We start from the raw sequence: 57,671 nt of genomic DNA, 5'->3' as shown, positions 1-57,671 counted from the left end.
AACCAGCCCCAGCACGAGCGCCAGCAGGGCGGCACCGAACAGCAGCGTGAGAAGGGCCTTGTCGGCCGACGGCAGGGCGGCAATCCGAGCCGTGAGGCGCGAGGCCGTGCCGGCCGGGGCGACGGAGGTCGAGAGGGTATTCATGCTGTGAGTCCTCCCCGGGTCAGCCGACGATGATGCGGCCGTGCATGGCGTCATGCGCCTGGCCGCAATAGACGGTGCAGTACAGGAGGTACTCGCCCGGCTTGGTGAAGGTGATCGTCTGCTCGGTCACGACGTTCGGCCGCAGGCGGATGATGCGGGCGGCGGACCCCAGCTGGATCGATGCGCCATGCGTGGTGTCGTCCGCCATCATGCGGAACCGGTAGGCTTGACCGGCCTTGAGCCGGAGGACGTCCGGGCTGTAGGCGAATTTCTGCGCCATCAGGTAGACGTCGACCGGCTCGGCGGGCGCCATCGCCGCAGCATGGTCGTGACCGGCATCGGCGTGACCATGGCCGCCATGCGCATTGCCCTCATGGGCGGGGGCGTCTTCGGCCGCGTGCGGGTTCACGCTGCCATCCCTTTGCGCGTATTTCCGGACGAAGACGTCGTGCCCGAAGCGGAACTCCTCGGGCGCCATGCCCTCGGTCGCGCCGTGGCCGCCATGGCCGTGGGCGCCGGCTTCCGGAGCGGCGTCCTTGTGTCCGGTGTGTCCGCCGAAGGGAAGCGGGGCGGCGCCATAGGCTGCCCAGGCGCCGTACAGGGAGACGGCGCCGAAACCCAGCGCGGCGATGAAGCCGCGGCGGGTCGTGAAATGCCTCTCGGGCATGATGTGAGTCCTCTGATCGCGTGGTCGGAATCGCTCGCGCACGCCGCCGGTCAGGCGGCGCATGGCCGAGCGTCCGACGCAGGCGTCAGAGCGCGCGGCCGATCAGAGGCTGGTCTTCGGAGGGGGTGTGTCCGGTGTGATGTTCCGGGCGTTCGGGACGAAGCCGGCCCGCGGGTGCCAGGACGCTTCGACCATGGTCACCGGGATGGCGACGCTGTGCCGGGCCGGAGCCTCGGCCGCCGGGCAGCAGGTCGCCGCGACGGCGAGGGCGGCCTTGTGGTGGCTCTGTGATGGCGCGGAAGGGGACGGGGTGTGATGAGAGCCGTGATGACCCATCGAGCCGGCCGGCATGTCCACATGCGCCCCCACATTCGCCACGGCTCCGCCCACCGCGCCCATCAGGAGCGCGAAGGCGAACGCCAGAATGGCGAAGATGTGGCCCAACCGCTTCATGCCAACCATTGCTTTGAACGACCCGAATCCAGTCCGGGCCGGCACAACCATAGTCGCCCCTGTGGGAACGGCCATTGATGTCCGTCAACCGACGCCGCCGATCGACCGGTGTTGCCATCGAGCGCTTTTGATATTGACCCTCCCACCGCTGGAGGGTCGATGTTCGCCTGACGCGGCCGCTCGTCGAGACGAACGTGCCGTTGCAGGGACCAGGGAATGGTCTTACGGTTGCGGGAGGGGCTGGTGGGCGCGCAGATGCCGTCCGGCCTCGGGCAAGGAAGGCAATCGCCATGTGGCGGGGGGATTGGTCGACGGTGAGGAGGGCGGTGGTGAGCCTGCTGATGCTGGCCACGCTGCTCGTCTATGCCGCGCCGGGCCACGCCAGTCTGCCGCCTCACCAGCACTCCCCGGCTCATCATGAGGATGCGCTGGTCGACACGCACGGCGATGGTGTCGCCGCGGTGGCAGATCATGAGCACAAGCGGGATCTCTGCAAGCACCTTGGTGTGCGCGGTGACGATGCCTGCTGTAGCGTCACCCAGTGCGCGACCATGCACTGCGCCCTCCCTGTCGATGCCGTCGCAGCCTTCATTCCAGTCATCGACCGGGCGGACCATCTGCCTGCCCTGGCCACGCCCGAAGGCATCGGCAGCGACCCCGCACTGCGTCCCCCCTCTCTGATCCTCTGACGCCACGAGTCTGTCCGCGTCCGACCTGAGCTTCGGCTCGGCGAAGGACGCCGAAGGATCTCGTGCGCTCGGCCTTTTTGTCCCCGGCGCTCCCGCGTGGAGTCCGGCCGGGATGGCTCGAACCAGATGATCAGGAGGATGCCATGTCGTCATTCACCCGCAAGATGCTTCCGGCCTTTGCGCTCGTCGCCATGATGTCGGCTGCCCAGGCCCAGACCGCCGCCACTCCCGACCAGGGCCAGGATCACCAGGCCCACCACCCTGCCGGCGCCACGACCACCCAGGCCCAGCCCGCTCCGGCCCCGACGCCTGCCCAGCCGTCCCAGGGCGTCCAACCCGCGATGCCCGGCATGATGATGAACATGGACCAGATGCGCCCGATGATGGGCGGCATGATGGGTCAGCAGAGCGGCCAATCCAACATGATGGGGCCGGGCATGATGGGTGCAGGCATGATGGGGCCGGGCATGATGGAGCAGATGATGCCCATGATGCGCCAGATGATGATGGGACAGCAGGGTGGCATGAGCGCTATGGGCGCCATGGGCCTGCCGTTCGAGCATGTCGAGGGCCGCATCGCCTTCCTGAAGGCGGAGCTTGGGATCACCGACGCCCAGGCGCCGCAGTGGAACGCCTTCGCCGACACCCTGCGGTCGAACGCCAAGGCCCATCAGGCCATGCACGAGCAGATGACCAAGGGCGGCATGCCGTCGGCGTGGCCGGACCGGCTGGCCGTCCGGCAGAAGGTCCTGGAGACCCGGCTCGACGCCATGAAGGCCATTGAGGCCGCCGCCAAGCCGCTCTATGCCGTGCTGACCGACGACCAGAAGAAGGCCGCCGACCAGCTGTTCGCCAGCCCGATGGGAATGATGTGAGGAGTCACCCGGCACGGGCCTGCCGCTGCGGTTGGGGCGAAGACCCGGAAGCCGTTACGGTCGTCATGGTCAACGCAGGGATCGAGCAGCATGCCGATGGTCCGTCTCAATGAACGGCAGCGCCGCCGCCACAAGCTCCGGAACCTGGGGCAATCCATCCTGCTGGTGGGCAGCCTGGGCCTGCTGGTGGCGGCGATCGGCTGGCTGCTCTCCGGATGGTTCGGCGTCGTCTGGTCAGCCATCCTCATCGGTGCGACGGTGGCGTTCAGCCCGACCGTTTCGCCGCGGACGATCCTGCGGCTCTACGGAGCCCGGCGCCTCGGCCCTTACGACCTTCCCGAGGTCCAGCAGGCCACCCGGCTGCTGGCGCGGCGCGCCGGGCTGTCCAGCGTTCCCGAGTTGCATTATCTGGCGACTCCGGTGCCGAACGCCTTCACGGTCGGCTCCTCGCGCGGCAGCGCCATCGTCCTGACCGACGGGTTGCTGCGAACGATGAGCCTGCGCGAACTGACGGGGATCCTGGCCCACGAGATCAGCCATGTCCGCAACCACGATCTCTGGACCATGGGTTTGGCCGACATCATCAGCCGGGTTACCAGCGCCATGGCGACGACCGGGGCCGTCCTTCTGCTCCTGAGCCTGCCGCAGACGATGGAGCGGCACGGCACGGTCAACTGGCCGCTGATCGTGCTTCTTTGGGCGGCACCCCCCATCAACACGCTCATTCAGCTGCGGCTCTCGCGCACTCGGGAGTTCGACGCCGATCTGGATGCCGCCGCCTTGACCGGCGACCCGGAGGGGCTGGCATTTGCCTTGGCGAAGCTCCAGCGATACGATCCCGGCTTCTGGGAGCGTATTCTCTGGCCAGGACGGCGCAATCCGCATCCGTCCGTGCTGCGCACCCATCCCGAAATCGAGGAACGCATCGGGCGCCTGCTCTCGCTTCAGCAGGCCGACGAGGCGTTCCCCACCTCCGAAGCCCGCATGGTCGGGCTCCCCACCCATTGGGCGCGGCCGGGCCATCGACCCCGCTGGCGCGCATCCGGTCTCTGGCATTGAGGTTCAACATGCGTTTTTCCAGAACGGCGGCGATCGGCATCGGCTTTGCCGTGGCCGCCGTGGTCGCGGTGGCCGGCGCGATCATGCTCGTCGGTCCGAAGGCGAGCGCCGACCCGGCGGATGCCGTGCAGGTCGCCCGCGGGAAGGTGGTGTATGCCGACCAGTGCGCGACGTGCCACGGGTCCCGGCTCGAAGGCCAGACGAACTGGCAGAGCCGCAAGGCCGACGGCCGTCTGCCCGCGCCGCCTCACGATGCGTCCGGCCATACGTGGCACCACCCGGACGCGGATCTCTTCAAGATCACCAAGCAGGGCATCGCGGCCTTCGCCCCGCCCGGCTACAGCAGCGATATGCCTGCGTTCGGCGCCAAGCTGAGCGACGCCGACATCTGGGCGGTTCTCGCCTTCATCAAAAGCTCCTGGCCGGAAGACATCCGCCGCCGCCACGCCGCCATGAGCGAGCGGTCGAAGAACTGAGACGAGGCAGCGCAAACAGAAAGGGCGGAGCTTTTGCGGCCCCGCCCCCATCTTGCTCCCCGGTTACGGAGAGCGAACCGACCACACCACCCGCATCACACGTCCAGGTTCGACACCTTCAGCGCGTTGTCCTGGATGAACTCGCGGCGCGGTTCGACGACGTCGCCCATCAGGGTGGAGAAGACCTCCTCCGCCTGATCGGCGTGGCTGACGCGGACCTGCAGCAGCGAGCGCTTGGTCGGGTCCAGCGTGGTTTCCCACAGCTGGTCCGGGTTCATCTCGCCCAGGCCCTTGTAGCGCTGGATGGTCATGCCGCGGCGGCCCAGCTCCATCACCGTGTCGAACAGGGCGACGGGGCCGGTCAGGGCGCGGGTTTCCTTCTGCTTCTCGAAGGCTTGGCCGGCGGTGCCGAACACCCGCTTCAGGTCGGCTGCCAGCCCGTCGAGACGGCGGGCCTCGCCGCTCTTCAGCAGGTCGGTGTCGAACAGGTGGCGGTGGGTGACGCCGCGCCGGGCGCGGATCACCGCATAGCCGCCCTGGGGCAGCGCCTCGCCGCGCCAGCCGCCGTCGGCGTCCAGGGCGTTCATCCGCTCCGCCACCGCCTTGGCCGCCGCCTCCGCCGCCGCCTTGTCGTCGGCCAGCGCGGCGGACAGGGTGCCGGCAACCGCCGCCTGCTCCACCACCATGGCGTTGCCGACCTTGCGCGACAGCGTGTCGATCGCCGGCCGCGCGGTGCGGGCCTGATCGACCAGACCGGACAGCTGTTCGCCGATCAGCAGGGAGCCGTCCGACAGCCGGACCGACAGGTCGCCCAGCGCCGCCTCGACCAGATACTCTTCGAGCGCCCGGTCGTCCTTCAGGTAGCGTTCCTTGGCGTTGCCGCGCTTGATGCGGTAGAGCGGCGGCTGGGCGATGTAGAGATAGCCACGCTCGATCAGGTCGGGCATCTGCCGGAAGAAGAAGGTCAGCAGCAGGGTGCGGATGTGGCTGCCGTCCACGTCCGCGTCGGTCATGATGATGATCTTATGGTAGCGCGCCTTGTCGGCGTTGAACTCGTCGCTGATGCCGGTGCCCAGCGCCGCGATCAGCGTGCCGATCTCCGCCGACGACAGCATCTTGTCCAGCCGCGCCCGCTCCACGTTCAGGATCTTGCCGCGCAAGGGCAGGATGGCCTGGGACTGGCGCGAGCGGCCCTGCTTGGCCGAACCGCCGGCCGAATCGCCCTCGACGATGAACAGTTCAGACAGCGCCGGATCGCGCTCCTGGCAGTCGGCCAGCTTGCCCGGCAGCGACGACATGCTGAGCGAGCTTTTGCGCGTCATCTCGCGCGCCTTGCGGGCGGCTTCGCGGGCGGCGGCGGCCTCCACCACCTTCTGGACGACGCGGCGGGCGTCGGCCGGATGCTCCTCGAAATACTGGGCCAGCGCCTCGCCCACCACCGCCTCGACGACGGGGCGGACTTCCGACGAGACCAGCTTGTCCTTGGTCTGGCTGGAGAATTTCGGATCCGGAACCTTCACCGACAGGACGCAGGTCAGGCCTTCACGGGCGTCGTCGCCCGACAGGGCGACCTTCTCCTTCTTGGCGATGCCGGATTCGGCCGCGTAATTGTTGATGGCGCGGGTCAGCGCCGCGCGGAAGCCGGCGAGATGGGTGCCGCCATCCTTCTGCGGGATGTTGTTGGTGAAGCAGAGCGTCGTCTCGTGGTAGCTGTCGTTCCACTGCAGCGCGCATTCCACCGTCACCACGCCGCCATGCTCGGTCGGGCGCTCGTTCTTCAGCGTGATCGCCGGCTTGTGCAGCGCCGTCTTGGAGCGGTCGAGCCAGCTCACGAAGGCTTCCAGGCCGCCTTCGTAATGCAGGTTCTGCACCTTCGGCTCCACCCCGCGGGCGTCGGTCAGCACCAGGCGGACGCCGGAGTTGAGGAAGGCCAGTTCGCGCAGCCGGTGTTCCAGCGTGGCGAAATCGAACTCGATGTTGGTGAAGGTCTCGGCCGAGGGCATGAAGGTGACTTCGGTGCCCGACAGCGGCTTGCCCTTCTCCGGCACCATCGGCGCCTCGCCGACGTCGGCCAGCGGCGCCTCGGCGTTGCCGTGGCGGAAGCGCATGCTCCAGGTCCGGCCGCCGCGCCAGATGCGCAGATCCAGCGTCTCGGACAGGGCGTTCACCACCGAGACGCCGACGCCGTGCAGGCCGCCGGAGACCTTGTAGCTGTTCTGGTTGAACTTGCCGCCGGCATGGAGCTGGGTCATCACGACCTCGGCCGCCGAGACGCCTTCTTCCGAATGGATGTCGGTCGGGATGCCGCGGCCGTTGTCGCGCACCGTGACCGATCCGTCGGCGTTCAGCACGACCTCGACCTTGTCGCAATAGCCGGCCAACGCCTCGTCGATGGCGTTGTCGACCACCTCGTACACCATGTGGTGCAGGCCGGACCCGTCGTCGGTGTCGCCGATGTACATGCCGGGGCGTTTGCGCACGGCATCGAGCCCGCGCAGAACGGTGATCGATTCCGCCCCATAGTCCGCCTGCTGGGGCTCCGACTGCGGGAGGTCGTTCTTCAGTGCTTCCTGTGCCATGCGTCGACTATAACAGATTCGGTTGCGGATACGGCGGTTTAGCGTGCGTGAACACGGCTTTTTTTTGGGTCTTGGCCCGAATTTCCACCCCTATCCGGGGCGGATGTGGGCGTCTTCGATGCGGAACCGGCGGGCATCCTGCCCGAGCGGGTCGAAAACCCCCTCGTCGGTGCCGGTCATCCAGGCCTGGGCGCCCAATGCCAGGATTTCGCCGAACAGCGCGGCGCGCCGTTCGGGGTCGAGATGGGCGGCCACCTCGTCCAGCAGAAGGATGGGCGCCGCGCCGCGTTCGGCGGCCAGCAGCCGGGCGTTGGCCAGCACGATGGCGATCAGCAGGGCCTTCTGCTCGCCGGTGGAACAGAGCGCCGCCGGCATGTCCTTGGGCGCATGGCGGACGGCGAGGTCGCTCTTGTGCGGCCCCACCGTGGCGCCGCCGCCGTCGGCATCGGCGCGGCGGCCGATGCGCAGACTGTCGCGTAGCGCATCCTCCGCCGCCAGCGCCGGGCCTTCGTCCAGCCAGCGCTCCACCGTGCCGGCGACGGCGAGGTCGGCGCCGGGGAAGGGACCGACGGAGCGGGCGCAGGCGGCGCGCAGCCGCTGCACCACCTCGCGCCGCGCCGCGGCGACGGCGATGCCGGTGGTCGCCATCTGATCTTCCAACGCGCCGAGCCAGCCCTCGTCGAAGCGGCCGTCGCGCAGCAGCCGGGCGCGCTCGCGCAGCGCATGCTCATAGCGGGACAGCCGCCCGGCATGGGCCGGATCGAAGCCGAAGACCAGCCGGTCGAGGAAGCGGCGCCGTCCGCTCGATCCTTCGAGGAACAGGCGATCCATCTGCGGCGTCAGCCAGACCATGGCGACATGGTCGGCCAGCGCGGTCTGGCCCTTGGCCGGATGGCCGTCGATGCGGACCAGCCGGCGGTCGCGGTCGGAGGTTCGATTGCCGTCATGGGGCTCGCGGCCGGTGCCGATCTCCACCGGACCCATCGGGGTGTCGAGCATGGCCGCCACCGCCCAGCCGGCGCCGGGGGGCGATCCCAGCCGTTCCACCTCGGCCAGCCGGGCGCCGCGGATGCCGCGGCCGGGGGCGAGGAAGCTGACGGCCTCCAGCAAATTGGTCTTGCCGGCCCCGTTCGGGCCGATCAGGGCGACGGGCCGGCGGTCGGGCTCCAGCCGCGCGGAGTCATAGCCGCGGAAGCGCGTCAGCGTCATCCGCCGTACCGCCAAAGCGGGGGCCAAAGCCTGGGTTTGGGCGGACACCGGGGTGCCGCCGCTCATCGAAACTGCCGTGTGCTGCAACTGGTCCGTTCCGCCTGGGGCGGGGACGATCCCCGCAGCCCCATCACACACGCATCGGCATCAGGACATAGAGCGCGGTGGAGTCGGCGACGTCGCGGATGATGGTCGGCGACGCGGCGTCGGCCAGCGTGAACTGGGCGCCCTCGCCCTCGATCTGCTGCGTGATGTCCAGCAGATAGCGAGAGTTGAAGCCGATTTCCAGCGGGGACTCGGCGTAATTGACCTCCAGCTCCTCGGTGGCGCTGCCCGATTCCGGGCTGGTGGCCGACAGGGTCAGCGCGCCGCGGACGAGCGACAGCTTCACCGCCCGGCTCTTCTCGGTGGAGATGGTGGCGACGCGGTCGACGGCGGCGGCGAACAGCTTGGCGTCCACCTCCATCACCTTGTCGTTGCCGACCGGGATCACCCGCTCATAGTCGGGGAAGGTGCCGTCGATCAGCTTGGAGGTGACGACGACGCTGTCGAAGCCGAAGCGGATCTTGTTGTCGGACAGCGACAGCTCGATGCGGTCGGCGGCCTCGTCGACCAGCTTGCGGATCTCGGTGACGGTCTTGCGCGGGATGATGACGCCGGGGATGCCCTCGGCCCCGTCCGGCAGCGGCATTTCGACCCGCGCCAGCCGGTGGCCGTCGGTGGCGACGGCGCGCAGCACCGGCGTCTCCAGGCTGCCCATCTTGCTCTTGGCGGCGTGCAGGTAGATGCCGTTCAGGTAATAGCGCGTCTCCTCGGTGGAGATCGCGAAGCGGGTGCGGTCGATCAGCCCGCGCAGGTCGGCGGCGGCGACCGAGAAATTGTGCTTCAGCTCGCCGCTGGACAGCTGCGGGAAATCCTCCACCGGCAGGCAGGACAGCTTGAACTGCGAGCGGCCGGCGCGCAGCGTCAGGATCGTGCCGTCGCCGCCGATGTCCAGCTCCACCTGGCTGCCGTCGGGCAGCTTGCGGACGATGTCGAACAGGGTGTGGGCCGGGGCGGTGGTGCCGCCGGGACGGCCGACCGTCGCCGGGACGGTCTCGACGATCTCCAGATCCATGTCGGTGGCGGCCAGCGACAGTTCGCCGTCGCCCGCGCGCAGCAGGACGTTGGACAGGATCGGAATGGTGTTCCGCCGCTCGACCACACTCTGCACGTGACCCAGGGAACGGAGAAGGGCGGCGCGTTCGATGGTGATGTTCATGCTGGCGTCGTCTCGGCGGGAGGAGTGACTGAAAAGCGGAACCACCGGGGTTGCGGGCCGTTGTCCGGCCGTCCCGCCCCGAGCGGGCGCGCATCATACCACATCGATGGTTGCGTCGAACCAAATTGTTGCGGCCAAGGCCATCGGTCGAGGGGGCTCACCCCTCCCCCCGCCGCCTTCCCTCATGCAGTCGCAGAATGTCGACGAAATCCGCGCTCTGCCAGTTGCGCGACCGGCTCAGTTCGCTGCGGACGCTGGCGACGAAGGCGTCGATGACCGCCCATTCGTCGTCGGCGATCTTCTCGACATCCTCCAGATAGCGGAAGACGACCCGGTGCAAGCCCTGGCTGACCGGACTGATCCAGCCGTCCACCGTCTCGCCCATCGCCGCCATCAGCCGGCGGATGCGCAGCATGTGCGCCATGCGGTGGGCCGGCTTCTCCTGCGGTTCGGCCTTCATCGCCTGGATGAAGGCGAGGCGGCCGGTCTCCACCGCATAGAGGCGCAGCGACTTCAGCTCCGGGTTGGCGTAGCCGGCATTGCCGAGATAGCGGCCCCAGCGCCAGACCAGCTCCAGCAGCCAGACGATGTCCTCATGGTCGGGCACCGGGGCGTGGCGGGCGTTCATCGCCGCCTGCAGCCGCGCGGCCAGCGCCGGCATCACCGTGCCGGTCAACTCGCGGCTGACCGCCGCCAGCTCCGCCCGCAGCGCCGGGCCGGTGGAGCGGCTGGCGAGGAAGCCGGTGCCGGACAGCGCCGTCAGCGCCCGGTCGAAGCGCTCCACCGCCTCGTGCAGCAGGGCGCGGGTCGGGGCGGGGGCCGACAGGACCCCGCCGTCCTGGATGTCCATATCGCCGAACATGCCGTCCACCACCTCGCGGATGGTGGTGCAGGCGGCGTTGAAGTGGCAGAGCAGGGCGCGCAAAAGCGGGTGCGACTCGCGCACTGCCGGGCCACCATGCTCGCGGACATGGCGCAGGAACACGTCGTAGCGCCGCTTGACGTTCAGCCCGTAGAGCGGGGCGAACCAGGCCAGCACCTGCGACTGGTCGCGGAAGGGCAGGCCGAGATCGCGCACCCGGCGGACGAAGCCGACCATCAGCGCCGACTGGCAGTCCACCTCGGCGGACCGGGGATCGCCGGCGCCCTGCATGTCTTCAATGTCGCGGCGCATCCGCTCGGTCAGCGGCACCAGCACCTCGTTGTGCTCCAGCAGGGCGCGGACGAAGCCCAGCAGGTCGCTGTCGATCGGCGCCTTGCGGCCGAGATACTGGGTGCGCAGCCGGGCGTCGTGGTGCGCTTCCTCGTTCGCCAGCGCCAGGAAACGGTCGGTCAGCTTGCGGTCGCCGACCATGGTGTAGAGGAAGTCCAGCGCCTCTTTCCGCATCAGCTCGCGCATCACCATCGCGTCGGGGCTGGCCAGCACGGCGTCCAGCATCGCCTCGCGCGCCATCGCGTCCAGCCGGCTCTGCACCTCCGCCGCAAGGCCCGGAAAGGCATAACGGGTCAGCGCCGTCCAGATGCCGCCCATGTCCACCCGCTGGATCAGCGCCGGCACCGACTCCGGCGAGCGGTAGAGGATCGGGTCGTCGACCAGGAAGGGTTCGAACAGGCTGGTGAACAGCCGCCGCGCCTTCATCGGCCGCAGCCGGTTGAAATGGTCGACCAGCGCGTCGCGCAGATGCCGCGCCCGCTCGCCGTTCGGGCTGGGCGCCCCTTCCACCGCGTCCAGCACGGATCGGATGGCGTGCATGGGGATGCGGGCGACGACCTCGTCCATCTGGCGGCGGAAGGCGGTGGCATCCATCATGTCCCTGGCCGCCATGTCCCTGGCCGCCGGAAGACCGGCGGAGGGGAGGGAGGTCGTGACCGTCGGCGTGCTGCTCATGCGCCCAACACCTCGCAGGATCGTCGTCGCCTGGACGCTCATGATCCCGGGAGATTATTAAATAACCTTTGCTATTTCCATGCGTGTCTTCGGCCGGATTTTATGATTATCGGAATATGACAGGCAATTGCTTTGTAATCTCAGGTTTACCTTTTGCCCGAGTCTTCGACTAAAGCCCGGCCGCCAACTGCGCCTCCAACCCGGCGCGGTAGTCGGGATAGGTCAGGGTGACGCCAAGCTGGCGCTTGATGCGGTCATTCTTCACCCGGCGGCAATCGGCGTAGAAGCTGGCGGCCATCGGCGACATTTCCGCCTGATCGAAGGGCACCAGCGGCGGCGGCTCCACCCCCAGCAGGCGGCAGGCATATTCCACCACCTCGTGCGACGGGCTGGGCAAATCGTCGGCGACGTTGTAGATGGCGCCCAGCGTCGGCCGCGCCATCGACGCGCGCAGCGTGTTGGCGATGTCGTCGACATGAATACGGCAGAAGACCTGACCCGGCTTGTCCACCCGCTTGGCGATGCCGTCGCGCACGGAATCGATGGCGCTGCGGCCGGGACCGTAGATTCCGGCCAGCCGGAACAGATGCATCGGCACCCCATACTGGCGGTAGAGGTTCAGCCAGCCTCGCTCGGCCTCCACCCGCCGCTTCTGCCGCTCGCCGGTCGGCTTCAGCCAGGACGCCTCGCTGACCCACTCGCCGCCGGTGTCGCCATAGACGCCGGTGGTGGACAGATAGCCGGCCCAGTCCAGGGTGCGCAGGTCGGCCAGATCGCGGGCATGCTGGTCCAGCACCGGGTCGCCCTTGCCGTCGGGCGGAATGCTGACCAGCAGATGGGTGGTGCCGGCCAGCGCCGCCTTGGCATCGGCCAGCGGCCGGCCGCGGTCGAACAGGAAAGGCTCGATGCCGTGGGCCTCCAACTCCGCTTTCTTTTCCTCGCTGCGGCAGGTGGCGGCGATGCGCCATCCCTCGGCGCGCAGCCGGTCGGCGAAGACGCGGGCGGTATAGCCGGGGCCGAAGACGAACAGGCGGGGATCGGTCATCGCGGGCGTTCCGGTTGGGGCGGTAAACGGTGTAACGCCGGGCTTGGCCACCGAATTGGTGTGGGGGGCTTGCACCCTGCCCGGCGATGGCGGAGTGTAAAGGCACCATGACCCGACGCAATCTTTACCTTTCCGCCGCCCTCGCGCTGGGGCTTCTCGCCGTCCTGCCGGCGCCCTCGCCGGCCGCGCAGGCGGCCTCCTCCGGGCCGTCCTCCGGCCTCGACCGCAACCGCGAACTCCAGGCCTGCGCCGCCAAGGCGGAGGCCAATCCCGACGGCGCCAAGGCCGACGCCAAGCGCTGGCAGGAGCAGGGCGGCGGCGACTTCGCCAAGCTCTGCTACGCGCTGGCGCAATTCCATGCCGGCGAGTTCAAGGCGGCCGGAACCCAGATGGAGGCGCTGGTGCCGACGCTGGGCAAGGACGACCCCAGGGCCGCCGCCTCGCTGCTCGGCCGGGCCGGCTGGGCATGGCTGCGCGCCGGCGACCAGGGGAAGGCGGAGCGGCTCTACAGCGCGGCGCTCGACAAGACGCCCGGCGACATCGACCTGCTGATCGACCGCGCCTTCGCCCGCGCCGAGGGTGAACGCTTCTGGGACGCCATCACCGACCTCGACGCCGCGCTGGCCCGCGATCCCCGTCGGGCGGATGCCTATCTCTACCGCGCGACCGCCAATAAGGCGCTGTCCAACTACCGGCAGGCGCTGGCCGACATCGACCATGCGCTGGAGCTGAAACCCGGCGATCCGGAGGCGATCCTGCTGCGCGGCAACGTCAAGGCGCTGGGCGGCAACCTGCCGGCGGCACGCGATGACTGGTCGCTGACCCGCCGCGTCTCCCCCGACAGCGAATGGGGCCGCGCCGCCGCCGACAACCTCGCCCGGACGGCGGAGCTTGCCGGTGGTAAAGGCAAGGACGCGGGGAAGGATACGGCGAAGCCAAAGTCTCCCTGATAGGAGGTCTCCCTGGTAAGGGGCGTCCGCTGAACGACGGGTGGCCTCAAGGCTTATCCGATGCAGACACGGGCCGCCGGAGTCCTTCCGGCGGCCCGTTTTGCCGTCCGGCTTCCGCCGTCCAACTATGCCCGCGGGAGGAACCCCGCCGCCCGTGTCGCGGTTCTCCCAGGCACAGCCGGGGAGGGCATGATGTTCGAAGGATTCACGCTGGAGACCATCGAGCTGCCGGACGCGACCCTGCGGGTCCGGCATGGCGGGCAGGGCAGTCCGGTCCTGCTGCTCCACGGCCATCCGCGCACCCATGCGACCTGGCACCGGGTGGCGCCGCTGCTGGCGGCATCCCACAGCGTGGTCTGCCCCGATCTGCGGGGATTCGGCCAGTCGTCGAAGCCGGCGGACCGGCCCGACCATGCCAACTCCGCCAAACGGGCCAAGGCGCTGGATTGCCTCGCCCTGATGCGGCACCTCGGTTTCGAGCGCTTCGCCGTGGTCGGCCACGACCGCGGCTCCTACACCGCCTTCCGTCTGGCAATGGACCATCCCGCCGCCGTCACCCGTCTCGCCCTGCTCGATGGCGTGCCGATCCTGGAAGCCCTGGAGCGGTGCGATGCCCGCTTCGCCCGGGCATGGTGGCACTGGTTCTTCTTCGCCCAGCCGGACAAGCCGGAGCGCGCCATCCTGGCCGATCCCGACGCCTGGTACGGCGGCTCGGCGGAGGCGATGGGGGAGGAGGCCTACCGTGATTTCCGCGCGGCCATCCATGATCCGGCCACCGTGCATGGCATGCTGGAGGATTATCGCGCCGGGCTGGGCATCGACCGCGACCATGATGCGGCCGATCGCGCGGCCGGCCGGCGGCTGAGCTGTCCGGTGCTGGCCTTATGGTCGCTGCGGGACGATCTGGAGGAGCTTTACGGCGACGTTCTGGCGGTCTGGCGGCCCTGGGCGCCGGACCTGCGCGGGCGCGGCCTGGAGTGCGGCCACCACATGGCGGAGGAGGCGCCCGAAGAGCTGGCGCGGGAGCTTCTGGAATTCCTCGGCACCTGACCGGACAAACGAAAAAGCCCCGCCGCGGCGACCGCGGGCGGGGCTTTCCCTTAAGCTGGACCTGTATCCGGACCGGTTGGGCCGCTTACAGCGCCGAGTCGACCCACTGGAACAGCGCACCCTTGGGCAGGGCGCCGATCTTGGTGGCGGCGACGCTGCCGCCCTTGAACAGCATCAGCGTCGGGATGCCGCGCACGCCGTACTTGGTCGGGGTGTCCGGGTTCTCGTCGATGTTCAGCTTGGCGACGGTGACCTTGCCGTCATACTCGCCGGCCAGCTCGTCGAGCGCCGGGGCGATCATCTTGCAGGGGCCGCACCATTCCGCCCAGAAATCGACCAGGACCGGGCCGGTGGCCTTCAGGACGTCCTGCTCGAAGCTGTCGTCGGTAACCTTGATGGTGGTGCTCATGTGACCTCTTGCCTGGATTCGGAAGCGCCGCGGACCGGTTGTGGAAGGCCGGCGGCCATCGCCCCGTCAGTGGAATTGAGCAAAATGTAGGGCGGAGGCGCCCGGCCGGTCAAGTCACCCCATCTTTCGGGTGAGCCGCCGGCCGCTCCTCATCCCACCCTTGGTGCCAGTCCGGCCGCCGCGGCGTCCAGCACCGAGGGCGGCAACTCCATGGTGTAGGGGCCGTCGGTCCACAACAGCACGCAACGCACCCGGCGTCCTGGGTAAACGGCGCGCAACGCCTCGCGGTAGGCCGCCATCTGGCGCCGGTAAACCATTGGCACGTCTTCCAGATCCCGTGGCGGCGGCCGATTGGTCTTATAGTCGACGATCCACACCGTATCGCCGGTCAGCGCCAGCCGGTCGATGCGGCCGGCCAGCGCCCGGCTGCCGTCGCCCAGCGCCACCACGCCGACCAGCGGCACCTCCGCCCGCGAGTCCGGGCCGAACAGATGCGCGAACTCCGCATGGCTCAGCACCGCCAGCGTCTCGCGCGCGATGGCGTCCTGCTGCTCCGGCGTCAGCTTGTGCGCCGGGCGGGCGAGGAAGCGGCGGCAGGCGGCCTCCCGCGCCTCCTCGGCCAGATTGGGCAGCGTCTGCAACAGCCGGTGCACCAGCAGGCCGCGGCGGAAGCGCTGGCCATCGTCGTTGCCAAGCGGAGAGCGCACCGCCGGCTCCTCGCCGTCCGGCCGGGAGGGAGTCAGGGGGCGTGACGGCTCCGGCTCGCCCGGCGCCGGTTCGCCGATCCAGGGCGGCGGCGGCTCGGCGGACGCGCTTTCTTCCGTCTCGACATGGCGCGGCACCACGGCGGTCTGGGGGCCGATCAGCCGCCAGCCGTCGCCGGTCCAGCCGTCGGGACAGAGGCCGGTGAAGTCGAAGGGATGCGGCACGCCGTTGTCGCGCATCGCCTCCTCGACCAGCCGGTACCAGCAATCGTCGGACGGCTCGCGCTTGCCCTGGTGGCCGCAGATGTAGAGCCGGTCCTCCGCCCGCGTCAGCGCGACATAGAGCAGCCGGCGGTATTCCTGGTCGCGCCGCCGGTTGGCCCGCGCCCGCGCCTCGGCGCACAGCGCATCCTCCTGGGACCGGCGGGCGGCGAACAGCGGCACCGGGCAGTCGTCGTCCGGCCACAGGATCGGTGGGCTCTGCGTCGGGCTGCCCAGCGTGTCGGGCAGGAAGACGATCGGCGCCTGCAAGCCCTTGGAGCCGTGGACGGTCATGATCCGCACGGTGCCGCCGCCCTGTTCCAGCTCGCGCTTGATCTCCGCGTCGCTGGCCGCCAACCAGGCGAGGAAATTCTGCAGGGACGGCGGTTCGGTCTTCTCGAAGGCGAGGCAGACGGCCAGGAACTCCTCCAGCGGGTCCTGGGCGTCGGGGCCGAGCCGCTTCAGGATCGCACGCCGTCCCGAGCGATCGTCGGCCGGGCAGGGCCGGTTCAGCAGCCCGGCGAACAGCTCGTAGGGGGCCGAGAAGTCGGTGCGCGCCAGCAGATCGCCCAGATAGCGCCGGGCCGGGCGGAACTCCGGTTCCGTCTCCGCCAGCGCCACCAGCGAGCGCCACAGCGTGCCGCGCCGGCCATGGGCGACGCGGAACAGCTCCTCTTCCGTCAACCCGATCAGCGGACCCTTCAGCACGGTGGCGAGCGTCAGGTCGTCGTCGGGCAGCAGCAGGAAGTCGGCCAGCGCCACCAGATCCATCACCGCCAGCTGTTCGGTCAGTACCATGCGGTCGACACCGGCCACCGGCACGCCGCGGTCCTTCAGCGCGCGGACCAGTTCGGTGACGAAGGCGGTGCGGCGGCGCACCAGCACCATGACGTCGCCGGGCTGAACCGGCCGGCCCTTGGCCTCCAGCGTCTCGCCGCTGTCGATCCAGCGATGCACCGTCGCCGCGATGACCGAGGCGAGGCGGGCCGACGGCGAGTCGGCGGACTCGCGCGCCACCGGCGGCGCCCAGGCCGGCGTCTCGATGGCCTCGGCCGGCTTCACCGGCGGCCACAGCTCGACCAGACCGGCCTGTCCGCGGCGGAAGGCGCGGTGACGGATGACCGGGCTGGCGTCGGACGCCACGCCGTCGCGGGCACGGTCGATGGCGAAGACGGCATCCACCGTCTCCAGCACCGCGGAGGTCGAGCGGAAGGAGATGTCGAGGTCCACCCCCGCCCACAGCCGCTCGGCCGACTCCGCCTTGTCCTGGAAATGGCGGCGCATGCGGGCGAATTCGGCGGGATCGGCGCGCTGGAAGCTGAAGATCGACTGCTTCTCGTCGCCAACCGCGAAGACGGTGCGGATCTTGCCGTCGGGCGCCGCGGCCTCCAGTTCGGCGAAGAACTCGCCGGCCAGCGACGCGACGATGGACCACTGGTCGGGGTTGGTGTCCTGCGCCTCGTCGATCAGAATATGGTCCAGGCCGCCGTCCAGCTTGTACAGCACCCAGGGCACGCGCGCCGCCTTGCCGTCGCCGCCGCTCAGCAGCCGGTTGGCCGCCAGGATCAGATCGTCGTAATCCAGCAGCGCGCGCGCCGCCTTGCGCTCGCGATAGGCGTCCAGCATCGCCTGCGCCAGCGTCAGCAGCGCGGTGGTGGAGGCGGCGACGCCGGCTGCCTTCACCCGCTCCGATATCTCCACCAGCCGCTCCGCCTCCTTTTGCAGGGACAAGAGCGCCTGCGGATAGGCGGTGGCCGGCTTCTTGGTGATGAGGGTCTTGCGCGGGCTGCCCTCGGCCGTCAGGAACAGGCGCTTGTAGGCCTCGAACGCCCGCACCCGGCGGTCGGCGGCGTCCAGCCAGTGCTGGATGGCGATGCCGCGCTCCTGATCGCCGGCGCTGCCGCCCGACAGCGCCCGGCAGGCTTCGCGCAGGGCCGGCGGGTCGCACTGGTCGTCGTGGCAGGCGTGGCTCAGGATCGACTCCTCGGTCACGCCGGGCGGCACCCCAAGCCGGTCGTGGATGGCGTCGATCAGTCCATCCAGACCGTGGAAGCGCTCGAATAGCTTCTCCACCTGACCGCGCTGGCTGGCCAGCTCCGCCAGCAGCCCGGCGAAGTCCTCCGCGTTCAGGTCGCCGGTCAGCCGGCCCATGGCGCGGCCGAGCGGGCTGTCCGGTTCGGTGCGGCCGGCATGCAGCACGGCGTCGCGCGCCTCGGTCAGCAGCCCGTCGGCGGTGCGGTCGTCCATCACGTCGAAATGCGGCGCCAACTCGGCTTCCAGCGGGAAGCGGCGCAGCAGCGACTGGCAGAAGGCGTGGATGGTCTGGATCTTCATGCCGCCGGGGCAGTCCACCACCTGGGCAAACAGGCGGCGCGCGTTCAGCCGCGCCTCCATCGACGGCCGCTCGCCGCAGAGGTCGGCCAGCCGGTCCTCCAGCGACTCGTCGGGCAGGGTCGCCCATAGGCCGAGCGTCCGGTTGATGCGGATCGCCATTTCCGCCGCCGCGGCCTTGGTGAAGGTCAGGCAGAGGATGCGCGCCGGCGGCGTGCCGGACAGCATCAGCCGCAGCACCCGGTCGGTCAGCACCTTGGTCTTGCCCGACCCGGCCGACGCCCCGACCCACACCGACGCCGTCGGATCGGACGCCCGCCGCTGCGCCACGTTGGGATCGAGCGGCAGGGTGCGGGGGGACAGGTCGGTCATGGTCATTGGCGATGCTTCCGGTGCCGGGGCGATATGCTCCCTCTCCCGTTCCGGGAGAGGGAAGGGGCCCAAGCGAAGCTTGGGAAGGGTGAGGGGGAGTACAAGGAACCATGCGGTTCGGGATGCTTGGGCCACCCCTCACCCTCCCCACGCCTGCGGCGCGGGTCCCCTCCCTCTCCCGGGGCGGGAGAGGGCGATTCCTTGCTCACTCCCCCTTCCATCACTCGCCCTCCCCGCCGCCCGACGACCATTCCTGGACGCGGGCCAGATGGGCGTAGTCGGTGTAGCGCGGCGCCATAGCCGGCCGTGGACGCGAGCGGTAGGGGGTGTTCGGGTCGTCGAACTGCGCGATCAGCGCCTCCAGGCCGGCGCGCGCTTCTTCACCCAATACGGCGGGGTCGCCCTTCACCGGCTTTTCCTCGCCGGCCGGGTCGCCGCCGGACAGGCGCCAGAAGGTCAGCTCGGCCACCGCGCCCTTGTCCACCCCGCTGAACCCGCCCGCCGCGGCGATGGCGGCCTCAAGCGGCAACTGTGGGGCGAAGCCAAGCTCGATTTCCCGCGTGCTCGGCGGGGTGCCGGTCTTGTAGTCGATCACCACCAGCCCGTCGGGGCCACGGTCGATGCGGTCGGCCTTGGCGGTCAGGGTGAAGGGGCCGCCGGGGCCGGACAGCTCCAACCGGCCGGGCACCTCAGTCGCCAGCGGGCGGAGGCGGGGACGGCGTTCGCGCTCCAGATCGACGAACCAGCCGGCCACCCGCTCGAAGCGTGGCCACCAGAAGGCCCAGACGTCGGGATGGCTGCGCAGCAGCGGCCCGAACCGGTCCCGCCCCAGCGCGATCAGCCGATCGAGCGCATCGTGTGGCAGCGGTCCGGGATACTCGCGGACGAAGGCGTCGAGCGTGTCGTGGATGATCTGGCCACGGTCGGACGCCCCCGGATCGGCGGCGATGGGGTCGAGCGCGCGCAGCCGCAGGGCGTGCCGGGCATAGATGGCGTAGGGATCGCGCATCCAGGTCTCGATCTCCGTCACCGACAGCTTGCGCGGCCGGGCGGTCAGCGGTGGGCGCGGTTCCGGCGCCGCCACCGGTTGCACGCGGTCCGGCTCGTCCAGCCCGCGCGCCCAGCCAAGCCAGCAGGCGCCGCGCTCCTCGATCGCGCCGTCCAGCCCCAGCGCCTTCAGCACGGTTTCCAGCCGCAGGAGCCAGCGCGACGGCACGGTCGGCGTGCCCTCCACCCGTGCCGCGCGGGTCAGCACCACCTCCGGCGCGCCGCAGGCGTGGGCGAAGTCGTGGGCCGACATGCCGACCAGCCGTTCCGGGCTGGGCAGACCGAAATCACGCCGCATCGGCCGCGACATCCAGGGATCGGCGGAGGCGGCCGGCGGCCAGGTTCCCTCGTTCAGCCCGCCCAGGATGGTCAGGTCGAGATGCTGGAGGCGCGCCTCCATCGGACCCAGGATGAACAGGCGCGGGTGCAGGCCATAGCGGGGACGCACCGCCCGCGCGCTCATCAGCGCGTCGAGCAGGGCCGGGTAATCCTTGGCCGGGATCGTCGGGAAGCCCTCCGCCGCATCCAGCAGGTCGTGGACGAAGCGCGCCGCCTCCTCGCCGTCGTCCTGCCGCCACAGCCGCTCCGCCCCGGTCAGTTCGTCGTCGGCGGCCAGCGATTCGCAGAAGGCGACATGGGCGCGCACGAGGTCGGCCAGCGGCGTATCGCTGGTCAGCGCCTCAAGGAAGGGAGCGGCGCGCTGGCCGATGTCGACAAGCCAGCCGCGCAGGAACTCCTGCTGTTCCTCATGGTCGAAGCGGTCGGCCTGCTCCAGCGCGGCCAGCACGCCGTCGAACCCCTCGGCCGGGCGCGGGCCGCGCAGCACGATGCGTTCCAGCGCGCGGGCGGCGGCGCGGAAATCCGCCGAGTCGCGGCCGCCCGCCGCCATCGGGTGCTTGGCCAGCGCCAGCAGGGCCAGTGGATGGACGCGGCTCGCCACCAGCTCCGCAGTCAGCCGCAGATAGGTGCCGACCGCGGTGTGGGCGAGCGGCTGGCCGCCCGAGTCGTTGACCAGGATGCCCCAGCGCGCCAGCGCCATGGCGACCCGGCGGCCCAGGTTGCGGTCGGGGGTGATGAGGGCGGCGGTCTTGGTCGGCGTTTCCAGCGCATGGCGCATCAGCAACGCGATGACCTGCGCCTCTTCCTCGGACGTGGCGGCGTCGATGCGGGTCAGCCCGTCCAGCGCCGAGGCATCCACGCCGGACAGCTCGCGCCAGCCCTCGGTGGTCGCCGCCGGGCGCATCGCCTCGGCGATCAGGCGGGCGCGGGCGCCGCGCGGCTCGGTCGCGTCGGTCCAGGGCTGTACCTCTTGTCGTTCTACGCTGAGATGACGGATCAGTTGCGATAGCCCGTGCTGTGGATGAGATTCATCCTGCTCAATCGCCTGCCAGATCTCTTCCTCGGTCCCCGTGTCGAGGCCGGGCAGCACCACCGCCCCGTGCGGCAGCCGGGCGATGACAGATAGCAGGTCGGACGCGGCGACGATGGAGCCGGTGGAGCCGGCGGCGATCACCATGCCTGGCGGCGGGGCTGCCTGCCAGAGAGCGGCCTGCGTCTCCAGCGTCAGGTTCCGGCGCTTGGCCGGGTCGGCTTCTCCGGTCGACTCGAGGATGGCAGGCCAGTTAGTAACGATGATGTTGAGAAATTCTAATGTCTTCTGCCAGTGCTCTGCGTAATCATCGGGAACGAGGTTATGGAGCCGCTCGAAATCGATACGTTCTGTCCATACCGCATCAATTAGCCGTCCCAAATCTGCTCCGAGACGCACCGCCTGCGCCGTGGTTGCCGGCAGCGGGCTTGCCAGGATCAGCCGCGCCAGCGTCATCTGCCGGTTCAGCGGTGAGATCGCTTCCGGCAGGTCGAGCGGGACGTCGGGCAGTTCCTCCTCGGTCAGGCTGAGGTCGCCGGCGTCGAGTTCGCCCAGCGGCGCCATGCGCGGCAGCAGCGTCGGCTGCCCGCCCGACCGCCGCAGGAAGGCCGCCTGCAGCGCCCGGCAGGCGCGCCGCGTCGGCAGCAGCACGGTGACCCCGGCCAGCGCCATCGGGTCGCCGCCCACCCGCTCTATGATCCCCGCCGCCAGCATGTCGACGAAGGGCGCGCCCGCGGGGATGCTGTAGACTTTTGGGTGGATCATGGACTTTCCAGATTAGTGCTGGATGGTGCAGGCGCCGAGTGCCCCCTCCCCAACCCTCCCCCGCTTCGCGGGAGAGGGAGTAAGTGCAAGGGCGGCGGAGTTCCCTCTCCCTCGAAGAGGGGGAGGGCTAGGGAGGGGGCAAAACGTCCCGTTGAGTATAGCTCGACCGCCGCCCTCAATGCGCCACCGCCCGCACGCCGCCGATGGCCAGCAGATCCTCGGCTTCCCGAAGCCCGGCGGGTGTGCCGATGTGGAACCACAGCCCGTCATGGGCAAGGCCGAACAGCCGGCCCGCCGCCTGCGCGCGGTCCCAGATCAGGTTGGTGGAGAAGGCGCCGTCGGGCGTGTCGGCCGCGAACAGCTCCGGCTTGACGATCTGCACCCCGGCATAGACGAAGGGTGCCAGTTCGCGCTCGCCGCGGCGGGTCAGGCCGCCCAGCGGGTCCATGTGATAGTCGCCGAGCCCGTCATAGCCGACCGACTTGGTCGTCGCCATCAGCAGGAGCAGCGCGTCCATCTCCGCCGGGTTCCAGTGCGATGCTAGGCGGCGCAGAGCCGGCACCGGCCCGTCCAGCCAGAAGATGTCGGCATTCACGGTGTAGACCGGCGCCGTGCCGAGATGGGGCAGGGCGTTCTTCACGCCGCCGCCGGTCTCCAGCAGCGTGTCCTCCGGCGACAGGGTGATGGCGGGGGTGGTGCGGCCCTTCAGATGCTCCCCGATCATCGCGCCGAGATAGTGGCTGTTGACCACCGCCCGGCCGACGCCGGCCTCGGCCAGCCGGTCCAGCGCATGGTCCAGCATCGGCTTGCCCAAAACCGGGATCAGCGGCTTCGGACGGTCGTTGGTCAGCGGGCGCATGCGCAGGCCCTGGCCTGCGGCCAGCACCATCGCGGTCTGGGGAATGGTCACGGTCATCTCAGATCGTCTCCGGAACGACGAAGGCGGCACGGGTCTCGGGCGGCAGATGGCGGTCGAACCAGGCGGCGACCGGCGCCAGCTCCGGCTTCGCCAACTGGGCCTCCAGCAGGCGCCAGACCCGCGGCAGATGGACAAGGTAGGACCGCCGCCCCTGGCTCAGCGCCAGACGGACGAAGATGGCGACGATCCGCGTGTGGCGCGCCGCCCCCAGCACCGCCATGGCGCGGCGGAAGGCGGCGGCATCGGTCTCGGGGAAGGCGGCGAGATAGCGCGCGACCATCGCCTCCGCCAACTCGGGCGCCACGTCGCGCCGCGCATCCTCCAGCAGGGAGACGAGGTCGTAGGCGCGCGGTCCCCAGCCGGCACTCTGGAAGTCGATCAGCCCGGCGGCCTTCACCCCCAGCCGATCCAGCCGCATCAGGTTGTCGACGTGATAGTCGCGCAGCAGAAGCGACGGCGCACCGGCGCAGACCGGCTCCAGCACCATCCGCCATGCCGTATCGAAATTGGAACGATCCGCGTCGCTCAAGGCCCGTCCCGTCGCCACCGGCACATAGGCGTCGATGAACAGCCGGGTCTGGGCGATGAACAGGTCCGGATCGTAGACGGGCAGGGCCAGCCGCTGCGCCGCTCCCTCCGGCCAGCCGCGGTGGATGACGATCAGCGCGTCGGTCGCTATCTCGTAGAGCGGTTGGGGATCGGCACCGTCGGCAAGCAGGCGGGAGAATGTTTCGCTTCCGAAATCATCCTGTATCGCCAAACCCCGTTCCACATCGGACGCAAGCACGGCGGGAACCGACAGCCCGATGGCTGCCAGTTCGGCGCCGATGGCGATGAAGGGCACGAGGTCGTCGGTGGGGGCGGGCGTGTCGACCAGGATCAGCGTGCCGCCATCGCCCTTGCGGAGGCGTTCGTAGCGGCGGGCGGAGGCATCGCCGGCCAGCGGCTCCCGCGCCGCGCCGGACAGGCCGTTGGCGGCGAGGAAGGCGGCGATCTCCGCTTCCCGCGCGGAAGAAACGACGGACATTACAGGGGGCATCACAGCGTCCAGTCGGCGGCGGCGACCCGTGCCGCCAGCGCGCCATGGCCGGTCAGCGTGGCGCGGCGGGCATCGGGGCCGTCATGCTCCATGGTCACCTCGACCCGGTCGGGTGGCAGCAGCGGACCCAGCCGGTCCGGCCATTCCACCAGCGCCACCGCCTCGGCCCGCGCGTCGTCCCAGCCCAGCTCATACACCTCGTCCGGCCCCGACAGGCGGTAGAGGTCGAAATGCCAGACCGGGCCGATGGCGGTGTCGTAGGTCTGCACCAGGGTGAAGGTGGGGGACGGCACCTCGGCGTCCTCATGGGTGACGCTGCGGATCAGGGCCCGCGACAGCGCCGACTTGCCGGCGCCGAGGTCGCCGCGCAGGGCCACGAGGTCGCCCGGCCGCAGCAGGCCACCCAGCCGGCGGCCCAGCGCCGCGGTGGCGGTCTCGTCCGGCAGCGGGAGGGTGACGGTATGGTGGGGAGTGTCCGACATGGCGCGGATACTGTGCGAAGCCGCTGCCCGCCCGCAAGCCGGAAAGAGGGGTGGGTCGGCGGCAGACTTACCGGCCGATCCGCCGCTTGGGCGACAGCCGGTCCGCCGCTCCCGATCCTGCGCCTTCTGCCGCGCCGGCCACCACCAGCCGCGGCGCCTTGTTGAAGTTCATGGTGATCATCAGCGTCAGCGCGCCGTTGATCAGGTGCAGCATCTTGTCGGATGCCACCGGCAGGGGGATGCGTCGGCCCATGCAATAGCCGACCAGCGCCGCCGTCACCTCGGTTTCGGCCAGCACCAGCTCGGTCACCGCACCGTCGTCGTCGGTGATGCTCAGGCGGGTTTCGATGCCCTCCTGCTCCGGCCCCTCGTTGCGGTGATAGACGATCTTGGACACGGTGCCGACCGGCAATGTGTCCTTCACCCGCCGTCGGCGGTCCAGCACGGCCCGCACCACCTCCTGGTCGGTGAAGACCAGACACCGAAGTTCCTTCATTCCGGGCCTCCACCCGACCGGCCTCCAGGCAAAGAAAGCCTGGTCATCCGCCGCCGACCTTCACTTTCCGCTTCGCCACCGCCGCGTGCAATCGACAAATTTAAGCGAATTTATGCGAAATTGTTGCTCGGCTCGGCCCGACCCAAAGGCTCCGTCGTCCTGCCTCGCACGCGACACAGCAGCGCTTTCCCCTTGCGGGGGGTTGACCCGGCCGGGAAATGCGGACAATGGAAGGACCGTTCGCCGACCCTTCCGCATCATCCTCCACCCGGCACCCCGTCTCAAGGAATTGGCTTTCATGTCGCAGACCGCCTCCAGCCACGATGTCCTCACCACCGATGTCGTCATCGTCGGCGCCGGCCCCGTCGGGCTGTTCGCCGTGTTCGAATGCGGCATGCTGAAGATGCGCTGCCATGTGGTGGACGCGCTGGACATGGTCGGCGGCCAGTGCACGGCGCTTTACCCGGAAAAGCCGATCTACGACATCCCGGCCCATCCCTCCATCGAGGCGGCCGACCTGATCGACCGGCTGGCGGAGCAGGCCGCCCCCTTCTCGCCCACCTATCACCTGGGCCAGCAGGTGGAGAAGCTGACCCGCCAGGACAGCGGGCGCTGGCTGGTGGAGACCAGCATCGGCACGAAGATCGACACCCAGGCGGTGATCATCGCCGCCGGCAGCGGCGCCTTCGGCCCCAACCGCCCGCCGCTCGACGGATTGGAGGCGTATGAGGGCAAGTCGGTCTTCTACATGGTGCGCCGCCGCCAGGACTTCGCCGGCAAGAAGGTGGTGATCGCCGGCGGCGGTGACAGCGCGGTCGATTGGGTCATCTCGCTGGCCGACGTGGCGGAGCGCGTCTATGTCGTCCACCGCCGTCCGAAGTTCCGCGCCGCGCCCGAAAGCGTCGCCCGCATGGAAGCGTTGGTGCGCGAGGGGCGGGTCGAGATGGTGGTGCCCTATCAGCTGTCCGGCCTGGATGGGGAGAACGGCCAGCTGACCGCCGTTCGCGTCGCCACGCTGGACGGCGAGGAAAAGGCGCTGCCGGCCGACGCCATGCTCGCCTTCTTCGGCCTGTCGATGAATCTCGGGCCGATCGCCGACTGGGGCCTGGATCTGGAGCGCAGCCACATCGCGGTGGCCCAGCCCGGCTGTGCCACCAACGTGCCGGGCGTCTTCGCCATCGGCGACATCGCGACGTATCCCGGCAAGCTGAAGCTGATCCTCTGCGGCTTCGCCGAAGCGGCGCAAGCCGCCCACGCCATCCGCCCGCTGGTCTATCCCGGCGAGGCGCTGCACTTCGAGTACTCGACCTCGAAGGGCGTCCCCGGCGCGGCGTGAGTGGCGTTCCAATCCTTGCGGCTGCCGAGGGAGGCTCGAACCTCGAACCTTTCTCGGCCGTCATTCCCGCGAAGGCGGGAATCCAGCCGGTTCAAGTGCTTATGTGCTGAGTTTCCTGGTTCCCCGCCTTCGCGGGGATGACGGCCGAAGATACTTCGGCAGAGATGTCCACACTCCTACTCTGCCCTCACCCCGTTCACCGGGGCCCGCACCGGCATGATGCAGCGGACATGGGCGCTGCGGTAGACCCCGGCGGCGCCGGTCTCGTCCAGCTCCAGCCGGCCACCATGCAGCTCCACCACGTTGCGGGCCAGCGACACGCCCAGCGCCGCGGCCCCCTGCGGGTCGGCGTCGGGCGCGGCGGCGCCGCTGACCGATAGGGTGATGCTGCCGTTCAACCGCTCTCCGGCCAGGCGGATGCGGCGGTCGGACGGCGGGTTGCGGATGGCGCCCACCACCAGGGTGAACAGCGCCTGCTTCAGCCGCTTGCCGTCGCCCTCCATCTCGCCCAGCGCCTCCGGCGCCACCACCTCCAGCCGCAGCCCCTCGCGCCGCGCCCAGTCGCGGGTCAGGCCGGCCACCGACTCGAGCAGGTCGGGCAGGTTGACCGCGCCGCGGTCCAGCGTGGTGACGCCGGCCCCCAGGCTGGTCAGGTCGACCACGTCGTCGATCAGCTCCAGCAGGCGCTGGCCGGCCGTCAGCATGCTGCGCACATACTCCATCTGGCGGTCGTTCAGCTCGCCGAAATACTGGTTCGCCAGCATCTCGGCGAAGCCGATGATGCCGTTCAGCGGCGTGCGCAGATGGTGGGAGACGTTGGCGATGAACTCGCTCTTCAACTGGTCGGCGGCCTCCAGCGCCGCGTTGGAGGCGCGCAGCGCCGTCTCCAGCCGGGCGCCGTCGGTGACGTCCAGATAGCTGTTCAGCACCGCCCCGTCGGGCAGCGGCAGGGTGGAGAACTCAACCACCGACCCGTCGCTGCGCTCCACCCGGCCGGAGCGGACGCTGCGCTCCAGCGTGGCGCCGATCAGCTCTTCCTTCAGCGCGTCCCAGGTGGCGGCCTCGCCCGGCCGGTCCGCACCCTTTTCCGCGATCTTGTCCACCGGCTGCATCTCCAGCAGCGGACGCATGCGTTCGATGACGTCGGCGATGTGCGGTTCGCCGTGCAGGTCGCCGTCGGCCAGATCCCAGATGCGGGCGAAGGCCGGGTTGGACAGCTTCAGCCGGCCGTCGCCGCCGAACACGGCGATGCCCTCCGCCAGATTGTCCAGCGTCTCCTGCTGCACCGCCATCAGCGTGTTGTAGGAGGATTCCAGCGCCAGCGTGTTGGTCACGTCCTCCAGGATGGTGATCAGCCCGCCCTGCGGGTGCGGCGCGGCCAGATGGCGCAGCGTCGTGCCGTCCGGCAGGTGCAGCATCTCCTCCACCGGCTCGACCAGATGGGTGTAGCGGGTCAGCCGCTCGCGCTTGAAGGTCTGGTAGTCGGCATATTCCGGCAGGCGGCGGCGGGCGCGCAGCTCTTCCAGCAGTTCGGCGTTGGTCGGTTCGGTGCGCAGCCATACCTCGTCCAGCTCCCACAGCCGGGCATAGGCCTGGTTGAAGAAGGTCAGGCGGGTGTCGGGGCCGAAGATGGCGATGGCGGTGCCCAGCCGCTCCAGCACCTCCGCATGGGCGGTCAGGTGACGGTCCAGCTCGCCGCGCAATTCCTCCAGCGGGGTCAGGTCGAGGGCATACCCGACCACCAGCGTGCCGCCGCCGTCGGTCAGCGGCAGCGGCGCCTCCGTCACCTCCAGCAGGCGGCGTTCGGTGCCGATCACCACGGGGGCGCGGTCGGACTGGGCGAAGCCGCCGCTGCGCGCCCGTTCGGCCAGCGCCCGGCCGGTGGCGGTCAACTCTCGCCCCTCCGTCACCACGCTGTCGGGATCGCCGTCGACGGCGCGGGCATAGGCGCGGTTGCACCAGGACAGCCGCAGCGAGCGGTCGCGCATCCACACCGGCACCGGCAGCGCGTCGGCCATCGCCTGCAACTCGGCAAGGCGGGAGCGCGCGGCCCCCGTCGCCTGCTCCTGACGCCGCGTGGCATCGCTGGCGGCGTCGCGGGCGACGGTCACATCCTCGATCCACACCACGTCGCAATGGGTATCGCCCGCCCGTCCGCGCCGGCCGGTCAGCACCAGCCGCCGCCCGTCGGGCGCCACCGCCTCGCAGCGGAAGGGCTCGCCGTCCCGGCGCAGGCGGGAGAGGGCGGGGCCGAGGTCCGGCACCGTCAGGCAACCGCTCAGCTCGTCGGCATTGGCAATGCCCAGAAGGGCCGCGGCTTCGTCCGATAACGCGCTGTCGCCCTGGTCGGTCCAGACGCACCAGGGGTGCGGCGCGGCGGCCAGCATGGCGCGCCATCGGTCACGGTCTGCTGCGGCGTGATCGGCTTGGCGCCGGGATTCCTTGTTCCAAAAGAAGCCAGCGAGACCGACCACGCTTTTCACCCCCGGGACCGCCGGGCTTGTCGCTGGCCCGGTCGAATCTGTCGAAATGAATCAAGAAGCGCAGAGTAGTTCAGCCCTCTCCCACCGACAAGCGAACACCCGTCCGCTTTGCGCCTTTTCGAGGTTTCCTTCCCGCCCAGGTAGTTTTCGCTCCGGCACGTCCGGTTACGCCATGGTCTCTTCCGGGCTGGGCACCGTCTCATTCGTGTGACGCAGGGCGTGAATCGCCTTTTCGACCTTCGGGAAGGCGGCGGCCATCGCGCGGGCGTGCCGCTCCACATCCGACGCGCGCGCTTCGACGATGGCGCGTTCCAGCGCGCTGCAGGCGGCGGCCAGCGCCCGCGCGCCCGCCGTCCGTGCCGCTCCCGCCGCCGAATGGGCCGCCGCCCGCGCCTCTTCCATCTCGCCGGAGTCGAGCGCCTGCCGCACCCGTTCCAGCGTCGGCCGCGTCGTCTCGATGAAGAAATCCATCATGTCGAGCGTGCCGGCATCCAACCCGCTCCCTTCCATGCCGCCAAAGGTTTCGCGCACATGGTCGAGGTCGAGCACCGGCAGCGCCTCCTCCTCCATCGGTTCCGGCTGCGGCTCCGGCGTCCGCAGCTCCGGAGCCGCGCGGGGGGCGAGCCAGTGGGCGAGCACGCGCGCGAGCTGGGCCAGCGTCACCGGCTTGGCGAGATAGTCGTCCATGCCGGCGGCAAGGCAGCGTTCCATCTCGCCGGACAGGGCGTTGGCGGTCATGGCGACGATGGGGGTGTGCCGCTGCCCATCCTCTTCCGCCCGGATGCGGCGGGCCAGTTCATAGCCGTCCATCGCCGGCATGTGGCAGTCGGTGATGACCAGCCGGTGCAGTCCACGCCGCCATGCCGCCAGCGCCTGCTCGCCATCGGCCGTCAGCTCCGCCGCATAGCCCAGCCGGCGCAACTGGCGCAGCACGACCTGCTGGTTGGTCGGGTGGTCTTCCGCCACCAGGATCGGGCCCGGATCGGCAGGAACCGGCGGCGGCAGACATGACGGCAGGCCGGGGGCCTCCAGGGCGGGGCCGGCGGCGTCGGGCGCGCTGCGGCCGGTCAGGATGGCAGCGGCGCGGATCAGGGCGGTGCGGTGGACCGGCTGCACCAGTCCCGACATCTGCCCCGAAACCGTGTGGGGAGAGGCGACCGTACCGCCGCCTGTCCTGCCGTCGCCCAGCAGAAGCCGTGGCAGGCCGGGACAGCGGGCGCCGGCCAGCGGCTCCAGCCGTCCGGCCAGCGCCGTGGTGGTGACCAGCAGCCCATAACCGCCGCGCCCCAGCTTCGATGCGGCATCGGCCATCATGGCGGCGGTCGTCACGGTCGCGCCGCCTTGCTCCAGATAGCGGGCCAGCACCGCGCGCTGCACCTCGTCGTCGTCCACCACCAGAACGGACAGGCCGTCCAGCGGCGCCGGGGCGGGTGATGAGCCGGGCGCCGGCTCCGCCGCGCGCGGCAGGTCCACCGTGAACCAGAAGGTCGACCCGCGGCCGGGCGCCGATTCGACGCCGATCCGCCCGCCCATCCGTTCGACCAGCCGGGTGCAGATCGCCAGACCCAGCCCGGTGCCGCCGAAGCGCCGGGTGGTGGAGCTGTCGGCCTGGCTGAAGGGCTGGAACAGCCGCGCCTGCCCCTCCGGCCCGATGCCGATGCCGCTGTCCTCCACCGCCACATGCAGGCGGACATGGTCCGGCCGCGCCGGTGGGGATTGAGTGGGGTCGGCGGCATGGACGCGCAGCACCACCCGGCCGCGGTCGGTGAACTTGATGGCGTTGCCGGTCAGGTTGAACAGGATCTGGCGCAGCCGGCCGGAGTCGCCGCGCAGCCGCTCCGGCACCGAGCGGTCGATGTCGCAGATCAGCGCCAGCCCCTTCTGGTGGGCCTGCGGCGCCAGCAGGTCGGCGACGCCCTCCACCAGCTCGGCCGGGCGCAGGTCGAGATCCTCCAGCTCCAGCTTCCCCGCCTCGATCTTCGACAGGTCCAGGATGTCGTCGATGATCCGCAGCAGCGCCGCCCCGCTGTCCCGCATGGTGGAGACCAGCGTGCGCTGCTCCTCGTCCAGCGGGGTCAGCGCCATCAGCTCCAGCATGCCCAGGACGCCGTTCATCGGCGTCCGGATTTCGTGGCTCATCGTCGCCAGGAATTCCGCCTTCGACCGGGCGGCGATTTCCGCCTGCTCCTTGGCGGCGCGCAGGGCCTCCTCCGCCTGCTTGCGCGCGGTGATGTCGTAGCTCCAGGCCAGCACCGCCGGTTCGCCCTCGAAGCTGGTGCGCTGGAGCGTCTTCAGCGCCCAGACCCGGCTGCCGTCGGGACGGACCACCGCCGCCTCGGCGTCGCGCACCAGCACGCCGCCACTCTCCGGTTCCCGGCCGCTCTGGCCGCCCTGACCGATTGCCCCGGCGGGCAGGGCCGGCGCATGGCGGCTGCCGACGAATTCCTCCAGCGGCCGGCCGGCCAGTTCGGCGGCGCGGGCGTTGGCGAAGGCGACGGTGCCGTCGGCGCGGCGGATGGAGACGCCGACCGGGCTCTGCTCCAGGATGGTGCGCAGCCGGCGCTCGCCCTCGGCCAGTGCGCTTTCGCGGGCGCGGATGGCGGTGACGAAATAGGCCAGCGCGCGGGCCATCTCGCCGATCTCGTCCCAATTTTCGGCCCGGTCTTCAGCCCGGCTGCCGGCCGGGGTGACGGCGGGCAGGTCCAGATCGGGCAACGAATCCGACGTCCCTGCCGGGTCGGCCGTCTCTACCGCCTGCATGGCGCTGCGCAGCCGGCGCAGCCGCGCCACCACGTTGCGGTGGATGTAGGCGAAGATGGCGGCGGCCCCCAGGATCGACAGCACCGCCATGGCGATCACCGCCCGCTTGCCGTCGCGGATCACCCGCTCGAACTCGTCGGAACGGCGGGCGACGTCCTGCTCCACCGCCAGGAAATAGTCGGACACGATGCCGACCAGCTGGTCCGAAACCGCCTGGTTGCGCGCGGCCGACCGCTTGATCGCCCGTTGCAGCGACAGCTCCGCCTCGCGCAGAGCGAACAGGGGGGACGGGCCGAAGGCCTGCTCCGCCACCTCGCGCTGCAGCGGTTCCAGCCGCGCCGCCCGGTCGGGCGGCAGCAGGGCCAGCGCCTCGGCGGCATTGTCCAGCGCGGCGCGGGTGTCGGCCCGGAAGCGGTCGAGCTGGCCGTCGCGGCCGCTGTCTTGCTCTGCCCGCAGCGCCGCCAGCAGCGTGGTCGCCGCTCCGGTCATCTCGCGGCGCCAGCGCTCCAGAGCCGCGCGGCTGCGGTCCGCGGCCTCGGCGTCCGGCAGGCCGGCCCGCAGTTCCATCGGCCAGGGTGCGTCGGCCTCCCGCGTGCCGGCCGCCGCCAACCGGGCGGTCAGGGCGGCCAGCGCCTGGGCGCGGGCGCCGGTCTCGGCGCTGAGGGACAGCTGCTGGCGGACCTGGGCGTTCAGGGTCAGCAGCGTGCCGACCAGTTCGTTCTTGCGGCGGTCCAGCTCGCCCAGATCGGCCCTGCTGCTCTCGGCGTGGCCGTTCCCGGCCCGGTCGGCACGGCGCAGGGTGCCGCCCCCGGTGCCGCCCCCGGTGCCTCCAAGAGCGATCAGCCGGGCGGTCAGCTCCTCCAGCCGCGCCAGCTGCCCGTCCATCCGCGCCATCACCGCGTCGCGCGCGCTCTGGTCGGGGGCGGCGACCAGGGCCGGGGCGATGGCGGCGACGGCGCCGCTCTGCTGCACCAACTGGGCGGCGGCGACCAGCCCCGGCACCTTGGCGGTGGCGATCTGCTCGTATCCCTGGTGAAAGCGCGAGAACAGCGAGACGGCGACGACGCTGGTCGCCGCGGCCAATCCGCCGATGACCGTCAACCCCGCCAGGATGCGGAACGCCACGCTCCGCCCCAGGAACCGCCGGGGACTCCGCATGCCCACCCCCTCGCCCGCTGCCGTTCCTACCCCGACCGGCTAGGTGATCATGCCCCGATCGGCTTGCCGATCATGCCCCGATCGGCTTGCCGATCATGCCATAGAAAGCGGGGTGGGGGAGGGGGAAGTCAGGCGACGCCGGTGGAGCCGAAGCCTCCCGCGCCGCGTGCGGTCTCGTCCAGCGAGTCGACCTCGACCAGCATCGCCTGCGGCGCCTCGGCGATCACCGCCTGGGCGATGCGGTCGCCGCGGGCGATGGTGAAGGGCTCCTCGCCCAGATTGATCAGGCAGACGCCGACCGGGCCGCGGTAGTCGCAATCGACGGTGCCCGGCGTGTTCAGCACCGTGACGCCGTTCTTCACCGCCAGCCCGGAACGCGGCCGGATCTGCATCTCCCAACCCGCCGGCAGCCCGACGGCGAAACCGGTCGGCACCAGCACCCGCTTGCCGGGATCGAGCACGACGGGAGCGTCGGCCGGCACCGCGGCGCGCAGGTCGAACCCGGCGGCTCCCCCGGTGGCGTAGGAGGGCAGCGGCAGGTCGTCGTTGCCGGGCAGGCGGAGGAAGGCGACGGTGGGGGGCATGGGGGGTCCTGTGGTTGGTGAGGTCCGGGCTTACGAATGCCCCCTCCCTAACCCTCCCCCTCTTCGAGGGAGAGGGAACTCCGCCGCTTTGGCGCCTGACTCCCTCTCCCGCGTAAGCGAGGGAGGGTTGGGGAGGGGGCACCGCAGAGTGGGGGCTCTAAGTAGACGCTACTTCCCCTTGAAATACTCCGCCACCGCCTCGGCCAGCCGGGTGGCGACGGCATCCTTGGGCATGGTCGGCCAGGACTCGACGCCGTCGGCGCGGATCAGGTGGACGGTGTTGTCACTACCGCCGAAGGTGCCGGTGCCGGGGGAGACGTCGTTGGCGACGATCCAGTCACAGCCCTTGCGGGCGCGCTTGGCGGTGGCGTAGGCCAGCACGTCGCCGGTCTCTGCCGCGAAGCCGACCACCAGCGCCGGGCGGCGCTCGCCGGGCCGCGACAGGGTGGCGAGGATGTCGGGGTTCTCGGTCAGGGCCAGGGCCGGCGGGCCGCTGCCGTCCTTCTTCAGCTTGCGGTCACCGGCACCATCGACGCGCCAGTCCGCCACCGCGGCGGCGCAGACCGCGATGTCGGCCGGCAGCGCCGCCTCGCAGGCCGCCAGCATCTCCCGCGCCGTCTCGATATGAGCGACGCGGCAGCCGGCGGGGTCGGGCAGCCGGGTCGGGCCGCTGACCAGCGTCACCTCGGCCCCCAGCGCCGCCAGGGCCGCGGCGATGGCGTGCCCCTGCTTGCCCGACGAGCGGTTGGCGATGTAGCGCACCGGGTCGATCGGCTCGTGCGTCGGACCGCTGGTGACGATGGCGCGGCGGCCGGCCAGCGGACGATGAGCCTCGGCGGCGAAGAAGCCGGCGATGGCGTCGACGATCTCCATCGGCTCGGCCATGCGGCCGGGGCCGTATTCGTTGCAGGCCATCACCCCGTCGTTGGGGCCGATGCGCCGCACGCCGCGGCTTTCCAGCAGCGCCATGTTGGCCTGGGTCGCGGCATGCTGCCACATGCGCACATTCATCGCCGGGGCGACCAGCACCGGCTTGTCGGTGGCCAGCAGCACCGTGGCGGCCAGATCGTCGGCCATGCCGGCGGCCATGCGCGCCAGCAGGTTGGCGGTGGCCGGCGCCACCACCAGCAGGTCGGCCTCGCGCGACAGGCGGATGTGGCCCATCTCCGACTCGTCGGTCAGCGACCACAGGTCGCGGTAGACGGTATCCTCCGTCAGCGCCTGTACCGACAACGGGGTGACGAAGCGGGCGCCGGCCTCGGTCAGCACCGCGCGCACCGTCACGCCGCGTTCGCGCAGGCGGCGGATCAGCTCCAGGCTCTTGTAGGCGGCGATGCCGCCGGCGATGACCAGCAGAACGCGCTTGCCGGCCAGAATGGCGTGATCGGCCATGGCGAACCCCCTCTATCCGCCGTCCGTATTCAGGCGCCGGTTTCCCGACGCCCCATGCCCGCTGCTGATAGTTCATCGCGCCGCCCCCGGCAAGCGGCGGCGCCGCGACACACTCTGTCCGGCGGCGATTTCGATGTGTTCGCGCGGCCGGCCATGCGCGTAAGGGTGGGATTTTCAGAATTATCTGTTAGACAATAGGAGCTGTTCCGTCCCCACCCTTCGCGTGTCACCCACAGCATGCCGCCAGGTTCCATTCCCGTCCTGCTGATCGAAGACACGCCGTCGCTGGCCCGTGTCTATGCGGAATACCTGAAAAAGGAATCTCATACCGTCATCTCGGTGGAGACCGGGGCCGACGCGCTGGCACAGCTGAACGACGGCGCGCCGATGGTCGTGCTGCTGGATCTGCAACTGCCGGACATGAACGGGATGGAGGTGCTGAAACGCATCGACGCCCAGGCGCTGCCCTGCGCCGTCATCGTCATCACCGCCCACGGTTCCGTGAAGGCGGCGGTGGAGGCGATGCGCTACGGCGCCTATGATTTCCTGGTGAAACCCTTCTCCGCCGACCGGCTGGTGGTGACGGTCCGCAACGCGATGGAGCGGCTGCGGCTCGCCCAACTGGTCGACACCTTCGAGAAGGACCTGAACCGCGCCCGCTATCACGGCTTCATCGGCTCGTCGCTGGCGATGCAGGCGGTCTACCGCATCGTCGACAGCGCCGCCTCTTCGCGCGCGACCGTCTTCATCACCGGCGAATCCGGCACCGGCAAGGAGGTCTGCGCCGAGGCGATCCACCGCCAGAGCCAGCGCGCCGCGCGCCCCTTCATCGCGATCAACTGCGGCGCCATCCCGAAGGATCTCATGGAAAGCGAGATCTTCGGCCATGTGAAGGGCAGCTTCACCGGGGCGGTGTCGGACCGCGAGGGCGCGGCGGCGCGCGCCGACGGCGGCACCCTGTTCCTGGACGAGATCTGCGAACTGGCGCCCGACCTGCAGACCAAGCTGCTGCGCTTCATCCAGACCGGCACCTTCACCCCGGTCGGCGGGTCGAAGCTGGAGAAGGTCGATCTGCGCATCGTCTGCGCCACCAACCGCGATCCCCTGCGCGAGGTGGAGGAGGGGCGGTTCCGCGAGGACCTGTACTATCGCCTGCACGTCATCCCCATCCACCTGCCGCCATTGCGCGAGCGCGAGGACGACGTGCTGGAGATCGCCCGCCACTATCTGGCGGAGTTTGCGAAGGAGGAGAAGAAGGCCTTCACCCGCTTCTCGCCCGAGGCGGAACAGGCGCTGCGCCATTACCACTGGCCGGGCAATGTCCGCCAGTTGCAGAACGTCGTGCGCATCGTCGCCGTGCTGCATGACGGCGACACGGTGATGCCGGAGATGCTGCCGCCGCCCCTCGGCACACCGCAGCCGGTCTCGGTCCATGCCGCCGCCGCGCCGGCCGGCGCCCTTCCGGTTCCACGACCGCATGTCCCGCCCTCCCCGGACTCGATCAAGCCGCTGTGGGAGGTGGAGAAGGACGCCATCGAGGACGCCATCGCTGCCTGCGACGGCAACATCCCGCGCGCCGCCGCCCTGCTGCAGATCAGCGCCTCGACGATCTACCGCAAACGCCTGGCCTGGCAGGCCGAAGGGAAGCTGTAGCGTCCCTGGCCGATCGGAGTCACGCCCCGGATTGATTCCGATCTTCCGCGATCCGATCTAAGCCTTTATTTCGGCAAGGGTTTCTTGCTTCACCGCGCAGACATACAAGAAACGGGCTAATACTCTTCGACCAAGCCTTGCCGCCTTGGTCGTAATTCCACTCTGAAGTCGGCCGTCGTTAGACCTATGCCGTGAGATGGAATTGCCCGCAACCACAGCATGCGGCTAGCCTCCCCGCACAATGTCTTGGTTCCGCTTGCCCGGCAGGCCTCACGGCGCGGCCGATGCCGGCGATTCCGGACCCATGGTTTGCCAAAGATCCGCTTCGCAGTGACTAGGGGGAGGCCCATGACAAACGGCACCGTCAAATGGTTCAACACCACCAAGGGGTACGGCTTCATCGCGCCGGAGGCCGGTTCGAAGGACGTGTTCGTTCACATAACCGCGGTCCAGCGCTCCGGCCTGCATGCCCTGTCGGAAGGCCAGCGCGTCCAGTTCGAGGTGGAGCGGGGCAATAACGGCAAAGACTCGGCGGTGAACATCAGCGTCGTCGAGTGAACAGTCCGACCTGAGTCAGACCGGATATCCGGCGGCGCGGTAGGCCGCGATGGCGTCCCCGGCCAGTTGGGGAATCTCGCCGCGCAGCCTCTCCACCGCGTCCGCCGCCCCGTCCGCTTTTTCCCCCTTCGGTTCCGCAACGGATGCCCGGCACGCCATTTCCAGCGCGCGGGCGGCGCTGCACAGGGCGCGGGCGCCGAAGGTCCCGGCGGTGCTTTTCAGCGTGTGCGCTTCGCGCGTCAGAACGGCGCGGTCGGTCTCCCCGGCGATGCGCGCCACCCGTTCCCGCGTCTCCTCCACGAACTGCCGCAGCACGTCGGCCAGCAGCTCCGCATCCAGATCCTGGGCCAGCTGGGCCAGCACCTCGCGGTCCAGCACTTCGCCCTCCGCCGCCGGTGCCGCCTGGGCGCAGGGGCCGAAGCCGGCCGACCGGTCCGGCGGCGCCCGCAGCCACTTCTCCACGGTTTCCAGCAGCAGCACCCGATCCACCGGCTTGGCGACATGATCGTTCATGCCGGCATCCTGGCAGCGGACACGGTCGGCCTCCTCGGTGTCGGCGGTCATGGCGACCACCGGAACCCGGCCGGCCGGTCCCGGCAGGTCGCGCAGCAGCCGGGTGGCGGTCAGCCCGTCCATTTCCGGCATCGACAGATCCATCAGGATCAGGTCATAGCCGCCGGCCTGCGCCGCCATCACCGCCTCCAGCCCGTTGTTGGCGGTGTCGGTCCGGTGGCCTGCCTGGGCCAGGATGGCGGTGACCAGCATCTGGTTCAGCGGACTGTCCTCCACCACCAGAATCCGGCAAGGAACCGGCTGGACATCCGTGGGGAGAAGCGACGGCGGCGTCCGCTGCGTCATCGGAACAAGGCTCCGCAATAAAGGAGGCACCAGTGTAAGGGTGCGGCCTTGCCGCTGCAAAGCCCCGCTCCATGTATGCAGACTGATCCGGGCGGGTCGATTTCGTGGGGGCTCGCGGCCCGGCGCTTCAAATCGGCGCGTCCCGCCGGTATGGTGTCGCGCCTGGCCGGTGTCCGGACCCGATGCCGCCCACTTGACTCCAGCTTCCCTTCGACTTCAGGCAGTGCCGCAGACGATGACCAAACTGAACACCTACCGCTCCGGTCCCGACGAGCGCGGGCATTTCGGAATCTTTGGCGGCCGCTTCGTCGCCGAGACGCTGATGCCGCTGATCCTGGAGGTCGAGAAGGCCTATCGCGAGGCGCGCGCCGATCCCGCCTTCGAAGGCGAGATGCGCCAGCAGTTGAAGCAGTATGTCGGCCGGCCCAACCCGCTCTATTACGCCGAGCGCCTGACCGAGCAGCTGGGCGGCGCCAAGATCTACTTCAAGCGCGAGGAGCTGAACCACACCGGCGCGCACAAGATCAACAACTGCATCGGCCAGATCCTGCTGGCGCGGCGCATGGGCAAGACCCGCATCATCGCCGAGACGGGCGCCGGCCAGCATGGCGTGGCGACCGCGACGGTCTGCGCGCTCTACAACATGCCCTGCGTCATCTACATGGGCGAGACCGACATCGCCCGCCAGCAGCCCAACGTCTTCCGCATGAAGCTGCTGGGGGCAGAGGTCCGCCCGGTGACGTCTGGCAGCGGCACGCTGAAGGACGCGATGAACGAGGCGTTGCGCGACTGGGTCACCAACGTCACCGACACCTTCTACATCATCGGCACCGCCGCCGGTCCGCATCCCTATCCCGCCATGGTCCGAGACTTCCAGTCGGTGATCGGCGACGAGGTGCGCACCCAGATGCAGGAGCAGGAAGGCCGCCTGCCCGACAGCCTGGTCGCCTGCGTCGGCGGCGGATCGAACGCCATCGGCCTGTTCCACCCCTTCCTCGACGACCCGTCGGTGCAGATGATCGGCGTCGAGGCCGCCGGCCGCGGCATCGAGAAGGGGCCGCTCGACCATGCCGCCTCGATCAACGGCGGCCGTCCGGGCGTGCTGCACGGCAACCGCACCTACCTGCTGCAGGACGAGGACGGCCAGATCCTGGAAGGCCACTCGATTTCCGCCGGTCTCGACTATCCCGGCATCGGGCCGGAACACAGCTGGCTGCATGACGTCGGCCGCGTCGAATACGCCTATGCCACCGATCAGGAGGCGCTGGACGCCTTCCAGCTCTGTGCCCGCACCGAGGGCATCATCCCGGCGCTGGAATCCGCCCACGGCCTTGCCGAGGTGATCAAGCGCGCACCGAAACTGCCCAAGGACCACCTGATGGTGCTGTGCCTGTCGGGCCGCGGCGACAAGGACATCTTCTCCGTCGCCAAGCATCTGGGAGTGGAACTGTGAGTGCCGACATCTTGGCCGATGGCCGCATCGCCCGCCGGTTCAAAGCGCTGAAGGCGGAGGGGCGCGCCGGTCTGGTCACCTTCATCACCGCCGGCGATCCCGATCCTGCCGTGTCGCAGGCAGTGCTGAACGGCCTCCCGGCCGCCGGTGCCGACCTGATCGAGCTGGGCATGCCCTTCACCGACCCGATGGCGGACGGCCCGGCGATCCAGGCCTCCTCGCTGCGCGCGCTGAAGGCGGGGATGACGGTGCGCAAGACGCTGGAGATGGTCCGCGGCTTCCGCAAGCAGGATGCCGACACGCCGATCATCCTGATGGGCTATTACAACCCGATCTACGCCTATGGGGTGGAGCCCTTCCTGGCCGCCGCGCGCGAGGCCGGGGTGGACGGGCTGATCGTCGTCGACCTGCCGCCGGAAGAGGACGAGGAGCTGTGCATCCCGGCGCTGAAGGCCGGCGTCAGCTTCGTCCGCCTGACGACGCCGACGACGGATGAGGCGCGTATGCCCATGGTGATGCGCAACACCTCGGGCTTCGTCTATTACGTGTCGATCGCCGGCATCACCGGCACCGCCAGCGCGTCGAACACCGCCATCGACGCGGCGGTCGCCCGGCTGAAGCGCCACACCGACCTGCCGGTCGCCGTCGGATTCGGCATCAAGACGCCGGATCAGGCCGCCGAGGTCGCCCGCGTCGCCGACGCCGCCGTGGTCGGCTCCGCCATCGTCACCCGTCTGGCCGATGGGATCGACGCGTCCGGTGGTGTCAAGCCGGGCACGGTCGAGGACGTGCTGGGCTTTGTCGGCGAGCTGGCCGCCGGGGTGCGCGCGGCGCGGGGCTGAGGGACGGACGGTTTACAACGACGGCAAACAGCTTTACGACACCTGCAACACGATCGCTCATGGCGACGAACGGCTGAAGAGCCCGGTGCGGCACGGACCCCAAGTCCAGCCGCCGCCGGGCTTCGGCGTACCGCCATGTCGTTGAAAGGCGTTCCATGAACTGGCTTACCAACTACGTCCGTCCCAAGATCCGCGCGCTCTACGCCCGCAAGGAAGTGCCCGACAACCTCTGGCACAAGTGCCCGAGCTGCGAGTCGATGCTGTTCCACCGCGAGCTGGAAGAGAACCTGCACGTCTGCCAGCATTGCGGCTTCCACATGCGGCTCGACCCGGTCAAGCGGCTGGAGACGATGTTCGACGACGGCGCCTATGAGAGCGTCGAGCTGCCGAAGTCGGTCGCCGACCCGCTGAAGTTCCGCGATCAGAAGCGCTACACCGACCGCCTGAAGGAAGCCCAGACCAAGACCGGCCGCACCGACGCCATCGTGGTGGGCGAGGGCCGCATCGGCGGCCATGCCGCCGTGGTCGCCGCCTTCGACTTCGGCTTCATGGGCGGGTCGATGGGCATCGCCGTCGGCGAAGGGCTGCTGACCGCCGCCCGTCTGGCGGTGGCGAAGAACGCGCCGCTGATCGTCGTGCCGGCGTCGGGTGGGGCGCGCATGCAGGAAGGCATCCTGTCGCTGATGCAGATGCCGCGCACCACCATCGCGGTGGAGATGGTCAAGGAAGCCGGCCTGCCCTACATCGTCGTGCTGACCGACCCGACCACCGGCGGCGTCACCGCCAGCTTCGCCATGCTGGGCGACATCCACATCGCCGAGAAGGGCGCGCAGATCGGCTTCGCCGGCGCCCGCGTGATCGAAAGCACGATCCGCGAGACGCTGCCGGAAGGCTTCCAGCGCTCCGAATATCTGATGGAGCACGGCATGGTCGACATGGTCGTCCATCGCCGCGACCTGCGCCCGACGCTGGTCCGCACCATCGGCCTGCTGATGACGCCGCGCCTCGACGCGGTGGCGGAGGACATCGACCTGTCCGCCGCCCAGGGGGTCGACGGCGAGCCGGCCCAGTTGCCGCAGTCGGCGACGCAACCGGTCGCGCAGCCGGCCACACAGGCGACCGCGGCCCAGCCGGCGGCGACGCAGCAGGCGTCCTCCCAGCAGGCGTCTCCTCAGCCGGCGGCTCCCGTCCAGGCCGGCGACGACTGACCGGCACCTCCCGCCCATCCGACCAGAGACGATCATGACCGATGCCGCCCTTCCGCTCGCCAATCCGTCTGACGGGCCGGCCGCGACCCGTTCCGACCCGGTGCTGGACCGGCTGAAGGGGCTTCATCCCAAGGTCATCGACCTGTCTCTGGACCGGGTGCGCCGTCTGCTGGCGGCGCTGGACCATCCGGAGCGGAAGCTGCCGCCGGTGGTCCATGTCGCCGGCACCAACGGCAAGGGATCAACCGTCGCCTTCCTGCGCGCGATGCTGGAGGCGGCCGGCCACCGCGTCCATGTCTACACCTCGCCGCACCTCGTCCGCTTCCACGAGCGCATCCGCCTGGCCGGCCGGCTGATCGACGACGATCATCTGGCCGCCCTGCTGGAGGAGTGCGAGGTTGCCAACGCCGGCAATCCGATCACCTTCTTCGAGGTGACGACGGTCGCCGCCTTCCTCGCCTTCTCCCGCGTGCCGGCCGACGTGGTCCTGCTGGAGACCGGGCTGGGCGGGCGGCTGGACGCCACCAACGTGGTGGACAAGCCGGCGGTGACGGCGGTCACCCGCATCTCCTACGACCACCGCCAGTTCCTGGGCGAATCGCTGATGGAGATCGGCAGCGAGAAGGCCGGCATCTTCAAGCCCGGCGTCCCGGTGGTGCTGGCCCCGCAGCCGGAAGCCGACGCGCTGAAGGTGCTGAAGCTGCGCGCCAATGCCATCGCCGCGCCCATCCAGAGCTGGTCGGTGGAAGAGCGTCCGGATGGCTTCCGCTTCGAGAGCGCGAAGCGCCGGCTCGACCTGCCGATGCCGGGGCTTGCCGGCGTCCACCAGATCACCAATGCCGGCGTCGCCATCGCCTGTCTCGACCATCTGCCGCTGGCAGTGGACGACGACGCGGTGCGCCGTGGCCTTGCCACCGTCGAATGGCCGGGGCGTCTACAGCGCCTGACCCGCGGCCCGCTGGCCGAGAGCCTGCCGCCGGGCTGGGAGCTGTGGCTGGACGGCGGCCACAACGATTCGGCCGGCGAGGTTCTGGCCCGTCAGGCGGTCGACTGGTCGCGTGGCCAGCCCAATGGCGGCCAGCCCAATGAGGGATCGGGCGGCAGCCCCGCCCTGCCGCTTCTGCTGATCTACGGCATGCTGTCCAGCAAGGACCCGTTCGAGTTCCTGGGTCCGCTGGCTCCCTTCACCCATGCCCTGCGCGCGGTGGCGATCCCGGGCGAGGAGGCCAGCTTCACCGCCGAGGAATCCTGCGAGACCGCCAAGCTCTGCGGCATCCGCGACCACGGCGCTGCCGACAGCGTGAACGCCGCCCTGGCCGATCTGGTTGCCGGCCGTAAGGGCCCGGCGCGCGTGCTGATCTGCGGCTCGCTCTACCTCGCGGGCTCGGTGCTGGCGGAGAACGGCTGAGGGTGTAACCGGGGCGACCGAACTCACCGGCGGGCCATCGGGTCCGCCGGTGCAACCTGCTGCCGGCCTGACGTGCGAACACAAAAAAGCGGGCCGGATGCCGTTTCCGGCAACGCCCGCTGACGATCCATCAACTTGTCTCACCCTTCCGGGGAAGGGGGAAATGGTGGAGCCGAGGAGGATCGAACTCCCGACCTACGCATTGCGAACGCGTCGCTCTCCCAGCTGAGCTACGGCCCCACACTCACACCGTGGCGTCTTCGTCGCCCCGGCGTGGCGCGGATATTGTCCATCACGGGGGGTGCTGTCAAGCGCTTGATTCAGAAAAAATGAAGTGGGTGTGGGATGGCGCAGGATGGGGCATAGGACGGCCGATCCGCCGCAGGCCGCTCGGGCGATCGGCGGGCCGCCGTACTGGACAGGCCTCCGCGCTTATGCTTAGGGTGCCCGGAAAAGGCTGGCGCCCGTCGCGCAGTGCGCTGCGCGCGGCCGTCGCAAAAACCGCACTGGAGCTGGCCCGGCATGATCGCGCTGTATTTGCTCATCAACACCATCCTGGACCTGTTCTTCTGGGTCCTGATCCTGTCGGCGATCCTCAGCTGGCTGGTAGCCTTCAACGTGGTGAACACGCGCAACCGCGCGGTCTATCTGATCGGGGATTTCCTGTACCGCATCACCGAGCCGGTGCTGCGTCCGATCCGCCGCGTCCTGCCCAACATGGGCGGGCTGGACCTGTCGCCGATCGTCGTGCTGCTGGCGATCTCCTTCATCCAGAACCTGCTGGCGCAATACTGGCCGCGCTTCTGACCGTGGCGGCATTCTCCCCCATCGAGGCGGTGGCTGACGGCCTGCGCGTCGCACTTCGGGTGACGCCCAAGGCGTCACGCAATGCGGTGACCGGTACGGCCGACAAGGCCGGTGGGGGGAAGGTTCTGAAACTGGCGGTCACGGCGGTGCCGGAAAACGGCAAAGCCAACGAGGCCGTCATAAAACTGTTGTCGAAGGCATGGAAACTGCCCAAGACCAGCCTGACGGTGGTGGCCGGCGCCACCGACCGGAACAAGATTCTGCATGTGGCGGGCGACCCGGCGGCATTGCTGGCGCGGCTGTCGCCCCTGATCGACGATGTGGGTAGCGAGGGTGGAGAGTAGCATGGCGGACGCGAAGATCATCGACGGCAAGGCCTTTGCGGCCGGCCTGCGTGCGCGGGTGGCGGACGGCGTGGCGGCGCTGAAGGCCAGCCATGGCGTCACCCCCGGTCTGGCCGTCGTGCTGGTGGGCGAGGATCCGGCCAGCCAGGTCTATGTCCGCTCCAAGGAGCGGGCGCTGGTCGAACTCGGCATGAACAGCTTCGACCATCACGAGCCGGCCGACATGGCCGAATCCGACCTGCTGGCCTTGATCGACCGGCTGAACGCCGATCCGGCGGTGCACGGCATCCTGGTCCAGCTGCCGCTGCCCAAGCACATCGACACTCAGAAGGTGCTGGCCCGCATCGTTCCGGAAAAGGACGCCGACGGCTTCCACGTCGTCAATGCCGGTCTGCTCGCCACCGGGCAGCCGGGCGCCATCGTGCCCTGCACGCCGCTGGGCAGCCTGCTGCTGATCCGCGACACGCTGGGCCGCGACCTGAAGGGCAAGCGCGCGCTGGTGCTGGGTCGCTCCAACATCGTCGGCAAGCCGATGGCCCAGCTTCTGCTGCAGGCCGACTGCACGGTGACGATGGCCCATTCCCGCACCGCCGATCTGCCGGAGGAATGCCGCCGCGCCGACATCCTGGTCGCGGCGGTCGGCCGGCCGGAGATGGTGCGCGGCGACTGGATCAAGCCGGGCGCCACGGTAATTGACGTTGGTATCAACCGCGTCGCCGCGGCGGAGCCGGGCAAGACCCGTCTGGTCGGCGACGTCGCCTTCGACGAGGCGGTGAAGGTCGCCGGCGCCATCACCCCCGTTCCCGGCGGCGTCGGCCCGATGACCATCGCCTGCCTGATGCTGAACACGCTGGCCGCCGCCTGCCGCGCCGCCGACGCGCCGGTGCCGGCAGAGGCTGCCCTTTGATCACCGTCCATGCCCGTGCCGAAGACGGGCGGGTGGTGCGCCAGCCGCTGGAACTCGGCGAGGACTTGCCGGCCGGGGCGGTCTGGATCGATCTTCTGCGCCCGACGGAAGCGGAGCGCGGCCATGTCGGCGCGCTGACCGGCTGCGACCTGCCGACGCGCGAAGAGATGAAGGAGATCGAGGCCTCCAGCCAGCTCTATGTCGAGGGAGAGGGGATCTACATGACCTCTCCCATCATCTCGCGCGCCACCTCGCCCCATCCGGAGCAGGGCGAGCTGACCTTCGTGCTGACCTCGCGCCAACTCATTACGCTGCGCTATACCGAACCGCTGCCGGTCATCACCTTCGCCGCCCGCTGCGTCCGCCAGCCGGAACTGCTGGCGACGGGGGAAAGCGCGCTGTTCGGCCTGCTGGACGCGGTGATCGACCGGGTGGCCGACGTGCTGGAACTGGTCGGCGGCCGCATCGACGAGCTGTCGGCCCGCGTCTTCGACGATTCGCTGGACGGCGGCGGCTTCGGCAAGGCGGCCAAGAAGCCGGACGAACTGCAGGACGTGCTGCGCGGCATCGGCCGGGCCGGCGACCTGACCCACAAGGTGCGCGACAGCCTGGCCGGGCTCGACCGGTTGGTGGTGTTCATGACCTCGGTCAGCGGCGGCCGGCTGAACAAGGACCAGAAGACCGCGCTGAAGACGATGACGCGCGACTTGCGGTCCCTGACCGAGCATGCCGGCTTCCTGGCGCACGAGGCGAACTTCCTGCTCGACGCCACGCTTGGCCTGATCAACATCGAACAGAACGCCATCATCAAGATCTTTTCGGTCGTCTCGGTGGCGCTGATGCCGCCGACGCTGATCGCGTCGGCCTATGGCATGAACTTCAAGCACATGCCCGAACTGGACTGGGACTTCGGCTATCCCATGGCCATCCTGCTGATGGTGCTGTCGGCGGTGGTTCCGCTCTGGTACTTCCGCCGGCGCGGCTGGCTGTAAGGGAAGGATCGACCGCCGCCGCGACGGCATGCCGCAGCCTCTCAAAATACCGATTTCGCGAGCGAAAGCGCTTCCGCAATACCTATGCGTGCGTCACAGTGGCGGCGCGGACGGGATGGCGGACTGGCCGCCATCCCCGCCGCTTACGAGGAGTGAAGAGGATGATGCAAATCCTCAAGCTCCTGATCCTCGTGCTGGAGATCGTCAAGCGGCTGCTTGACCTCTTCCGGTAAGGATCGGGCCGGCGGGCAGGGGATTACGGCCTCTGCCCGCCAAGCCTGATATTGCCTCATCCCGATCCATAGTCAACCACCGGTATAAGAACCCTCAGGCCGCCAGCCCGCCACCCAGCTCGATCCGCACCTCTACCACGCCGGGCTCGTCCAGGTTCTCCTTGCGGACAAAACCCAGGGCGCGGCACATGTTCAGCATGTTGGTGTTCTCGCGCAGAACCTCGCCATAGACCTCCCGGATACCGCGCGAGCGGGCGTAATCCAGGATCTTGTTCATCAGGATATAGCCCAGCCCCTGGCCCTTCATGTCGGACCGCACCATCACCGCATATTCGGCGCGGCGATTGTCGGGATCCGCGGTGATGCGCACCACGCCATACATGATGGTCTCGCCGGTCTGCGGGTCGGGACCGACGGCGATCAGCCCCATCTCGCGGTCATAGTCGATCTGGGTCAGCCGGGCCGCCGCCTGGTGCGACAGCCGTTTCAGCGGCGCGAAGAAACGCAGGCGCAGGTCTTCGGCCGTCTGGTTCTCCACCAGATGATGCACCAGCGGCTCGTCCTCCGGCAGGATCGGGCGGACGAAGAACTGGCGGCCGTCCTTGATGGTGATACGGTCTTCCAGCGACTTCGGGTATGGCCGGATCGCCAGCCGCGCCGCCCCCGCCAACACGGGCACGCCAACCTTGATGCGGGCGTCCAGCGCCAGCACGCCGTCGGCGTCGGCCAGCAGCGGGTTGATGTCCATTTCCGCGATCTCGGGGAAATCGACCACCAGTTGGCTGACCTTGTTCAGCGTCAGCGCCACCGCGTCCAGATCGACCGCCGCGCGCGAGCGATAGCCCTGCAGCTGGCGATGGATGCGGGTGCGGCTCATCTGCTCGGCCGCCAGCTTCATGTTCAGCGGCGGCAGGGCCAGCGCGTAATCCTCCACCACCTCCACGCCGATGCCGCCCTCGCCGAACAGCAGGACCGGGCCGAACATCTCGTTCTCGGTCATGCCGACGATCAGCTCATAGGCGTCGGGGCGGACGGCCATCTCCTGCACGGTGAAGCCCTCGATCCGCGCCTCGGGCGCCAGCTCGGCGACGCGGCCCAGCATCGCCTCGGCCTCGGCCTTGACGTCCTCCGGGCTGGTCAGGCCCAACGCGACGCCGCCGACGTCGGACTTGTGGGTGATGTCGTGCGACAGGATCTTCAGCGCGATCGGCCCGCCGATGACGCGGGCGGCGTTGGCCGCCTCCTCCGGCGTCTCGGCGACGCGGGTGTCGACCACCGGGATGCCGTAGGCCGCCAGCACGCGCTTGGCCTCGAACTCGCTCAGCCACTCGCGCTTCTCGGCCATGACGCGGGAGACCACCTTCTTCACGGTGATCTCGTCTGGCTGGAAATCCTCCGCCACCGACGGCGGGGTCTCCATCAGAAGCTGCTGGCTGCGGCGGTAGCGCACCAGATGCATGAAGGCGCGTACCGCGTCGGACGGGCCGTTGTAGGTCGGGATACGGGCGTCGGCGAACAGCTTGCGCGCCTCCATCGCCGACTGGTCACCGATCCAGCTGGTCAGCACCGGGTGGCGGCGCCCCTTGTTGGCCTGCACCGTCTCCGCCACCGCCTGGGCGATAGCCTCGCTGTCGGTCAGGGCGGACGGGCAGTGCAGGACCAGCACCGCGTCGTTGCCGGTGTCCTGCATCAGCGCGTTCAGTGCCTCGGCATAGCGTCTGGGCGTGGCGTCGGCACCGATGCGCAGCGGGTTGCGGAAGGGCGCGCCGGCCGGCTGCGGACCCAGCGCCTTGGCCAGAGCATCCTGCGTCTCCGGGGCCAGCGCGGCGAGCCGGCCGCCGGCCTGGATCAGCTTGTCGGTGGCCATCACGCCCATGCCGCCGCCGTTGGTCAGGATCGCCAGCCGGTCGCCGGTGATCGGCACCCCGGTGCCCAGCGTGCCGGCGGCGTCGAACAGCTCGGCCAGATCGTTCACCCGCAGCACGCCGGCCCGGCGGAACACCGCGTCATAGACGGCGTCCGACACCGCCAGCGCCCCGGTGTGCGACGCCGCGGCCTCCTGCGCCTCGTCCGAGCGGCCGGCCTTGATGACGATCACCGGCTTCTGGCGCGAGGCGGAGCGGGCGGCCGACATGAATTTGCGGGCCTGGGTGATGCTCTCGATATAGAGCAGGATGGCGCGCACCGTGACGTCGGACGCCAGATAGTCCAGCAGATCGCCGAAATCGACGTCGCCGCGGTCGCCCAGCGACACCAGATGCGAGAAGCCGATCCCGCGCGAGGTCGCCCAGTCGGCGACCGAGGTCAGCACCATGGAACTCTGCGCCACCAGCGCCACGTCGCCCTTGCGCGGCGCCACCGGCGCGAAGCTGGCGTTCATGCCGCGGCCCGGCACCATGGCGCCCAGGCTGTTCGGTCCCAGCACCCTCATCAGATAGGGCTTCGCCGTTTCCAGCATCGCCTGCGTCTGTTCGGCCGACATGCCGTTGGTCATGACGATGGCGGCCTTGGTCCCGCGCTTGCCCAGCGCGTCGATGGTCGCCGCCACCGTGTCGGGGGCGGTGCAGATGACGCCCAGGTCCGGCGTGATCGGCAGGCTGTCCACCGTTTTGTAGGTCAGCACCCCTTCCACCGCGCGCTCGGTCGCGTTGACCGGCATCACCGGGCCGTCGAATCCGGCCTGGAACAGGTTGCGGGCCACCACGGCCCCCACCGTTCCGGGCTTGCGGCTGGCGCCGATCAGGGCGATCGAGGCGGGCTTGAACAGCTTGTCGAGGTTGCGAACGGTCATGACCGGATCCGGTGCTGGGAAAAGGCGCCGGCCCCAGTCTGCCACGGGATGCCGACGATTTTGATGACGAACAGCGCAAGCCCGGACTTTCATCCCCGCCATTTGCTGCGGCGCAACATTACGGGCTGGTATGACCATTGGGCAAGGGGGCGTTTCGTCGCGCCTGTTGAAAACGAGCAGAGGGACGAAAACAAGGGGGAGTTGTCGCCTTGCGCCTTGCGGTGGGGCACCGACCGCCGCCAAGCTGTCCGCCGGACCAGACGTCAACCTGCGCAAAGGAGCCTGTTCATGAAGGTCGGAATTGTCGGGGCCGGGTTCGTCGGCAGCACCGCCGCCTTCGCCATGGTGACCACCGGTGCGGCGAGCGAGGTCGTGCTGGTCGACATGAACGAGGCGCTGGCCCAGGCCCAGGCGCAGGACATCGCCCATGCCGTGCCCTTCACCCATGCCGTCACCGTCCGCGCCGGCTCCTATGCCGCGCTGGAGGGGGCGGGGGTGGTCGTGCTGTCGGCCGGCGTCGCCCAGAAGCCGGGCGAAACCCGGCTGGAACTGCTGGAACGCAACGCCAAGGTGTTCGGCGCCATCATTCCGGAGGTGCTGAAGGCGGCACCCGACGCCGTTCTGCTGGTCGCCAGCAACCCGGTCGACGTGATGACGCAGATCGCCACCCGGATCAGCGGGTTGCCGCGCAACCGGGTCATCGGCTCCGGCACCGTGCTGGACACCGCGCGCTTCCGCGCCCTGCTGGCCGAACAGCTGGCGGTGACGCCGCGCTCCGTCCACGCCCATGTGGTGGGCGAGCATGGCGACTCGGAAGTTCTGCTGTGGTCGAGCGCCACCGTCGCCGGCTTGTCCGTCGAGCAGGCGGCCACCCAGCTCCGCCGCAGCCTGACGGCGGAGGACCGCGCCGCCATCGACGAGGGGGTGCGCCGCGCCGCCTACCGCATCATCAACGGCAAGGGCCACACCGCCTTCGGCATCGGCGGCGGACTGGCCCGGCTGGTTTCGGCCATCGGTGCCGACGAACGGCTGGTGGCGACCTGCGCCATGCTGACCGACGATGTCTGCGGGGTGCCGCAGGTGGTGTTGTCACTACCGCGCGTCATCGGCGCCGGCGGCGTGGTGGACACCGTCCTGCCCAATCTGTCGGCGGAGGAGGAGGCCGCGCTCCGCCATAGTGCCGAAATCCTGAAGGAGGCGGCGGACGGCGTCGAACGTCGGATGGGCTGGACCAGTTGATGCTACGTCACGTGATCCGCTGACACGTGATCCCTCAGGCCCGCCGCCAACCCGTCGAAGACGGCGCGGCAGCGCGGGGTGGAGCGCAGATCCTCGTGCATGGCGACCCACATGCCCATCGGCATGTCGAAGGCGTCCGCCAGCACCCGCCGCAGGTCGGGGTTCCGGCGTGCCAGCGGGACCTGGCAGATGCCGATGCCGAACCCGGCCTCGACGGCTGACAACTGGGCCAGATGGCTGTCGGACCGCAGAGCGAAGCGGGGCAGAGCGATGGCCGGCATCCGCCGCATCATGGCGCGGATGTCGGGCGTCTCGCGGTCGAAGCCGATCAGGCTATGGTGGCCGAGATCCTCCAGCCGCCGCGGAATGCCGTGGCGGTCGAGGTAGTCGCGGTGGGCGTACATACCGAGCGCGATGCTGCCGATCCGCCGCACCAGCAGCGCCTGCTGGTCCGGCTCCACCATGCGGACGGCAACGTCGGCATCACGCCGCAACAGGTCATCGACCGAGTTGGACAGCACCAACTCGACCTCCAGCGCCGGATGGCGGGTCCGCAGGCCGGCAAGGATCGCCGGCAGGATGCGGGCGCCCACCACCTCGCTGGCGGTGACCCGCACGGTGCCGCGCACATCGGCTTCCGGGCCGGCCCCCAAACCCGACGCCGTGCGCCACAGGCTGGCGGCTGCCCTGTCCAGCGCCTCCGCCTGCGGCTTCAGGGCCAGGGCCGCGTCGGTCGGGTCCAACCCGCGCGGCGAGCGCACGAACAGGGAGCCGCCGACCGCTTCCTCCAGCGCCGCGACGTGGCGGGCCAGCGTCGGTTGTGTCAACCCCAGGGCGCGCGCCGCCGCCGACAGCGATCCTTCACGGATCACGGCCAGGAAACTGCGGTAGAGGTCCCAGCTGGGTGGCGGCGGGTTCATCGATTTCAGTATAGCGCATAGCCGCAGTTCGACAATTCCGTTCAGCCATCCCCTGGCCCATCCTTCCCTCCATCACGGACCGCAAGAGCGATGGAGGCAGCGTATGGTACGGCAGGCGACCGGCACGGACAGGACCGCCCTGGTTCTGGGGGCGACCGGCGGCATCGGCGGCGAAATGGCGCGGGCGCTGGCGGCGCGCGGCTGGACGGTGCGCGGCCTGCGTCGCAAGCCGGCGGAGTCGCCGCGGTCGGACGGCATCGACTGGATCGTCGGCGACGCGATGAACGCCGCCGATGTGCTGGCTGCGGCCGAGGGGGCGGCGCTGATCGTCCATGCGGTGAACCCGCCCGGCTACCGGGATTGGGACCGGTTGGTTCTACCCATGCTGGACAACAGCATTGCCGCGGCCTGTGCCAATTGCGCCCGCATCCTGCTGCCCGGCACCGTCTACAACTATGGCCCCGACGTCTTCCCGCTGATCCCGGAAACGGCGGCGCAGAACCCGCTCACCCGCAAGGGCGCCATCCGGGTGGAGATGGAACGCCGCCTGCACCGCGCGGTGGGGCAGGCGGCGAAGCTGCTGATCCTTCGCTGTGGCGACTTCTTCGGCCCGCGTCCCGGCGGCAGCTGGTTCAGCCAGGGCCTGTTGACGCCCGGCAAGCCGCCGACCCGGATCGCCCAGCCCGGCCGGCGGGAGATCGGCCATCAATGGGCCTATCTACCCGACGTGGCGGAAACGGCGATGCGCCTGCTCGACCGCGAGGCGGACCTGGGCGATGACGCGATGTTCCATATGGATGGCCATTGGGACGCCGACGGCGATCAAATGGTTGCCGCCATCACCCGCGCTCTTGGCGAACCCGACCTGCCGGTGCGGCGGATACCGTGGTGGATGCTGCGGCTGGGCGGTCTGGCGGTGCCGCTGCTCCGCGAGATCAGCGAGATGCGCTATCTCTGGCAACAGCCGGTGCGGCTGGACAACCGCCGTCTGCTGGACTTTTTGGGCGAGGAACCGCACACGCCGCTGGACCTCGCGGTGCGCCGGACGCTTGTTGGATTGGGGCATCTCCCCGCGCAGCCGGCGGATATGCCGGAGGCGGGGAGATGCATGCCCGACCGTGTGGCCCTAAGCCGACAGGGCTGAGGCCGCACGGTTCAAACCACTATCCTCAGACCACCGGACCCGGGTTGCCCTTGTTGGCTTCCAGGGCGCGGGCCAGGCCTTCCTCGATCTTCTTGGCGGCCTCTTCGGCGTTGCCCCAGCCGCGGACCTTCACCCACTTGTTCTTCTCGAGATCCTTGTAGTGCTCGAAGAAGTGGGCGATCTGCTCGGTCACGATGGCCGGCAGGTCGGTGTAGTTCTTCACGTCGGTGTAGAACGGGTGCAGCTTGTCGACCGGAACGGCCAGCAGCTTCTCGTCCTCGCCGGCCTCGTCCTCCATGTACAGGACGCCGATGGGGCGCGAGCGCAGGACCGCGCCCGGGACGACGCCGTGCTGGCCGACGACGCAGACGTCCACCGGATCGCCGTCACCCGACAGGGTGTGCGGGATGAAGCCGTAGTTGCAGGGATAGAACATCGCGGTGTGCAGGAAACGGTCGACGAACACGGCGCCCGAGTCCTTGTCGACCTCGTACTTCACCGGCTGGCCGCCGATCGGAATCTCGATGACGACGTTCACGTCCCAGGGCACGTTCTTGCCCGCGGCGAGCTTGCTCAGATCCATGTATCGCGTTCCTTCGACTGGCGTATTCAGGGCACGTTCTTGTTTCGGCGCCGATGCCCGGTCCGGCGCCACGCGGGGCGGGAGTTTAGGCGGAACGCACCCTGAGTCCAAGGAACTTGCGCTGGCTCTTGCGCAGGTGCGGCAAAGCGGCAACCCTGACGGCCATGGCCCGCCCGATCGTCCTTCTCCTCATCCTTCTGGCTCTGCTGGCGCCCCATCCGACGGTGGCTGAGTCCCCCCATCACGGCATTGCCCAACACGGCATTGCCATGCATGGTGACCTCGCCTTGCCGCCGGACTTCACCGCCTTTCCCTACGTCAATCCGGCGGCGCCCAAGGGCGGCACCATCCGGCAGGCGGTGACCGGCAGCTTCGACAGCCTGCACCCGCACATCGTCAAGGGCGTGCCGGCGCTGGGGATGGGCTATGTCTTCGAAACGCTGCTGACGCGGTCGTGGAACGAGCCCTTCTCGCTCTACGGACTGCTGGCCGACCGGGTGGAGGTGGCCGACGACCGCTCCGCCGTCACCTTCCACATCAATCCGAAGGCGCGCTGGCATGACGGAACGCCGGTGACCGCCGCCGACGTGCTGTTCTCGCTGGAGGCGCAGCGGCAGCACGGCACCCCCAACCGCCGCCTGTTCTACGCCAAGGTCACGGCGGCCGAGGCGCCCGACCCGCAGACCGTCCGCTTCGCCTTCTCACCCAACCCGGACGGCAGCATCGACCGCGAGATGCCGCTGCTGATGGGATTGATGCCAATCCATTCCAAGGCCTTCTGGGCGGGCCGCGACTTCAGCCGCACGACGCTGGAGCCGATCCTGGGCAGCGGCCCCTACCGCGTCGCCGCGGTCGATCCCGGCCGCCGCATCGTCTACGAGCGGGTGCGCGACTATTGGGGCCGCGACCTGCCGGTCCGCGTCGGCCAGTTCAACGCCGACCGTCTGGAGTTCGACTATTACCGCGACGATTCCGTGGCGCTGGAAGCCTTCAAGGCAGGGCAGGGCGACGTTCGTTACGAAAGCGATCCGGCCAAATGGGCCACCGGCTACGACGGCCCGGCCCTGCGCGACGGCCGCATTGTGCGGGAGGAGTTGCCGAACCACCGCCCGGAACCGGCGCGTGGCCTGATCTTCAACACCCGCCGGCCGATCTTCGCCGATGTCCGGGTGCGCCGGGCGCTGGGGATGGCGACCGATTTCGACTGGATCGGCCGCAACCTGTTCCACGGCCTGCTGACCCGCACCGCCAGCTACTATCCCAACTCCGAACTCGCCGCCCACGGCCTGCCGGAGGGGGAGGAACTGCAGGCGCTGGCCCCCTTCCGCGACCGCCTGCCGGCCGATCTCTTCACCAAGCCCTTCGTCCTGCCCGAAACCGGCAACGGCCCCGCCGGCCTGCGGGCCAACCGGCGCGAGGCGCTGCGGCTGCTGGAGCAGGCCGGCTGGCGGGTGCGCGACGGCCGGCTGACCGATGCGGCGGGCAATCGTTTCGCCTTCGAAATTCTCCTTTCCGATCCGGCGGAGGAACGGGTGGCGCTGGAGTTTGCCCGCTCGCTGGAGCCGTTGGGGATCGAGGCGCGCGTCCGCACGGTCGACAGTGCCCAGTTCCAGGCCCGGTTGGATGGTTTCGATTTCGATATGACCATGCGCTGGTGGGCGTCCAGCCTGTCGCCGGGCAACGAGCAGCTCTATTATTACGGATCCGATGCGGCCGGGCAGGAGGGTAGCCGCAACCTTGCCGGCATCCGCGACCCGGTGGTCGATGCGCTCGCCCGCTCCATCGCCGCCGCCACGACGCGGGCCGCCCTGGTCGGCCGGGTGCGGGCGTTGGACCGGGTTCTTCTGTGGGGGCACTACATGGTTCCGCTGTTCCACAGCCCGGTGGACCGCATCGCCCGCTGGTCGACCCTGCACCGTCCCGCCGTCACACCGCTCTATGGCCCGATGCTGGAAAGCTGGTGGGTGGAATAGCGTGGCGGCTTCGCTTGCGCTCTCCCTCGCCGCACCGCATCATCGCGGCAAAGAGAACGTCGATAACGACGAGACGGGGGAGTTTGCCAACCATGTCGACCGCCAAGCAGCGTTTCACCCTGGCTGCCGCAGCAGCCACCTTCGCGTCCTTGGCGCTGGCCGCCACGTCCCTGACGGCAACGGCCCAGCCGCGCACCGACCTCGTCGTCGGCATGGCGCTGGAGCCGCCGCATCTGGACCCGACCGCCGGTGCGGCCGGCGCCATCAAGGAAGTCACCTACGCCAACCTGTTCGAACCGCTGCTGCGCGTCGATGCCGACGGCAAGCTGATCCCCGGTCTGGCGGAACGCTGGACGGTGTCGGACGACGGGCTGACCTACCGCTTCACCCTGCGTCCGAATGCGAAGTTCCATGACGGCACCACCGCCGATTCCGCCGACGTGAAGTTCACGCTCGACCGCGCCCGCGCCGCCGACTCCGTTAACGCCCAGAAGGCTTATTTCGCCCCGATCTCCCAGGTGGAGACGCCGGACCCGCAGACGGTGGTCGTCACCCTGTCGCGCCCCGACGGCCTGTTCCTGTTCCACATGGCCAGCGGTGACGCCGCCATCGTCGCCCCGGAATCGGCGGCGACCAACAAGCAGAAGCCGGTCGGCACCGGTCCCTTCAAGTTCGACCGCTGGGTCGCCGGCGACCGCGTCGTCCTGGTCCGCAACCCGGACTATGACGGACTGAAGCCGAAGCTCGACCGCGTCACCTTCCGCTTCATCAGCGACCCCGCCGCCCAGGTCGCGGCGCTGAAGGCCGGTGACATCGACGCCTTCACCCTGTTCAGCACCTACGAGGCGCTGCCGGAGTTCCGCAACGACCCGAAATTCACGGTGATGGTCGGCTCGACGGAAGGCGAGACCATCCTATCGACCAACAACGCCCGCAAGCCCTTCGACGATGTCCGCGTCCGCCGCGCCATGGCCTATGCCATCGACCGCAAGACGCTGATCGATGGCGTGCTCTACGGCAACGGCGTCGCCATCGGCAGCCATTTCCCGCCGCACCGCGAGGGCTATGTCGACCTGACCGGCATGTATCCCTACGACCCGGCCAAGGCGAAGGCGTTGCTGGCCGAGGCCGGTTACCCCAACGGCTTCGACACCACGCTACGCCTGCCGCCGCCGCCCTATGCGCGCCGAGGCGGCGAGCTGATCGCCGCCATGCTGGCGGAGGTCGGCATCCGCGCGAAGATCGAGCCGGTGGAATGGGCGGCTTGGCTGGAAAAGACGTTCAAGGGCAAGGATTACGACCTGACCATGATCGCCCATACCGAGCCCCTGGACATCGACATCTACGCCCGCCCCGATTACTACTTCAATTACAAGAGCGAGCGCTTCAACGCCCTGAACGACGAGTTGAACCGCACCCAGGATCCCGCCAAGCGCAACGCCCTCTACGGCGAGGAGCAGAAGGTGCTGGCGGAGGATGCGGTCAACGGCTTCCTCTTCATGCTGCCGTCGGTGACGGTGCAGAAGGCCGGCCTGACCGGCATGTGGGTGAACCGCCCGATCCAGGCCAACGACGTCACCGGCGTTTCCTGGAAGTAAGGATAGCCCCCGCGTGATTGCGTTCCTGCTGCGACGGCTGGTCAGCCTGATCGTCACCGTCTGGCTGGCCAGCATCGTGGTCTTCGCGGTGCTGCAACTGGTTCCCGGCGACCCGGCCCTGCTGATGCTGGGTGTCAACGCGCAGCCCGACACGCTGGCGGCCCTGCGCAGCCAGATGGGGCTCGACCAGCCCATCCTTACCCGCTACCTGCAGTGGGCCGGCGCGCTTGCCCGCGGCGACCTGGGCGTCAGCCTGACCTACGCCCGCCCGGTGGCGGAGCTGGTGGCGGAACGGCTGGCGGTGACCCTGCCGCTGGCCCTGCTGTCGCTGGTCATCAGCACGGCTCTGGCCCTGCCGCTCGGTCTGCTGGCGGCGGCGCGGCGGGGCAGGGGCGGGGACTGGGCGGTGCTCGGCTTCTCTCAGCTCGGCGTGTCGATGCCCAGCTTCTGGATCGCCATCCTGCTGATCCTGCTGTTCTCCCTGACCCTGCACTGGTTCCCGGCCGGCGGATTCCCTGGTTGGACTGGGCCCGGCTGGAGCGGCGGAATCGGCCCGGCGCTGCATGCGCTGCTGCTTCCCGCCCTGGCGCTGGCTCTGCCGGAGGCCGCCATCCTCGCCCGCATCACCCGCACCGCCGTGCTCGACACGCTGGCCGAGGACCACATCCGCACCGCCCGTGCCAAGGGTGTCAGCCGCACCGCGGTCCTGCTGCGCCACGCCCTGCCCAACGCGCTGATCCCGGTGGCGACGGTGCTGGGGCTGCAAATCTCCTTCCTGGTGGCCGGGGCGGTGGTGGTGGAGAATGTCTTCACCCTGCCGGGGCTGGGCCGGCTGCTCTATCAGGCGATCGGCCAGCGCGACCTGATCGTGGTGCAGGGGGTGGTCGTGCTGCTGGCCCTGTTCGTCGTAGTGGTGAACGCTTTGGTCGACATTGCCTGCGCGCTCGCCGATCCCCGCCCAAAGGGACTGTCGTCGTGAGGCGGCGTCTTCCGCTCTCCCTTTATCTTGGCGTCGCGCTGACCCTGCTGCTGGTCGCCATGGCGCTACTGTCGCTGCTGTGGACTCCCTACCCGGCGGAGCAGGTGCGGGTGATCGCCCGGCTGAAGCCGCCCAGCGCCGCCCATTGGCTCGGCACCGACCATTTCGGGCGCGACGTGCTGTCGATGGTCATGGTCGGCGCCCGCAACTCGCTGGCGGTCGGGGCGGCAGCGGTCGGGCTCGGCCTGCTGGGAGGGGTGCCGCTGGGGCTGCTGGCCGCCGGGCTGGGCCGCTGGGGGGACGAGGTTGTGGCGCGGCTGGGCGATCTGGTCTTCGCCTTCCCGGCCGTGCTGACGGCGATCCTGCTGACCGCGGTGCTGGGGGCGGGGGCGGTCAACGTCGTGCTGGCCCTGGCGCTGTTCAACGCCGCGGTGCTGGCCCGCGTCACCCGCGGCGCGGCGCTGGCGGTGTGGCGGCGGCCCTTCGTCGGCGCGGCGCTGGCGCTGGGGCGGGGGCCTGCGTCGGCGACGCTGGTGCATGTGCTGCCCAACATCGCCGGCATCATCGTGGTCCAGGCCACCGTGCTGTTCGCCGTCGCCATCGTCAACGAGGCGGCGCTGAGCTACCTCGGCCTCGGCATCCAGCCGCCAAGCCCCAGCTGGGGCCGGATGCTGGGCGACGCCCAGACCTACCTGTTCACCGCGCCGCTGCAGGCGGTGTTTCCGGGTGTGGCGATTGCGCTCAGCGTCATGGGGCTGACGATGTTGGGAGATGGCCTGCGGGATTGGCTCGACCCGCGGCATCGGTCGTCGGGGGTTATGTAGTCGGCTGACGGTGCCCCCTCCCTAACCCTTGTATGTTGAGTTTGGCTTATAGTGTCTCCGACGGATCGAGCTGCTGGGGGTGGCCACCCCCAGCAGCTCGGGCCG

General features: G+C 69.6%; 46 protein-coding genes and 1 tRNA gene (1 of these 47 running past the window's edge). 23 read left to right on the top strand and 24 right to left on the bottom strand.

The genetic code is table 11. The features are described from left to right. The 3 genes from TSO5_RS17190 to TSO5_RS17180 all read right to left on the bottom strand — a co-directional run. On the bottom strand, positions 1 to 144 hold the 5' portion of the coding sequence (locus TSO5_RS17190) for a cbb3-type cytochrome c oxidase subunit I (RefSeq protein WP_158282439.1). 1,548 nt of this gene lie to the left of the window's left edge; 144 of the gene's 1,692 nt are visible here — the first part of the coding sequence; the start codon lies at positions 142 to 144; its stop codon lies off the left edge, out of view. 19 nt (positions 145 to 163) lie between these two features. Then, positions 164 to 811: a cupredoxin domain-containing protein gene (locus TSO5_RS17185; protein WP_146203788.1), complete on the bottom strand. Its 648-nt coding sequence runs from the start codon at positions 809 to 811 to the stop codon at positions 164 to 166. Positions 812 to 913: 102 nt separating this feature from the next. Continuing rightward, positions 914 to 1,264: a hypothetical protein gene (locus TSO5_RS17180; protein ID WP_146203787.1), complete on the bottom strand. Its 351-nt coding sequence runs from the start codon at positions 1,262 to 1,264 to the stop codon at positions 914 to 916. 329 nt (positions 1,265 to 1,593) lie between these two features. On the opposite strand from TSO5_RS17180, the gene TSO5_RS17175 reads away from it, so the two are divergent. From TSO5_RS17175 to TSO5_RS17160, 4 genes are all read left to right on the top strand, one after another. Then, positions 1,594 to 1,953, top strand: coding sequence for a hypothetical protein (locus tag TSO5_RS17175; RefSeq protein WP_146203786.1), 360 nt, complete (start codon positions 1,594 to 1,596; stop codon positions 1,951 to 1,953). 143 nt (positions 1,954 to 2,096) lie between these two features. Further along, complete coding sequence (locus TSO5_RS17170; RefSeq protein WP_109152690.1) at positions 2,097 to 2,828, top strand: Spy/CpxP family protein refolding chaperone; 732 nt, start codon at positions 2,097 to 2,099, stop codon at positions 2,826 to 2,828. 90 nt (positions 2,829 to 2,918) lie between these two features. Continuing rightward, on the top strand, positions 2,919 to 3,887 hold the full coding sequence (locus tag TSO5_RS17165) for a zinc metalloprotease HtpX (RefSeq protein ID WP_109152689.1): 969 nt from the start codon (positions 2,919 to 2,921) through the stop codon (positions 3,885 to 3,887). Continuing rightward, positions 3,884 to 4,363, top strand: coding sequence for a cytochrome c (locus TSO5_RS17160; protein WP_247870795.1), 480 nt, complete (start codon positions 3,884 to 3,886; stop codon positions 4,361 to 4,363). Before TSO5_RS17165 ends, TSO5_RS17160 begins: the two co-directional genes overlap by 4 nt. 95 nt (positions 4,364 to 4,458) lie before the next feature. Here TSO5_RS17160 and gyrB read toward each other — a convergent pair whose 3' ends face one another. The 5 genes from gyrB to TSO5_RS17135 all read right to left on the bottom strand — a co-directional run bounded on the left by gyrB (position 4,459) and on the right by TSO5_RS17135 (position 12,345). Beyond that, complete coding sequence (gene gyrB / locus TSO5_RS17155) at positions 4,459 to 6,942, bottom strand: DNA topoisomerase (ATP-hydrolyzing) subunit B (protein WP_109152687.1); 2,484 nt, start codon at positions 6,940 to 6,942, stop codon at positions 4,459 to 4,461. Between the two features lie 90 nt (positions 6,943 to 7,032). Further along, positions 7,033 to 8,217 (bottom strand): DNA replication/repair protein RecF, encoded by a 1,185-nt coding sequence (gene recF / locus TSO5_RS17150; RefSeq protein ID WP_109152686.1) that lies wholly within the window; start codon positions 8,215 to 8,217, stop codon positions 7,033 to 7,035. Between the two features lie 64 nt (positions 8,218 to 8,281). Then, positions 8,282 to 9,412, bottom strand: a complete 1,131-nt coding sequence (dnaN, locus tag TSO5_RS17145) for a DNA polymerase III subunit beta (protein WP_109073268.1) — start codon at positions 9,410 to 9,412, stop codon at positions 8,282 to 8,284. A 157-nt stretch (positions 9,413 to 9,569) separates the two neighbouring features. Next, the gene (locus tag TSO5_RS17140) at positions 9,570 to 11,300 is read right to left on the bottom strand and encodes a hypothetical protein (protein WP_109152685.1); all 1,731 of its coding nucleotides are present in this window, start codon (positions 11,298 to 11,300) and stop codon (positions 9,570 to 9,572) included. Positions 11,301 to 11,469: 169 nt separating this feature from the next. Beyond that, positions 11,470 to 12,345: an SDR family oxidoreductase gene (locus TSO5_RS17135; protein ID WP_109073266.1), complete on the bottom strand. Its 876-nt coding sequence runs from the start codon at positions 12,343 to 12,345 to the stop codon at positions 11,470 to 11,472. A 107-nt stretch (positions 12,346 to 12,452) separates the two neighbouring features. Between TSO5_RS17135 and TSO5_RS17130 the strand changes: the two genes are divergently transcribed. Together TSO5_RS17130 and TSO5_RS17125 are read left to right on the top strand one after the other, a co-directional pair. Beyond that, on the top strand, positions 12,453 to 13,295 hold the full coding sequence (locus TSO5_RS17130; RefSeq protein ID WP_109152684.1) for a hypothetical protein: 843 nt from the start codon (positions 12,453 to 12,455) through the stop codon (positions 13,293 to 13,295). A 189-nt stretch (positions 13,296 to 13,484) separates the two neighbouring features. Continuing rightward, positions 13,485 to 14,345, top strand: a complete 861-nt coding sequence (locus TSO5_RS17125) for an alpha/beta hydrolase (protein WP_247870794.1) — start codon at positions 13,485 to 13,487, stop codon at positions 14,343 to 14,345. A gap of 85 nt (positions 14,346 to 14,430) precedes the next feature. On the opposite strand, the gene trxA is transcribed toward TSO5_RS17125, so the two are convergent. The 7 genes from trxA to TSO5_RS17085 all read right to left on the bottom strand — a co-directional run bounded on the left by trxA (position 14,431) and on the right by TSO5_RS17085 (position 24,539). Further along, entirely contained in the window at positions 14,431 to 14,754 is a 324-nt protein-coding gene (trxA, locus tag TSO5_RS17120; RefSeq protein ID WP_085087204.1) for a thioredoxin TrxA, read from the bottom strand. A gap of 149 nt (positions 14,755 to 14,903) precedes the next feature. Continuing rightward, positions 14,904 to 18,428 carry a double-strand break repair helicase AddA gene (gene addA / locus TSO5_RS17115; protein WP_109152682.1) on the bottom strand — a complete coding sequence of 1,175 codons (3,525 nt, stop codon included), beginning with the start codon at positions 18,426 to 18,428 and terminating at the stop codon, positions 14,904 to 14,906. A gap of 214 nt (positions 18,429 to 18,642) precedes the next feature. After that, on the bottom strand, positions 18,643 to 21,603 hold the full coding sequence (addB, locus tag TSO5_RS17105; RefSeq protein WP_109152680.1) for a double-strand break repair protein AddB: 2,961 nt from the start codon (positions 21,601 to 21,603) through the stop codon (positions 18,643 to 18,645). A 175-nt stretch (positions 21,604 to 21,778) separates the two neighbouring features. After that, positions 21,779 to 22,519 carry a nucleotidyltransferase family protein gene (locus TSO5_RS17100; protein WP_109152679.1) on the bottom strand — a complete coding sequence of 247 codons (741 nt, stop codon included), beginning with the start codon at positions 22,517 to 22,519 and terminating at the stop codon, positions 21,779 to 21,781. A gap of 1 nt (position 22,520) precedes the next feature. Beyond that, positions 22,521 to 23,549, bottom strand: coding sequence for a phosphotransferase (locus TSO5_RS17095; RefSeq protein ID WP_109152678.1), 1,029 nt, complete (start codon positions 23,547 to 23,549; stop codon positions 22,521 to 22,523). Between the two features lie 11 nt (positions 23,550 to 23,560). Next, positions 23,561 to 24,043 carry a tRNA (adenosine(37)-N6)-threonylcarbamoyltransferase complex ATPase subunit type 1 TsaE gene (tsaE, locus tag TSO5_RS17090; RefSeq protein ID WP_109152677.1) on the bottom strand — a complete coding sequence of 161 codons (483 nt, stop codon included), beginning with the start codon at positions 24,041 to 24,043 and terminating at the stop codon, positions 23,561 to 23,563. A gap of 67 nt (positions 24,044 to 24,110) precedes the next feature. Beyond that, entirely contained in the window at positions 24,111 to 24,539 is a 429-nt protein-coding gene (locus tag TSO5_RS17085; protein WP_109073258.1) for a hypothetical protein, read from the bottom strand. Positions 24,540 to 24,837: 298 nt separating this feature from the next. Between TSO5_RS17085 and TSO5_RS17080 the strand changes: the two genes are divergently transcribed. After that, on the top strand, positions 24,838 to 25,875 hold the full coding sequence (locus TSO5_RS17080; RefSeq protein ID WP_109152676.1) for an NAD(P)/FAD-dependent oxidoreductase: 1,038 nt from the start codon (positions 24,838 to 24,840) through the stop codon (positions 25,873 to 25,875). Between the two features lie 176 nt (positions 25,876 to 26,051). Here the strand turns inward: TSO5_RS17080 and TSO5_RS17075 are convergent, their stop codons facing one another. From TSO5_RS17075 to coaBC, 4 genes are all read right to left on the bottom strand, one after another. Beyond that, positions 26,052 to 28,262, bottom strand: a complete 2,211-nt coding sequence (locus tag TSO5_RS17075; RefSeq protein ID WP_247870793.1) for a PAS domain-containing sensor histidine kinase — start codon at positions 28,260 to 28,262, stop codon at positions 26,052 to 26,054. Between the two features lie 261 nt (positions 28,263 to 28,523). Then, a complete protein-coding gene (locus TSO5_RS17070; protein ID WP_109152674.1) occupies positions 28,524 to 32,276 on the bottom strand; it encodes a response regulator in 3,753 nt (1,250 codons plus the stop codon). 128 nt (positions 32,277 to 32,404) lie between these two features. Next, complete coding sequence (gene dut, locus TSO5_RS17065) at positions 32,405 to 32,860, bottom strand: dUTP diphosphatase (RefSeq protein WP_109152673.1); 456 nt, start codon at positions 32,858 to 32,860, stop codon at positions 32,405 to 32,407. A gap of 168 nt (positions 32,861 to 33,028) precedes the next feature. Next, positions 33,029 to 34,252, bottom strand: coding sequence for a bifunctional phosphopantothenoylcysteine decarboxylase/phosphopantothenate--cysteine ligase CoaBC (coaBC, locus tag TSO5_RS17060; RefSeq protein ID WP_109152672.1), 1,224 nt, complete (start codon positions 34,250 to 34,252; stop codon positions 33,029 to 33,031). 237 nt (positions 34,253 to 34,489) lie between these two features. Here coaBC and TSO5_RS17055 point away from each other — a divergent pair, with 237 nt between their 5' ends. Both TSO5_RS17055 and TSO5_RS17050 read left to right on the top strand, forming a co-directional pair. Beyond that, positions 34,490 to 35,905, top strand: a complete 1,416-nt coding sequence (locus tag TSO5_RS17055) for a sigma-54 dependent transcriptional regulator (RefSeq protein WP_109152671.1) — start codon at positions 34,490 to 34,492, stop codon at positions 35,903 to 35,905. Positions 35,906 to 36,253: 348 nt separating this feature from the next. Further along, positions 36,254 to 36,463, top strand: coding sequence for a cold-shock protein (locus TSO5_RS17050; RefSeq protein ID WP_109152670.1), 210 nt, complete (start codon positions 36,254 to 36,256; stop codon positions 36,461 to 36,463). A gap of 15 nt (positions 36,464 to 36,478) precedes the next feature. Here TSO5_RS17050 and TSO5_RS17045 read toward each other — a convergent pair whose 3' ends face one another. Next, on the bottom strand, positions 36,479 to 37,321 hold the full coding sequence (locus TSO5_RS17045; protein WP_109152669.1) for a response regulator: 843 nt from the start codon (positions 37,319 to 37,321) through the stop codon (positions 36,479 to 36,481). A gap of 235 nt (positions 37,322 to 37,556) precedes the next feature. On the opposite strand from TSO5_RS17045, the gene trpB reads away from it, so the two are divergent. From trpB to TSO5_RS17025, 4 genes are all read left to right on the top strand, one after another. Further along, entirely contained in the window at positions 37,557 to 38,774 is a 1,218-nt protein-coding gene (gene trpB, locus TSO5_RS17040; RefSeq protein ID WP_109152668.1) for a tryptophan synthase subunit beta, read from the top strand. Then, positions 38,771 to 39,616: a tryptophan synthase subunit alpha gene (gene trpA, locus TSO5_RS17035; RefSeq protein ID WP_109152667.1), complete on the top strand. Its 846-nt coding sequence runs from the start codon at positions 38,771 to 38,773 to the stop codon at positions 39,614 to 39,616. Before trpB ends, trpA begins: the two co-directional genes overlap by 4 nt. A gap of 155 nt (positions 39,617 to 39,771) precedes the next feature. Continuing rightward, complete coding sequence (gene accD, locus TSO5_RS17030; RefSeq protein ID WP_109152666.1) at positions 39,772 to 40,824, top strand: acetyl-CoA carboxylase, carboxyltransferase subunit beta; 1,053 nt, start codon at positions 39,772 to 39,774, stop codon at positions 40,822 to 40,824. A 34-nt stretch (positions 40,825 to 40,858) separates the two neighbouring features. Further along, positions 40,859 to 42,232: a folylpolyglutamate synthase/dihydrofolate synthase family protein gene (locus tag TSO5_RS17025; protein ID WP_109152665.1), complete on the top strand. Its 1,374-nt coding sequence runs from the start codon at positions 40,859 to 40,861 to the stop codon at positions 42,230 to 42,232. A gap of 164 nt (positions 42,233 to 42,396) precedes the next feature. On the opposite strand, the gene TSO5_RS17020 is transcribed toward TSO5_RS17025, so the two are convergent. Continuing rightward, positions 42,397 to 42,472: transfer RNA gene (locus TSO5_RS17020), tRNA-Ala, on the bottom strand. Between the two features lie 282 nt (positions 42,473 to 42,754). Here TSO5_RS17020 and TSO5_RS17015 point away from each other — a divergent pair. From TSO5_RS17015 to TSO5_RS17000, 4 genes are read left to right on the top strand one after another with little or no spacing between them, the layout of a single operon-like run. Further along, positions 42,755 to 43,039, top strand: a complete 285-nt coding sequence (locus TSO5_RS17015) for a YggT family protein (protein ID WP_109073245.1) — start codon at positions 42,755 to 42,757, stop codon at positions 43,037 to 43,039. Positions 43,040 to 43,041: 2 nt separating this feature from the next. Continuing rightward, positions 43,042 to 43,383 (top strand): DUF167 family protein, encoded by a 342-nt coding sequence (locus tag TSO5_RS17010; protein ID WP_158282438.1) that lies wholly within the window; start codon positions 43,042 to 43,044, stop codon positions 43,381 to 43,383. Position 43,384: 1 nt separating this feature from the next. Beyond that, entirely contained in the window at positions 43,385 to 44,290 is a 906-nt protein-coding gene (gene folD / locus TSO5_RS17005) for a bifunctional methylenetetrahydrofolate dehydrogenase/methenyltetrahydrofolate cyclohydrolase FolD (RefSeq protein WP_109152664.1), read from the top strand. After that, positions 44,287 to 45,282 (top strand): magnesium transporter CorA family protein, encoded by a 996-nt coding sequence (locus tag TSO5_RS17000; protein ID WP_109152663.1) that lies wholly within the window; start codon positions 44,287 to 44,289, stop codon positions 45,280 to 45,282. Before folD ends, TSO5_RS17000 begins: the two co-directional genes overlap by 4 nt. A 327-nt stretch (positions 45,283 to 45,609) precedes the next feature. On the opposite strand, the gene TSO5_RS16995 is transcribed toward TSO5_RS17000, so the two are convergent. Then, a complete protein-coding gene (locus tag TSO5_RS16995) occupies positions 45,610 to 48,306 on the bottom strand; it encodes a bifunctional acetate--CoA ligase family protein/GNAT family N-acetyltransferase (RefSeq protein ID WP_109152662.1) in 2,697 nt (898 codons plus the stop codon). A gap of 288 nt (positions 48,307 to 48,594) precedes the next feature. On the opposite strand from TSO5_RS16995, the gene TSO5_RS16990 reads away from it, so the two are divergent. After that, the gene (locus TSO5_RS16990; RefSeq protein WP_109152661.1) at positions 48,595 to 49,545 is read left to right on the top strand and encodes an L-lactate dehydrogenase; all 951 of its coding nucleotides are present in this window, start codon (positions 48,595 to 48,597) and stop codon (positions 49,543 to 49,545) included. A gap of 2 nt (positions 49,546 to 49,547) precedes the next feature. Here the strand turns inward: TSO5_RS16990 and TSO5_RS16985 are convergent, their stop codons facing one another. Beyond that, positions 49,548 to 50,465 (bottom strand): LysR family transcriptional regulator, encoded by a 918-nt coding sequence (locus TSO5_RS16985; protein WP_109152660.1) that lies wholly within the window; start codon positions 50,463 to 50,465, stop codon positions 49,548 to 49,550. Between the two features lie 103 nt (positions 50,466 to 50,568). Between TSO5_RS16985 and TSO5_RS16980 the strand changes: the two genes are divergently transcribed. Beyond that, complete coding sequence (locus TSO5_RS16980) at positions 50,569 to 51,609, top strand: NAD(P)H-binding protein (protein WP_109152659.1); 1,041 nt, start codon at positions 50,569 to 50,571, stop codon at positions 51,607 to 51,609. Positions 51,610 to 51,634: 25 nt separating this feature from the next. On the opposite strand, the gene ppa is transcribed toward TSO5_RS16980, so the two are convergent. Then, on the bottom strand, positions 51,635 to 52,192 hold the full coding sequence (gene ppa, locus TSO5_RS16975) for an inorganic diphosphatase (RefSeq protein ID WP_012975242.1): 558 nt from the start codon (positions 52,190 to 52,192) through the stop codon (positions 51,635 to 51,637). Positions 52,193 to 52,356: 164 nt separating this feature from the next. On the opposite strand from ppa, the gene TSO5_RS16970 reads away from it, so the two are divergent. The 4 genes from TSO5_RS16970 (at position 52,357) to TSO5_RS16955 (ending at position 57,566) form a co-directional block, all read left to right on the top strand. Further along, the gene (locus tag TSO5_RS16970) at positions 52,357 to 54,165 is read left to right on the top strand and encodes an extracellular solute-binding protein (protein WP_109152658.1); all 1,809 of its coding nucleotides are present in this window, start codon (positions 52,357 to 52,359) and stop codon (positions 54,163 to 54,165) included. A gap of 92 nt (positions 54,166 to 54,257) precedes the next feature. Beyond that, the gene (locus TSO5_RS16965; protein WP_109152657.1) at positions 54,258 to 55,763 is read left to right on the top strand and encodes an ABC transporter substrate-binding protein; all 1,506 of its coding nucleotides are present in this window, start codon (positions 54,258 to 54,260) and stop codon (positions 55,761 to 55,763) included. Between the two features lie 13 nt (positions 55,764 to 55,776). Continuing rightward, entirely contained in the window at positions 55,777 to 56,742 is a 966-nt protein-coding gene (locus tag TSO5_RS16960) for an ABC transporter permease (RefSeq protein WP_109152656.1), read from the top strand. Then, positions 56,739 to 57,566: an ABC transporter permease gene (locus TSO5_RS16955; RefSeq protein ID WP_109152655.1), complete on the top strand. Its 828-nt coding sequence runs from the start codon at positions 56,739 to 56,741 to the stop codon at positions 57,564 to 57,566. The genes TSO5_RS16960 and TSO5_RS16955 overlap by 4 nt, the downstream gene beginning before the upstream one ends. Positions 57,567 to 57,671 lie beyond the last annotated feature (105 nt).

Origin of the sequence: Azospirillum sp. TSO5, assembly GCF_003116065.1 — a bacterium.
Taxonomy (GTDB): domain Bacteria; phylum Pseudomonadota; class Alphaproteobacteria; order Azospirillales; family Azospirillaceae; genus Azospirillum.
This window is presented reverse-complemented; position numbering and strand designations above follow the sequence as displayed.

Coding starts and splice junctions, on each gene's coding strand:
- addB (WP_109152680.1), bottom strand. CDS start 21,603: ATGATCCACCCAAAAGTCTACAGCATCCCCGCGGGCGCGCCCTTCGTC.
- TSO5_RS17050 (WP_109152670.1), top strand. CDS start 36,254: ATGACAAACGGCACCGTCAAATGGTTCAACACCACCAAGGGGTACGGC.
- TSO5_RS16970 (WP_109152658.1), top strand. CDS start 52,357: ATGGCCCGCCCGATCGTCCTTCTCCTCATCCTTCTGGCTCTGCTGGCG.
- TSO5_RS17025 (WP_109152665.1), top strand. CDS start 40,859: ATGACCGATGCCGCCCTTCCGCTCGCCAATCCGTCTGACGGGCCGGCC.
- TSO5_RS17140 (WP_109152685.1), bottom strand. CDS start 11,300: ATGAGCAGCACGCCGACGGTCACGACCTCCCTCCCCTCCGCCGGTCTT.
- TSO5_RS17080 (WP_109152676.1), top strand. CDS start 24,838: ATGTCGCAGACCGCCTCCAGCCACGATGTCCTCACCACCGATGTCGTC.
- folD (WP_109152664.1), top strand. CDS start 43,385: ATGGCGGACGCGAAGATCATCGACGGCAAGGCCTTTGCGGCCGGCCTG.
- trxA (WP_085087204.1), bottom strand. CDS start 14,754: ATGAGCACCACCATCAAGGTTACCGACGACAGCTTCGAGCAGGACGTC.
- TSO5_RS17170 (WP_109152690.1), top strand. CDS start 2,097: ATGTCGTCATTCACCCGCAAGATGCTTCCGGCCTTTGCGCTCGTCGCC.
- TSO5_RS16965 (WP_109152657.1), top strand. CDS start 54,258: ATGTCGACCGCCAAGCAGCGTTTCACCCTGGCTGCCGCAGCAGCCACC.
- TSO5_RS16990 (WP_109152661.1), top strand. CDS start 48,595: ATGAAGGTCGGAATTGTCGGGGCCGGGTTCGTCGGCAGCACCGCCGCC.
- TSO5_RS17070 (WP_109152674.1), bottom strand. CDS start 32,276: ATGCGGAGTCCCCGGCGGTTCCTGGGGCGGAGCGTGGCGTTCCGCATC.
- TSO5_RS17125 (WP_247870794.1), top strand. CDS start 13,485: ATGATGTTCGAAGGATTCACGCTGGAGACCATCGAGCTGCCGGACGCG.
- TSO5_RS17075 (WP_247870793.1), bottom strand. CDS start 28,262: ATGCTGGCCGCCGCGCCGCACCCCTGGTGCGTCTGGACCGACCAGGGC.
- TSO5_RS17095 (WP_109152678.1), bottom strand. CDS start 23,549: ATGTCCGTCGTTTCTTCCGCGCGGGAAGCGGAGATCGCCGCCTTCCTC.
- TSO5_RS17165 (WP_109152689.1), top strand. CDS start 2,919: ATGCCGATGGTCCGTCTCAATGAACGGCAGCGCCGCCGCCACAAGCTC.
- TSO5_RS16985 (WP_109152660.1), bottom strand. CDS start 50,465: ATGAACCCGCCGCCACCCAGCTGGGACCTCTACCGCAGTTTCCTGGCC.
- TSO5_RS17055 (WP_109152671.1), top strand. CDS start 34,490: ATGCCGCCAGGTTCCATTCCCGTCCTGCTGATCGAAGACACGCCGTCG.
- TSO5_RS17185 (WP_146203788.1), bottom strand. CDS start 811: ATGCCCGAGAGGCATTTCACGACCCGCCGCGGCTTCATCGCCGCGCTG.
- tsaE (WP_109152677.1), bottom strand. CDS start 24,043: ATGTCGGACACTCCCCACCATACCGTCACCCTCCCGCTGCCGGACGAG.
- dnaN (WP_109073268.1), bottom strand. CDS start 9,412: ATGAACATCACCATCGAACGCGCCGCCCTTCTCCGTTCCCTGGGTCAC.
- TSO5_RS16980 (WP_109152659.1), top strand. CDS start 50,569: ATGGTACGGCAGGCGACCGGCACGGACAGGACCGCCCTGGTTCTGGGG.
- TSO5_RS17130 (WP_109152684.1), top strand. CDS start 12,453: ATGACCCGACGCAATCTTTACCTTTCCGCCGCCCTCGCGCTGGGGCTT.
- ppa (WP_012975242.1), bottom strand. CDS start 52,192: ATGGATCTGAGCAAGCTCGCCGCGGGCAAGAACGTGCCCTGGGACGTG.
- TSO5_RS17100 (WP_109152679.1), bottom strand. CDS start 22,519: ATGACCGTGACCATTCCCCAGACCGCGATGGTGCTGGCCGCAGGCCAG.
- gyrB (WP_109152687.1), bottom strand. CDS start 6,942: ATGGCACAGGAAGCACTGAAGAACGACCTCCCGCAGTCGGAGCCCCAG.
- accD (WP_109152666.1), top strand. CDS start 39,772: ATGAACTGGCTTACCAACTACGTCCGTCCCAAGATCCGCGCGCTCTAC.
- coaBC (WP_109152672.1), bottom strand. CDS start 34,252: ATGGCCGATCACGCCATTCTGGCCGGCAAGCGCGTTCTGCTGGTCATC.
- TSO5_RS16995 (WP_109152662.1), bottom strand. CDS start 48,306: ATGACCGTTCGCAACCTCGACAAGCTGTTCAAGCCCGCCTCGATCGCC.
- dut (WP_109152673.1), bottom strand. CDS start 32,860: ATGCCCCCCACCGTCGCCTTCCTCCGCCTGCCCGGCAACGACGACCTG.
- trpB (WP_109152668.1), top strand. CDS start 37,557: ATGACCAAACTGAACACCTACCGCTCCGGTCCCGACGAGCGCGGGCAT.
- TSO5_RS17085 (WP_109073258.1), bottom strand. CDS start 24,539: ATGAAGGAACTTCGGTGTCTGGTCTTCACCGACCAGGAGGTGGTGCGG.
- TSO5_RS17015 (WP_109073245.1), top strand. CDS start 42,755: ATGATCGCGCTGTATTTGCTCATCAACACCATCCTGGACCTGTTCTTC.
- addA (WP_109152682.1), bottom strand. CDS start 18,428: ATGACCATGACCGACCTGTCCCCCCGCACCCTGCCGCTCGATCCCAAC.
- TSO5_RS17135 (WP_109073266.1), bottom strand. CDS start 12,345: ATGACCGATCCCCGCCTGTTCGTCTTCGGCCCCGGCTATACCGCCCGC.
- TSO5_RS17045 (WP_109152669.1), bottom strand. CDS start 37,321: ATGACGCAGCGGACGCCGCCGTCGCTTCTCCCCACGGATGTCCAGCCG.
- TSO5_RS17180 (WP_146203787.1), bottom strand. CDS start 1,264: ATGAAGCGGTTGGGCCACATCTTCGCCATTCTGGCGTTCGCCTTCGCG.
- recF (WP_109152686.1), bottom strand. CDS start 8,217: ATGAGCGGCGGCACCCCGGTGTCCGCCCAAACCCAGGCTTTGGCCCCC.